Source organism: Halomonas tibetensis (assembly GCF_042643535.1).
Taxonomy (GTDB): domain Bacteria; phylum Pseudomonadota; class Gammaproteobacteria; order Pseudomonadales; family Halomonadaceae; genus Halomonas; species Halomonas tibetensis.
This window is the reverse complement of sequence record NZ_JBHRSQ010000018.1, coordinates 56,973-111,299: the sequence shown is the minus strand read 5'-3', so window position 1 is coordinate 111,299 and position 54,327 is coordinate 56,973. Positions and strand designations below refer to the sequence as shown.

General features: G+C 62.2%; 55 protein-coding genes (1 of these 55 cut by a window edge). 20 read left to right on the top strand and 35 right to left on the bottom strand.

Annotated elements, in window-relative coordinates:
• Window positions 1-277: 277 nt before the first annotated feature.
• The 9 genes from ACFODV_RS13900 to ACFODV_RS13860 all read right to left on the bottom strand — a co-directional run bounded on the left by ACFODV_RS13900 (window position 278) and on the right by ACFODV_RS13860 (window position 7,876).
• Complete coding sequence (locus ACFODV_RS13900; RefSeq protein ID WP_379760441.1) at window positions 278-1,093, bottom strand: hypothetical protein; 816 nt, start codon at window positions 1,091-1,093, stop codon at window positions 278-280.
• A 77-nt stretch (window positions 1,094-1,170) separates the two neighbouring features.
• Window positions 1,171-1,572 carry a GFA family protein gene (locus ACFODV_RS13895; protein ID WP_379760439.1) on the bottom strand — a complete coding sequence of 134 codons (402 nt, stop codon included), beginning with the start codon at window positions 1,570-1,572 and terminating at the stop codon, window positions 1,171-1,173.
• Between the two features lie 123 nt (window positions 1,573-1,695).
• A complete protein-coding gene (locus ACFODV_RS13890; protein WP_379760437.1) occupies window positions 1,696-2,160 on the bottom strand; it encodes a hypothetical protein in 465 nt (154 codons plus the stop codon).
• On the bottom strand, window positions 2,157-2,438 hold the full coding sequence (locus ACFODV_RS13885; RefSeq protein WP_379760435.1) for a hypothetical protein: 282 nt from the start codon (window positions 2,436-2,438) through the stop codon (window positions 2,157-2,159). The genes ACFODV_RS13890 and ACFODV_RS13885 overlap by 4 nt, the downstream gene beginning before the upstream one ends.
• 29 nt (window positions 2,439-2,467) lie before the next feature.
• Complete coding sequence (locus ACFODV_RS13880; RefSeq protein WP_379760433.1) at window positions 2,468-3,031, bottom strand: hypothetical protein; 564 nt, start codon at window positions 3,029-3,031, stop codon at window positions 2,468-2,470.
• A 1,244-nt stretch (window positions 3,032-4,275) separates the two neighbouring features.
• Window positions 4,276-5,274 (bottom strand): hypothetical protein, encoded by a 999-nt coding sequence (locus ACFODV_RS13875; RefSeq protein ID WP_379760431.1) that lies wholly within the window; start codon window positions 5,272-5,274, stop codon window positions 4,276-4,278.
• Between the two features lie 91 nt (window positions 5,275-5,365).
• The gene (locus tag ACFODV_RS13870; protein WP_379760429.1) at window positions 5,366-6,268 is read right to left on the bottom strand and encodes a restriction endonuclease; all 903 of its coding nucleotides are present in this window, start codon (window positions 6,266-6,268) and stop codon (window positions 5,366-5,368) included.
• A gap of 82 nt (window positions 6,269-6,350) precedes the next feature.
• Entirely contained in the window at window positions 6,351-7,244 is an 894-nt protein-coding gene (locus ACFODV_RS13865; protein WP_379760427.1) for an HNH endonuclease, read from the bottom strand.
• A gap of 143 nt (window positions 7,245-7,387) precedes the next feature.
• Window positions 7,388-7,876 carry a hypothetical protein gene (locus ACFODV_RS13860; RefSeq protein ID WP_379760425.1) on the bottom strand — a complete coding sequence of 163 codons (489 nt, stop codon included), beginning with the start codon at window positions 7,874-7,876 and terminating at the stop codon, window positions 7,388-7,390.
• Window positions 7,877-8,202: 326 nt separating this feature from the next.
• Between ACFODV_RS13860 and ACFODV_RS13855 the strand changes: the two genes are divergently transcribed.
• Entirely contained in the window at window positions 8,203-8,529 is a 327-nt protein-coding gene (locus ACFODV_RS13855; RefSeq protein ID WP_379760445.1) for a phage integrase N-terminal SAM-like domain-containing protein, read from the top strand.
• Window positions 8,530-8,721: 192 nt separating this feature from the next.
• Here the strand turns inward: ACFODV_RS13855 and ACFODV_RS13850 are convergent, their stop codons facing one another.
• The 5 genes from ACFODV_RS13850 to ACFODV_RS13830 all read right to left on the bottom strand — a co-directional run bounded on the left by ACFODV_RS13850 (window position 8,722) and on the right by ACFODV_RS13830 (window position 14,268).
• Complete coding sequence (locus ACFODV_RS13850; RefSeq protein ID WP_379760423.1) at window positions 8,722-9,447, bottom strand: aspartate/glutamate racemase family protein; 726 nt, start codon at window positions 9,445-9,447, stop codon at window positions 8,722-8,724.
• 245 nt (window positions 9,448-9,692) lie between these two features.
• A complete protein-coding gene (locus ACFODV_RS13845) occupies window positions 9,693-9,983 on the bottom strand; it encodes a YkgJ family cysteine cluster protein (RefSeq protein WP_379760421.1) in 291 nt (96 codons plus the stop codon).
• Window positions 9,984-10,346: 363 nt separating this feature from the next.
• Window positions 10,347-10,949, bottom strand: a complete 603-nt coding sequence (locus ACFODV_RS13840; RefSeq protein WP_379760419.1) for a LysE family translocator — start codon at window positions 10,947-10,949, stop codon at window positions 10,347-10,349.
• A 101-nt stretch (window positions 10,950-11,050) separates the two neighbouring features.
• The gene (locus ACFODV_RS13835; protein WP_379760417.1) at window positions 11,051-11,920 is read right to left on the bottom strand and encodes a DMT family transporter; all 870 of its coding nucleotides are present in this window, start codon (window positions 11,918-11,920) and stop codon (window positions 11,051-11,053) included.
• A gap of 110 nt (window positions 11,921-12,030) precedes the next feature.
• On the bottom strand, window positions 12,031-14,268 hold the full coding sequence (locus ACFODV_RS13830; protein ID WP_379760415.1) for an OsmC domain/YcaO domain-containing protein: 2,238 nt from the start codon (window positions 14,266-14,268) through the stop codon (window positions 12,031-12,033).
• Window positions 14,269-14,455: 187 nt separating this feature from the next.
• Between ACFODV_RS13830 and ACFODV_RS13825 the strand changes: the two genes are divergently transcribed.
• Complete coding sequence (locus tag ACFODV_RS13825) at window positions 14,456-14,878, top strand: DCC1-like thiol-disulfide oxidoreductase family protein (protein WP_379760413.1); 423 nt, start codon at window positions 14,456-14,458, stop codon at window positions 14,876-14,878.
• A 160-nt stretch (window positions 14,879-15,038) separates the two neighbouring features.
• Here the strand turns inward: ACFODV_RS13825 and ACFODV_RS13820 are convergent, their stop codons facing one another.
• Complete coding sequence (locus ACFODV_RS13820; RefSeq protein WP_379760411.1) at window positions 15,039-16,076, bottom strand: GGDEF domain-containing protein; 1,038 nt, start codon at window positions 16,074-16,076, stop codon at window positions 15,039-15,041.
• A gap of 191 nt (window positions 16,077-16,267) precedes the next feature.
• Between ACFODV_RS13820 and ACFODV_RS13815 the strand changes: the two genes are divergently transcribed.
• Window positions 16,268-16,927, top strand: coding sequence for a CIA30 family protein (locus ACFODV_RS13815; protein ID WP_379760409.1), 660 nt, complete (start codon window positions 16,268-16,270; stop codon window positions 16,925-16,927).
• Between the two features lie 219 nt (window positions 16,928-17,146).
• Window positions 17,147-18,736: a BCCT family transporter gene (locus ACFODV_RS13810; protein WP_379760407.1), complete on the top strand. Its 1,590-nt coding sequence runs from the start codon at window positions 17,147-17,149 to the stop codon at window positions 18,734-18,736.
• A gap of 7 nt (window positions 18,737-18,743) precedes the next feature.
• On the opposite strand, the gene ACFODV_RS13805 is transcribed toward ACFODV_RS13810, so the two are convergent.
• The gene (locus tag ACFODV_RS13805; RefSeq protein ID WP_379760405.1) at window positions 18,744-19,262 is read right to left on the bottom strand and encodes a GNAT family N-acetyltransferase; all 519 of its coding nucleotides are present in this window, start codon (window positions 19,260-19,262) and stop codon (window positions 18,744-18,746) included.
• Between the two features lie 35 nt (window positions 19,263-19,297).
• On the bottom strand, window positions 19,298-19,579 hold the full coding sequence (locus ACFODV_RS13800) for a CDGSH iron-sulfur domain-containing protein (RefSeq protein WP_379760403.1): 282 nt from the start codon (window positions 19,577-19,579) through the stop codon (window positions 19,298-19,300).
• A 123-nt stretch (window positions 19,580-19,702) separates the two neighbouring features.
• Between ACFODV_RS13800 and ACFODV_RS13795 the strand changes: the two genes are divergently transcribed.
• Complete coding sequence (locus ACFODV_RS13795; RefSeq protein ID WP_379760401.1) at window positions 19,703-20,608, top strand: cation diffusion facilitator family transporter; 906 nt, start codon at window positions 19,703-19,705, stop codon at window positions 20,606-20,608.
• A gap of 26 nt (window positions 20,609-20,634) precedes the next feature.
• On the opposite strand, the gene ACFODV_RS13790 is transcribed toward ACFODV_RS13795, so the two are convergent.
• From ACFODV_RS13790 to ACFODV_RS13765, 6 genes are all read right to left on the bottom strand, one after another.
• Window positions 20,635-21,558, bottom strand: a complete 924-nt coding sequence (locus tag ACFODV_RS13790; RefSeq protein WP_379760399.1) for a metal ABC transporter permease — start codon at window positions 21,556-21,558, stop codon at window positions 20,635-20,637.
• On the bottom strand, window positions 21,555-22,766 hold the full coding sequence (locus ACFODV_RS13785) for a metal ABC transporter permease (protein WP_379760397.1): 1,212 nt from the start codon (window positions 22,764-22,766) through the stop codon (window positions 21,555-21,557). Before ACFODV_RS13785 ends, ACFODV_RS13790 begins: the two co-directional genes overlap by 4 nt.
• The gene (locus ACFODV_RS13780) at window positions 22,766-23,563 is read right to left on the bottom strand and encodes a metal ABC transporter ATP-binding protein (protein WP_379760395.1); all 798 of its coding nucleotides are present in this window, start codon (window positions 23,561-23,563) and stop codon (window positions 22,766-22,768) included. The genes ACFODV_RS13785 and ACFODV_RS13780 overlap by 1 nt, the downstream gene beginning before the upstream one ends.
• A complete protein-coding gene (locus tag ACFODV_RS13775; protein ID WP_379760393.1) occupies window positions 23,563-24,555 on the bottom strand; it encodes a metal ABC transporter solute-binding protein, Zn/Mn family in 993 nt (330 codons plus the stop codon). The genes ACFODV_RS13780 and ACFODV_RS13775 overlap by 1 nt, the downstream gene beginning before the upstream one ends.
• Window positions 24,556-24,787: 232 nt before the next feature.
• A complete protein-coding gene (locus ACFODV_RS13770) occupies window positions 24,788-25,942 on the bottom strand; it encodes an acyltransferase family protein (protein WP_379760391.1) in 1,155 nt (384 codons plus the stop codon).
• Between the two features lie 31 nt (window positions 25,943-25,973).
• Window positions 25,974-26,318, bottom strand: coding sequence for a hypothetical protein (locus ACFODV_RS13765; RefSeq protein ID WP_379760389.1), 345 nt, complete (start codon window positions 26,316-26,318; stop codon window positions 25,974-25,976).
• Between the two features lie 178 nt (window positions 26,319-26,496).
• On the opposite strand from ACFODV_RS13765, the gene ACFODV_RS13760 reads away from it, so the two are divergent.
• From ACFODV_RS13760 to ACFODV_RS13750, 3 genes are all read left to right on the top strand, one after another.
• Window positions 26,497-27,651, top strand: a complete 1,155-nt coding sequence (locus tag ACFODV_RS13760) for a ChaN family lipoprotein (protein ID WP_379760387.1) — start codon at window positions 26,497-26,499, stop codon at window positions 27,649-27,651.
• Between the two features lie 5 nt (window positions 27,652-27,656).
• Window positions 27,657-29,678, top strand: coding sequence for a M1 family metallopeptidase (locus tag ACFODV_RS13755; RefSeq protein ID WP_379760385.1), 2,022 nt, complete (start codon window positions 27,657-27,659; stop codon window positions 29,676-29,678).
• 145 nt (window positions 29,679-29,823) lie between these two features.
• Entirely contained in the window at window positions 29,824-30,234 is a 411-nt protein-coding gene (locus tag ACFODV_RS13750) for a glutaredoxin family protein (RefSeq protein WP_379760383.1), read from the top strand.
• Here the strand turns inward: ACFODV_RS13750 and ACFODV_RS13745 are convergent.
• Genes ACFODV_RS13745 through ACFODV_RS13715 form a run of 7 tightly spaced genes read right to left on the bottom strand, consistent with a single transcriptional unit; the run spans window position 30,179 to window position 39,389 of the window.
• Window positions 30,179-31,750, bottom strand: a complete 1,572-nt coding sequence (locus ACFODV_RS13745) for a PH domain-containing protein (RefSeq protein ID WP_379760381.1) — start codon at window positions 31,748-31,750, stop codon at window positions 30,179-30,181. The two genes, ACFODV_RS13750 and ACFODV_RS13745, sit on opposite strands and share 56 nt — an antisense overlap.
• Window positions 31,747-32,289, bottom strand: coding sequence for a PH domain-containing protein (locus tag ACFODV_RS13740; protein ID WP_379760379.1), 543 nt, complete (start codon window positions 32,287-32,289; stop codon window positions 31,747-31,749). Before ACFODV_RS13740 ends, ACFODV_RS13745 begins: the two co-directional genes overlap by 4 nt.
• On the bottom strand, window positions 32,264-33,340 hold the full coding sequence (locus ACFODV_RS13735) for an ABC transporter ATP-binding protein (protein WP_379760377.1): 1,077 nt from the start codon (window positions 33,338-33,340) through the stop codon (window positions 32,264-32,266). Before ACFODV_RS13735 ends, ACFODV_RS13740 begins: the two co-directional genes overlap by 26 nt.
• Window positions 33,333-34,334 (bottom strand): ABC transporter ATP-binding protein, encoded by a 1,002-nt coding sequence (locus ACFODV_RS13730; RefSeq protein WP_379760375.1) that lies wholly within the window; start codon window positions 34,332-34,334, stop codon window positions 33,333-33,335. The genes ACFODV_RS13735 and ACFODV_RS13730 overlap by 8 nt, the downstream gene beginning before the upstream one ends.
• Window positions 34,334-35,695, bottom strand: a complete 1,362-nt coding sequence (locus ACFODV_RS13725; RefSeq protein ID WP_379760373.1) for an ABC transporter permease — start codon at window positions 35,693-35,695, stop codon at window positions 34,334-34,336. Before ACFODV_RS13725 ends, ACFODV_RS13730 begins: the two co-directional genes overlap by 1 nt.
• Complete coding sequence (locus tag ACFODV_RS13720) at window positions 35,692-36,816, bottom strand: ABC transporter permease (protein ID WP_379760371.1); 1,125 nt, start codon at window positions 36,814-36,816, stop codon at window positions 35,692-35,694. Before ACFODV_RS13720 ends, ACFODV_RS13725 begins: the two co-directional genes overlap by 4 nt.
• Window positions 36,813-39,389 (bottom strand): ABC transporter substrate-binding protein, encoded by a 2,577-nt coding sequence (locus ACFODV_RS13715; RefSeq protein ID WP_379760369.1) that lies wholly within the window; start codon window positions 39,387-39,389, stop codon window positions 36,813-36,815. The genes ACFODV_RS13720 and ACFODV_RS13715 overlap by 4 nt, the downstream gene beginning before the upstream one ends.
• A 160-nt stretch (window positions 39,390-39,549) precedes the next feature.
• Between ACFODV_RS13715 and ACFODV_RS13710 the strand changes: the two genes are divergently transcribed.
• Together ACFODV_RS13710 and ACFODV_RS13705 are read left to right on the top strand one after the other, a co-directional pair.
• Complete coding sequence (locus ACFODV_RS13710; RefSeq protein WP_379760367.1) at window positions 39,550-41,298, top strand: chloride channel protein; 1,749 nt, start codon at window positions 39,550-39,552, stop codon at window positions 41,296-41,298.
• On the top strand, window positions 41,291-42,409 hold the full coding sequence (locus tag ACFODV_RS13705; RefSeq protein ID WP_379760365.1) for an extracellular solute-binding protein: 1,119 nt from the start codon (window positions 41,291-41,293) through the stop codon (window positions 42,407-42,409). Before ACFODV_RS13710 ends, ACFODV_RS13705 begins: the two co-directional genes overlap by 8 nt.
• Window positions 42,410-42,456: 47 nt before the next feature.
• Here the strand turns inward: ACFODV_RS13705 and ACFODV_RS13700 are convergent, their stop codons facing one another.
• On the bottom strand, window positions 42,457-43,662 hold the full coding sequence (locus tag ACFODV_RS13700; protein ID WP_379760363.1) for a methyltransferase: 1,206 nt from the start codon (window positions 43,660-43,662) through the stop codon (window positions 42,457-42,459).
• A 156-nt stretch (window positions 43,663-43,818) separates the two neighbouring features.
• Between ACFODV_RS13700 and ACFODV_RS13695 the strand changes: the two genes are divergently transcribed.
• The 5 genes from ACFODV_RS13695 (at window position 43,819) to ACFODV_RS13675 (ending at window position 46,568) form a co-directional block, all read left to right on the top strand.
• Window positions 43,819-44,142 carry a hypothetical protein gene (locus tag ACFODV_RS13695; RefSeq protein WP_379760362.1) on the top strand — a complete coding sequence of 108 codons (324 nt, stop codon included), beginning with the start codon at window positions 43,819-43,821 and terminating at the stop codon, window positions 44,140-44,142.
• 100 nt (window positions 44,143-44,242) lie between these two features.
• On the top strand, window positions 44,243-44,521 hold the full coding sequence (locus tag ACFODV_RS13690) for a peptidylprolyl isomerase (RefSeq protein ID WP_379760360.1): 279 nt from the start codon (window positions 44,243-44,245) through the stop codon (window positions 44,519-44,521).
• A gap of 148 nt (window positions 44,522-44,669) precedes the next feature.
• On the top strand, window positions 44,670-44,876 hold the full coding sequence (locus tag ACFODV_RS13685) for a DUF6494 family protein (protein WP_379760358.1): 207 nt from the start codon (window positions 44,670-44,672) through the stop codon (window positions 44,874-44,876).
• The gene (locus tag ACFODV_RS13680) at window positions 44,869-45,810 is read left to right on the top strand and encodes an ABC transporter ATP-binding protein (RefSeq protein ID WP_379760356.1); all 942 of its coding nucleotides are present in this window, start codon (window positions 44,869-44,871) and stop codon (window positions 45,808-45,810) included. Before ACFODV_RS13685 ends, ACFODV_RS13680 begins: the two co-directional genes overlap by 8 nt.
• Window positions 45,807-46,568, top strand: coding sequence for an ABC transporter permease (locus ACFODV_RS13675; RefSeq protein WP_379760354.1), 762 nt, complete (start codon window positions 45,807-45,809; stop codon window positions 46,566-46,568). Before ACFODV_RS13680 ends, ACFODV_RS13675 begins: the two co-directional genes overlap by 4 nt.
• 51 nt (window positions 46,569-46,619) lie before the next feature.
• Here the strand turns inward: ACFODV_RS13675 and ACFODV_RS13670 are convergent, their stop codons facing one another.
• The 3 genes from ACFODV_RS13670 to ACFODV_RS13660 all read right to left on the bottom strand — a co-directional run bounded on the left by ACFODV_RS13670 (window position 46,620) and on the right by ACFODV_RS13660 (window position 49,064).
• Window positions 46,620-47,129 (bottom strand): hypothetical protein, encoded by a 510-nt coding sequence (locus ACFODV_RS13670; RefSeq protein ID WP_379760352.1) that lies wholly within the window; start codon window positions 47,127-47,129, stop codon window positions 46,620-46,622.
• Window positions 47,130-47,225: 96 nt separating this feature from the next.
• Window positions 47,226-47,855 (bottom strand): hypothetical protein, encoded by a 630-nt coding sequence (locus ACFODV_RS13665; RefSeq protein WP_379760350.1) that lies wholly within the window; start codon window positions 47,853-47,855, stop codon window positions 47,226-47,228.
• A gap of 225 nt (window positions 47,856-48,080) precedes the next feature.
• The gene (locus ACFODV_RS13660) at window positions 48,081-49,064 is read right to left on the bottom strand and encodes a hypothetical protein (protein ID WP_379760348.1); all 984 of its coding nucleotides are present in this window, start codon (window positions 49,062-49,064) and stop codon (window positions 48,081-48,083) included.
• A gap of 201 nt (window positions 49,065-49,265) precedes the next feature.
• Here ACFODV_RS13660 and ACFODV_RS13655 point away from each other — a divergent pair, with 201 nt between their 5' ends.
• The 4 genes from ACFODV_RS13655 to ACFODV_RS13640 all read left to right on the top strand — a co-directional run bounded on the left by ACFODV_RS13655 (window position 49,266) and on the right by ACFODV_RS13640 (window position 53,382).
• Window positions 49,266-49,763 carry a molybdopterin-dependent oxidoreductase gene (locus ACFODV_RS13655; protein WP_379760346.1) on the top strand — a complete coding sequence of 166 codons (498 nt, stop codon included), beginning with the start codon at window positions 49,266-49,268 and terminating at the stop codon, window positions 49,761-49,763.
• Window positions 49,760-51,199 carry a sensor histidine kinase gene (locus ACFODV_RS13650; RefSeq protein ID WP_379760344.1) on the top strand — a complete coding sequence of 480 codons (1,440 nt, stop codon included), beginning with the start codon at window positions 49,760-49,762 and terminating at the stop codon, window positions 51,197-51,199. The genes ACFODV_RS13655 and ACFODV_RS13650 overlap by 4 nt, the downstream gene beginning before the upstream one ends.
• Window positions 51,196-52,284, top strand: a complete 1,089-nt coding sequence (locus ACFODV_RS13645) for a response regulator (RefSeq protein ID WP_379760342.1) — start codon at window positions 51,196-51,198, stop codon at window positions 52,282-52,284. Before ACFODV_RS13650 ends, ACFODV_RS13645 begins: the two co-directional genes overlap by 4 nt.
• Window positions 52,285-52,368: 84 nt before the next feature.
• Window positions 52,369-53,382 (top strand): nucleoid-associated protein, encoded by a 1,014-nt coding sequence (locus ACFODV_RS13640; protein WP_379760340.1) that lies wholly within the window; start codon window positions 52,369-52,371, stop codon window positions 53,380-53,382.
• Window positions 53,383-53,440: 58 nt separating this feature from the next.
• On the opposite strand, the gene trxC is transcribed toward ACFODV_RS13640, so the two are convergent.
• Window positions 53,441-53,878: a thioredoxin TrxC gene (gene trxC / locus ACFODV_RS13635; RefSeq protein ID WP_379760338.1), complete on the bottom strand. Its 438-nt coding sequence runs from the start codon at window positions 53,876-53,878 to the stop codon at window positions 53,441-53,443.
• Window positions 53,879-54,051: 173 nt separating this feature from the next.
• On the opposite strand from trxC, the gene ACFODV_RS13630 reads away from it, so the two are divergent.
• Window positions 54,052-54,327, top strand: partial view of an ABC transporter transmembrane domain-containing protein gene (locus tag ACFODV_RS13630; RefSeq protein WP_379760336.1) — the 5' end (the start) only. 1,524 nt of this gene lie beyond the right edge of the window; 276 of the gene's 1,800 nt are visible here — the first part of the coding sequence; the start codon lies at window positions 54,052-54,054; its stop codon lies off the right edge, out of view.

Here is a 54,327-nt window from a genome sequence, read left to right as displayed (position 1 = left end):
AGGGCGCTTCCAGGCCCAGGCCGAGGGTCATAATCTGGGTGCCGTCCATGCCATGCCTCCTGTCCAGGTGGAGGTCATATCCTGGCCCAGCTCAGGGGGCGAATTCCACACCCAACGACGAAGAGCCAAAAATCACGAAAGCCTTGAAAGCGTTTTCAGTAAGGATCAACTGCTCCTATAGAGCCCGAAGCCGGCCATCCGCTGCGTGCTGAGCGAGCGTCGGCTGCATGACTGGGTTATGTATTTTTACGCTCTGAACAAACCCGCTCAGTCACCGTTATCCTTCCGATTGTGCAGGCAATCTGATTTCTGGCGCTGAATGCGTGCGCTCATCCGGTGGGGTCCAAAGCCTCTGTTGCCGAGGATTCCATCCCAGGGCATTCATCTTACGCTGATCGTCGCTTGTCCCGAATCCAGGCATGTGAACAATCCTATCGAAAAACTCCTCTGTGTGAAGAAGCGTCATCTTCACCTCGTTCCAATAGGTAGAAGATTGGTCTCGTCGATAACGCATCGCTACCTCCAGGCTGGAAAACCGTCCTTCAGAAACCAGATAGGCATCAATCTCTTCCTCGTCATAACCCGATAGAGAGACGATTTGCGGTACGTCCAGGCGATAAGAAACCACGCTTTTTATCCTTCTATCGTGGTTGAGGCGTGCCGTTCGGCGGCACGATTCTGCATTCAGATTTGCCCCCGAGGAAAACAGCGTGCTGGCCGATCGAACCTTATCGCAGAGTCGCTCGTCTCCGGAGCTCTCAGCAACTGCGGCAAAGCAGCGGCTTCTCAGCAGTGATACCTGATTCCCGACAGGGCCGAATCCTCCTCTACTCAAGCTTTGCGGATGAATCAGATAGCATGGCTTGGTGGAATGAAGCTCATTAGCCAAAGCGCGGTATTCGTATTCCAATGCATCAGGCTTTCTGGTGTCACCGAAGAGAAACTTTTCATCAGCATCACTGAATAGACCGCAGCCACTCAGTGATGCAGACATCATGAAAAAGGTCGCCACGGAAAATAATCTTGTTGTGAATTTCAACATAGATTTCATCAACAGGTTAACGGGATAACGCACAAACTTTACCAGATACATAACGACCTGGCTTTGCGGCGTGCCGGAGCGCCAGCGAAGGTGCGTCCGCCAACAACCACTGGTTATGTGATCTTAGCCTACTCTGGCAGGCCCTCGAACTCTGGCACGTCACCAATCGCCGCGTCCCAAACCGCTCTGCTCGATGTGAAGATGTGCGCAGTTGGCGACATAGAGACTTCAGTATCCAAGCACCCTGCAGGAACAACGAGCAGGTCTGTAAGTTGGATGCTTGGTAATGCTGAACCACACGATCTACAGAAGCTTTTATTGTGGCGAGTACCTGGAAGCGTAAAGGAAGTCACAGCATCTACACCCGCCAGCCAGGTCAGTTTAGCTGACTGCGAAAATAAATTTGCTGCATGAGCAGATCCCGTATCTTTTTGGCAATACTCACAATGACACAGGTAAAAGCTATCGAAGTCCCCATGGACCTCGAATCTCACTGTGCTACACAGGCAAGAACCAACGTGCTTAGTCATAGGATTCCCTTCTATGGCCTGCAGGTGACGCACACATAACGAATAGCTAAGCTTCGGCCCGACAGGGCCGTCCGGTGGACGGCCGCCAGGCCGGGAACAAACTTGAGCGCCTGGTGAGGCGCGTCATGGAGAGGGCAACGACTGATCTTGCGACTTGCCTTGATTTTCGGATGGTTTCCGGGTAACAAGACGAATGACACCAGAAACCACTCCGAAAAGGAAGACAAGAATACCAAGCCAGCCCACTATGGTCGCGTTGTGGGCGATGCGTACAAACTCCACCAATTCTGGTCTGCCAGAAAACGCCGCGGCGAAGATGAAGCCCCCCAACGCCAGCAGGCAACCGCCGATAATGGGAAATAGAGGCCAGAATCGCCGAATGCCGGCTACCCATCCAACAAGGAAGACGGCAACTCCACACCAAAAGAGTCCCAAAGCGATGCGGGAATGAAACGCAACGCTTGCCATCAGCTCTGGCGTCGGATCCAGGTATCCCCATGCTCCGCCATAGAATAGCTTATACAAGAATCCCGCAATTACGATCAGCAGACCGCCAACAATCAGAAGTAGGGGCCAGAATCGCTTCATAGTGTTTGTCCGGTGCAGCCGCTTGTTAGGTAACCATTTAGTGTTTTAGTAACTTTCATCTCGCCAACCTTGAACGACCAAAAAAAACCTGCTGGTATCATTAGAATGTGTATGCCAACAATAAAGTAAAAAGATTCAGGGCTATCCGCGAGGCTATATGAATGACCACGACTATGAACGACGTCAAAAGAAATTGCCTTGTAAACAACTATGCTTGCAAAAACCGTCAGCATTAACCCTGCAATGATTTTTGCTATTTTTACATGGATTGGTTTCATAACTATTCTAAAACCGCCTGGCGCGACAATCAGCGAATTGTACGCTGCAATGCCTTGTTATAACTTCTTTTCGTCTTACCAAATATTACACCAAGAATAGAGGTCTCAATTTTATTTTGTAAATCTGGGTAAACCGGTGACTTCAATAGCTCCCAATACTCCCCTACCATCTTTCTTCGAAAATTTTCTTGGTTAATATGGGGATAAAATAGGCTCGCAATACCAAAGGCCAGATTATCGATGATGATCTCCTGCTCAGACGTATTTCTCGACTTTATTACTTCTAAAAATAAAGGTGTTTCCAAAACAAATAGCTTCGCAAGCGCCTCTTGCCTTACTTGTGATTTTTGAAGCTTTGATTCATTTAACCTGATAATATAATCGGCATAAACATTCATTAGTTTTGACGACTCTAACAAGCTTATAATGCTGGATATTTTTAGATTCATAAATTCTAATGAGTCCATATCTGCATCAAGAATATCGATGATAAACTCATGGACACGAGCTTTATCTAATTGATTTTTTCCAGCAAGATCAGCCTGAATGAACGCGATGCAACCTGCAGATTTTTGTGGCTCAAGCTTGGGCATCAGGATACCGCTTGGGTTACAACTTTCCCAGACCAATTTAGACCCCATAAGACATATAAAGACTATCACTAGAAAGCCAATTATTTTCATTTGAAGCAACCTACCAATTATTTATAACGCCGCAAATCAGCCGCGCCGACTTTTGGCGTCGGCTGCATTTGGCTTGTTAGCGATCATTTCCATGTTAGCCTTCATCGCCCCGCATCAATTTTGTGATCTATAATAGAGGCCGATGGGAGTACCATCCTCAAGGTACGGTTGAGCAAACATGATCCACGGTACCGGTTCGCTCTCACCCATACTCGATCCATGGATAACGCCAACCACGATAATATCGCCCGGCTTAACGCTCACGCGAGGATTGAGCGTTATTTGAAGGATATGCGAATCTTCCTTTGAAATCTCCATGGGGAGAGCGTTTGGCGAGCTGTATCCCCCATATTTTTCTTGCCTCTCTACCAGCTCCTTGATTATGAAGCTGACGGTATGCAACCCGACTCGGTCAGGCGCGATTTCTACGACAACGGCACGGACATAGTATTGCGGATCGCTAACTACGGACGCGACACCTTTTGCGGACCCGAAGGTGAAAAAGGCGCAAGCCAGCCCAAGCATGATTAGATTTCGTCTCGTTAAAATCACAGCAAGCGCTCCCTGACGCTAACGCCAAGCTAAGCGGCGCGCTTAAGCGCGTCCGGTGGAGGCCCAGATGGCCGGAACGTACTTGAGCGATTGGTTACACGGTTCTGTGCAACACGCACGAGGTTAAACATCCGCTCCCTTTGCACAAGCCATAGTATTTCAGTGATGTAGATTGGAGAGGAGATGAGAGCCTGCACGCTGAATGGGAGCTGACCGATTCCTTTGAGTGGTCCTAATACGATTAGCAATAGATAGACGGCAAAAACGGCGAGAAAGACGAGGAGCAGCGCATAGGTCCGAACAATACTCAAAGTTACGCGGTGATGCCCCCGAGCAATTTCTATCAGATTCCTCCTTGATCTCCATCTTTTCACCCTCAGACGCTCACGAAACCTGCCCGGAATGAGTGAAATGTGAGCAATCAGGTATTCGCCGAGTATAGAAAGCCGCTTCGAGAGCATGGCAACCACAAGGGTAATGACGAGACTTACCAATACCGCAGGCTCAAATAAAACGTCCATATTCACCTATTTTGATACGTGTAACGCCATCATAAATTGCCGCTTGAAGCGCAGCGGAAGGCGGTCAATTTGGTGGCTTTGTTATGAGCCAAAGGCCAGAAATGATGACAGGTATGTGGAAAATATATTTATAGCTATGACTAGGACGGTAGACCAAACCGCACCCTTTATGCTCTTTGAATTAGATTTATCGAAGTTCTCAAATGCCCTTTTATCTCCCATGTTTAGTCTAAGTCCCGACGTTGCCTGGTGCACGTCAATCGATCTTTCAGTGAAAGATCCAATTTTGAGCGCAATCATTCCTAAGAGATATATTAAACTAAAGCTAAATATTCCCCCTAAAAAAACGGATTGGAGCGTCGGCGATTCGCCGATTAGGCTTTCCGCGTTATTAACAATAGCGAAAGATACGATAGCAACTGTAAGAATCCTAAATATAGACGAAAAATGTTCTGATTTATCTTGCAGCAGCTGGATGATCTTATTTTCTTTGCCTTTAACTACGGACGCATACCATTGATCTATTGCTGTTTGGAAGTTTCTGGCAACCGTATAATCGACATATTCAATATCGTATTGCCCCGTTCGCCTAGCGACTATTCTTAAGAATCTCCGGCTTATTCCGTGTTCAGATTCAGCTTTTAGCTTTAGGGCAACCCGTGAGTGGAGATTGACTATTATCTTGTAAGATTGAGGTTTTTTTGTTTCTGGTAGAACGATTAAAAAATTGTATTCCAACTGAATATTTTCACATGGGCTCATTGAGCTTGAATCATACAGCTCAAATCTTTCAAAGGAGCTATATTGATTCTTGCAATCATCGACGTGATATAAAGTAACTGAGCAATTCTTGCTAACGATATTGTACTGTTCGAGCATCTGGTTAATTTTGATGTTCAGTTGTTTTAATGCACCGATATCAATATCGTGATCATCGCTCAGTGATTTCCCAATCTTTTCAGTTTTCCCAGTAATTTCATTATAGATACTTTGGATTACTTTCATGCTGACGGGCTGATCCGCGACGCTAACTACCTCCCCTTTTTCATCATTATTCTGATCAACAATTATTCCAGACATCTAAAGTACTCCTTTATTTAGTAGCTCATAACGTTTGCATTAACCGGCGCCGGCTTTGCCGGCGTCCGAGTTGAATGCATTGTTATACGAATTATTCCTCAAAGTAGTCTGAGTCCAGTCTTTTGACGTAATATGTTGCAACCTTGGATACGCCAATGCCGGCATCAATCATAAGACCGGCGAGTGTCTCTCCATCAATAAGGACGATCCTGGAATCTATAAAGGAAGCGTACTGATTCGCTTCCGCACTAAACCCCGAGGTCGTCAAGAAAATCCCCTTCTTTGCTCTTTGGCCCTGAAGGGCACCGGCAAATTTCTGAATCTCCGGACGACCTACAGTGCCTTCCCAGCGCTTTGCTTGGAGGTAGATCACATCAAGCCCGAGCCGATCTTCCTTTATAACTCCGTCGATTCCACCGTCACCAGACTTTCCAATGGTTTGACCAGCATCTTTTCTGGAACCGCCGTAACCCATGGCGACCAGAAGTTCTACCACGACACGTTCAAAAAATGCTGGCGATCCTGATTTGACCTTTTGAATCAATTCGAGCTCTAACTCATCCCTGACTTTCTGGTAACCAAATTCGATATGTTCTAACGGGGTTAATTCATCGGTAGAGATTTCCGGTTCTTCTGGCTGTTCGTTTTTCGATCCGGATTGGAATTCTTTGTACTCGTCGAATTGTTTCAGATAGGCGAGATTGATTGGCTGATCAGTTTGTGAAAGGGCATCCAGCCCTCGCTGAGTTATTCGATACTTGGCACGGGCCGGCGACTCAATAAGGCCCGCGCCTTTCAAATGGGTTTTCGCCCACCCGATCCGATTGTCGAAGAGCTTTGCGTATCCACTCGGCAACATCTCGGAAAGCTCCTCCTCCGACAGCTGAAAGTGTTCAGCCAAGAATTCGTTAGTTTCGCGATTCTTACGGACCTTTCCGTCCGTCAAGTGCTCAAGCATGGGACGCATGATGCTCTGAAAGTCTGGAATCGCCATCTAGTTTTCCTTATTCGTATAACGCCTTGCTCACCGGAAAATTAGGAGCGCAGCGAGTAATTTTTCCGTGTGCAGCAAATTGTTAACATGGCTCACCAGTTTGCGGATCAGCCTCAACGATTTTGTCAAAACTGTATACTATGGGAAATTCCTTACTTACCTTTTGAGTGCCTGAAAGATCTGAGGAACTAAATTTCAAGTCGCCATAAGACCAACCAATAAACTCAAAAGGCGATGGGAAAAATGGAATCTTGCATGAAATAGTTCGACCATCATCAATATGGGATGGCACAATCAATTGAAATACCGCGTTACCAAATGCAATCACAAAAATTGAATAAGGAACATCTGAAACGTCCGCTTTTCTTCGGAAAAGAGAAACAGCCACGCCGTTTGTTGGCCTTGGACCTGGAACAAATGCGTGCATTAGAATGGCGGGCTTAATGACGGAAAGGGTCAAATCCGGGCTCAAGAGCCAGTCAATGGTATGCCTAAACGCATCTATCTCAGTTCTTTCTTTGATAATTGATAAAGCTATTTTTAAAGTGGCTTTATATACAGCCAAGGGTATATGGGGCTCTTGGTGAAGCTTTACAGTTATTTCTTTTCTTTCGTGATCAACAACAAAGAACTCTTCATCAATTTGGGACTTTATAGTTGGAAAGTCGTTAAATTCAATTCTATTCTTTTTGTTGTTAGTCCTGTAGTTTGGAATTCCTTTTTTTCCAGATATCTGTCCAGCAACTCGAAAAGGCTTTGTGAATTTATCAAGATGATCCTCTAGTTTTTCTGAAAAGAATTTATTGCACGAATCGCACTCATCTAAAAGAATCAACTGATGATTTCCTAGGCATTCTGGTATAGCGTGCGATTCGTTACTAAAGCTTGTCTCGCTCTTATCTTTGCGACAGAAACGGCACAACCGCTCCTCTCCGTCAGCGATAAGCACCTTTCCCCCCCCTCGAATAACACCCATATGCTATCAGGTCAAAGTTCGTGTTGAAGAATGCAAGACGCTCATCGATGGTCATAGTTTATCCTGTTAACGCCGCTCAGCACGCGCGGTTTTGTAATGGAGGCGAAGCCGCAATGTAAAAACCGTCGCCGTGACTGGCATGGTTATGCATTGTCAAACGCAGCAATATGCGTTTTCATGAGACCTATAAGCTCGACGATTGCTTGGTTCACCTCAGGATAAAGATCCTTCGCCTGCTGGCTGTATTTTGAGTCCTCACTCGTAATCATAGCCATATCCCCTCCCATCTTTTTGGGTGCACCCTTTCGGTAAAGGGTTGACCAGCTATAAATGAGTCCGGATGTTTTTTCCAGTTGGCTGTTCACTGGCTCATTGGCTAGAAGCCGCAGCATTCCGTTATTATCCGACAGCTCTCGCTTAATCTGGTCGTAGCTATCGCCAGACTCTGTCAGTCGGAGCAACATTTCCAATTGGGCTATTGTTTTGGCATAAAGAGACTCCAATTTCTCCTGTTTTTGCTTTCGCGCTTCCCGCTTACTGACACCTAGTTCCCGAAGTCCAGACAGCAACCAGGTCACAATGGCAACACCGATGCCGAATGCTCCGCTAATAATCGCCTGACTCAATTCCATTATCTACTTCCCTGCATAACAGGTATTAGACAGCGCGCTCGTTTATTGACTTGAACGAGCATGCGCGTTCAACAATCTTATCAGCGTAACCTTTCTTCAGCTAACCCTTTGATTTCATGACACCCAAAGGAAACCTTGGCCACCTACGCATAATTCGCACGCTTGCGCGTTTTGCCAGCGCCAATAATACTGTATGTACATCCATGTACTGAGAGGATGGGAGTATGGATACGCACAGCAAACCGCCGAAGCTGATGGACCGGGTCAGAGCCACCCTGCGGGTGAAACGCTACAGCCCTCGCACCGAGAAGACCTACTGATACTGAATTCGCTATTTCATTCGCTTCCACGGAGTCCGTCATCCCGCCAGCATGGGCGGAGCGGAGGTACGCGCCTTCCTGGAACATTTGGCAGTGGAACGCCGGGTAGCGGCGGCCACGCAGAATCAGGCGCTGAATGCCCTTGTGTTCCTCTATCGGCACGTACTTGACCAGCCCTTGGGAGATATCGGAGAGTTCTCGCGTGCCAAGCGCCCTCGCCGGCTTCCGGTGGTGCTTTCTCACGAGGATGTCATGCGCGTGTTGAGCCAACTGTCCGGCCCCATGCACCCGACGGCCACCTTGATGTATGGCTCGGGGCTGCGGCTCATTTAAGTATGTCGGCTACGTGTCCGGAATATCGACCTGGAACGACAAGGAGCCCTTTAAGTGAGGGGGCGTCGAGGTCATTGGGTACGCTACCGCCCCTACCTGGGCATGTTGCGATGACCTCCGCCATCCATGCGATAGTCCTTGGGTGTCGCGCTGTGCCTTCCTGACTCTCTGCGAGCTGTGCATTAGCAAAGCCTAGGTGAGCCTGTGTGGGGTTGCAAAGTCGAATTTGGTCGCAAGTGCGGCCTCCACCGCCTGTTCGGCGTGGATGGCGGTGGTGTCGAAGAGTGGCACGTCCGTATCGTCAGCCTGGATCAGGAGCCCGATCTCCGTGCAGCCGAGGATGACGCCCTGGGCACCCTGCCCGGCCAGTGAGTCGACAATCTCCAGATAGGCGGCTTTGGAATCCGCGCGGATCTCACCACAGCAAAGCTCGTCGTAGATGACGGCGTGCACCCGCTCGCGCTGGGCGGCATCGGGAATCAGCACCTTGATGCCCTGCGCCTCCAGGCGCTCTCGGTAGAAGGCTTGCTCCATGGTGAAGCGGGTGCCCAGCAGCCCCACCCGAATCACGCCCTGCCGATGAAGCGCGTTGGCGGTGGCATCGGCGATATGCAGCAGGGGGATAGCCACGGCCTGCTCAAGCTGTGGGGCGACCTTGTGCATGGTGTTGGTGCAGAGCACCAGGAAGTCGGCACCGGCCGCTTCCAGGGACATGGCCGCCGTGGCGAGAATCTGCGCCGTTGCCGCCCAGTCGCCGCGGTGCTGCAGTGCCTCGATCTCGGCAAAGTCCACGCTGTAGAGCACCAGCCGGGCGGAGTGCAGCCCACCCAACCGCGCCTTTACCTGCTGATTGATCAACCGGTAGTAGGTCTGGGTCGACTCCCAACTCATGCCGCCGATCAGCCCTATCGTCTTCATCTGTCTCTCCTCTCACCCCTGGATAAAGATTACGCAGGCTGCCAGCAGCACCCAGCATTCATCCGAGTTCGGGTTCCGACAAACGCGTTCGACCTTGATCTTCGCAATGCCCAGGTTTTGCTGCCAGAGTTCATTGAATAACCACAATCACAGACGCTGGTTTACATTGAGGGCGCCATCCGCTGATAGCCCCACTTGATCCGATTGCTATGGCTAATAATATACTTATTTATATACCAAACTTTTTATTTTAACTCAGACCTTTCATCCAGGCATTCATAAGAGCCCATTTCGAACTCTCGACAAATCCAGGGTCGATTTTCGTAAATCGTGCACATAAACGTTTCTCGATCTACAGCTGAACACCAACCATCCTCTAACCGCAGCATAGTTTCCCCACCCCATTCATCGAATGCGATGTGCTGCTCTGGCACACCGGTATCCGAAATAATCATGACTTCTAAGCGGCAGCAACAAGCCCGGCAATTTGAACAAGAAACTTCAGGGTGAGTTACATCTTTAATAGGAATAGTCATGAATGTCTTCATTCAGCGAAATTTTCAGCATACTACTTCAATTTGACCTAAGTTGTCTAAATTCACGACCCACTACATTTGATAGCCAGAACGCCAAGGACCAGCGACGACCCTGAAGTGGCGACAAAGGAGCCACGCAAAGGGCGTGCGGTGAGCATAGGCCGAGAACTGCTGCGCCCTGTTAATTGGATATCTCAATGCACCACTTGGGCTTGATGCTCCCGAAATCACAGCGAACGTTTGATTGAAGCCTTTTGGAAATTCGGCACCTTGAGCCTATGCCAGCCCATGGAGGGCTGCAAAGTCGAATTTGGTCGCAAGTGCCGCTTCCACCGCCCGATCGGCGTGGAAGCTTATGGCCGATCAGCCCAGGATAAAGACCACGCAGGCGGCGGTGAGCGCCCCCATCACGCCGTTGAAGATCCGCCAGGCGCGGGGCGTGTCGATCCAGCGGCCGATGGCCGTGCCGAAGCCCGCCCAGAGAGCGATGCAGGGCAGCGCCACCAGTTCGGCAAAACCGGCCAGCAGCAGCGCGTTGACCAGGGTGTCACCTCCGCTGGGCAGAAAGCCCGCCATCAGCGCCAGCCCCATCACCCAGGCCTTGGGGTTGGCGAACTGAAAGGCCGCCGCCTGCCAGAAGCTGAGCGGGCGCCCCTCGCCGCGCCGTCGCAGATCCGGCGGCGGCGCCGTGGCGATGCGCCAGGCCAGATAGAGAAGGTAGCCGCTGCCCACGATCCGCAGGGTGGTCTGCACCATCGGGTAGCGTTCGAAGAGCAGGCCCAACCCCAGGGCGATGCCGGAAAACAGCAGGAAGCAACCGCCCAGGATGCCGAACATGTGCGGCAGTGTCCGTAGAAAGCCGTAGTTAGCCCCGGAGGCGGTCAGCATCACATTGTTGGGGCCTGGCGTGATGGTCATGGAGATCATGTAGAGGGCAGCGGGACCGAGGAACGCCAAGGCTTCCATATCGTTGAATCCATTCGTGGATGGTCGAGTGAGGATGATCGGGTCGAGTGGCAGTGAAAGTGAAACAGTGTGCTTGTCGCCGCACAAGAGCACAGCCTTGATCAAGCGCTGGAAGAAACGCTGAGCGTCGTCACCGTGACCAGAATCAGCCCCATGCCGACCAGTTGGATCGCGGTCAGGCTTTCACTCAGCACCACGACCCCGAACAGCGACGCCGTGACCGGCTCGACCATGGCCACAATGGCGGCTACGGCCGGCAAGGTATCGTTCAGCCCCACAACATAGAGAATGAACGACACGCCTGCGCCCACGACCCCCAGCACGGCGAACAGTGGCCAGCTCGAGGTGCTGAGCACCGACAACGTTTGGTCGGCGTCACCCAGCCAGACCAGTATGGCGGAGAAGGTAGCGAACGCGACGACGAGAATGGCCTGGGGACTGCCATAGGGTGCCGCGTACTTGAATCCGAAAATAAAAGTTGCATAGGACAGCCCGGCAAGCAGCCCGGCGGCGACGCCGAGGGGAGTCACGCTGTCCGCCCCCACCTCGTAGATTCGCGTCAGTAGCACGATACCCAACATGACCATGACAATCGCGGCCCACTTCAGCAGCGTGGGCCGTTCGAGGCCGATGGCGAACGACACGAGAAAAACAAACACCGGCGCGCAGTACATCAGCGTCGCCGCCACCGCGACACTGCCCTGGTCGATGCTCACAAAATAGAAGGTGAAGTTGCCGGCCACGCCGAGCCCGGCGATCACCGACCAGAACCATAATCGATGACTGGCCAACCCGCTGCCGTGGGGGCTTAGCACGAGCCAGGCCAGCACGAAGAGAAGCCCTATCGCGCCCCGGTAGAACGACACCACGAGCGGGTCCCAGCCGTCGGCTATCAGCATGCCGCCGATGCCCCCGGCCAGCCCCCAGAATAGCGCCGCCAACACCACGAACGTCGTGCTGAATCTTGCCATATGACCTCCTTTTGGCATGGGACGAAAAACCCCGAGGCGACGGGCAATCGGCTCGGGGCTTGATGGGAGTGCCGCTCGCGGCAATGGCCTCGGGCCGTTGCGTCGCGGGGTCAGGCCCCCGGCGCGCGCATGCCCGCCCTGGCGGCGCGGGCGGCGTGCAGTTTCCGGTAGCTGTCGATCAAGCGCTGGTGCCGATCGAGCCCTTCCAGCCCCATACTGGTGGGGGTCAGGCCGTGGAAACGCACCGTGCCCTGCACCGAGCCCACCACCGCCTCAAGGGTCGCCTCGCCGAACATGCGGCCGAGGTGATAGCGGAAGTCGTCGAGTTCCAGCTCGTCGTCCAGCACGATCTCGAGCACCGCCTGCACCGCGCGGTAGAAGAGGTTGCGCTCGACGGTGTTGTCGTTGAACTGCAGGAACATCTCGACCCGCTCCAGGGCCTCCTCGTGCTGCCCAAGCGCCAGGTGGATCAGGAGCTTCAGCTCGAGGATGGTGAGCTGGCCCCAGGCAGTGTTCTCGTCGAATTCGATGCCGATCAGCGTGATGATATCCATCTGATCGTCGAGTTGGCTCTCCTCCAGGCGCCCTGCCAGGTCGGCAAGCGCGTCATCGCTCAGACGATGCAGGTTGAGGATATCCTCGCGGTAGTCAAGGGCCATGTTGGTGTTATCCCAGACCAGATCCTCCACCGGATAGACCTCGGAATAGCCCGGCACCAGAATGCGACATACCGGGGCGCCCAGGTCCTCATGGACGGCCTGATAGGTCTCAAGCCCCATCTCCTCGAGGATGCCGAACAGGGTCGCGGCCTCTTCCTCCGTACTTCGAGAACCGCTACCGGAGAAATCCCACTCGCAGAAGTCGACGTCCGCCCTGCTGCTGAAGAAGCGCCAGGAAACCAGACCCGAGGAGTCGATGAAGTGCTCGACGAAGTTATTGGGCTCGGCCACGGCCTGGGAGTTGAAGGTCGGCGGCAGGAAGTCGTTCAGCCCTTCGAAGCTGCGCCCCTGGAGCAGTTCGGTGAGGCTGCGTTCCAGCGCCACATGGAAGCTGGGATGCGCGCCGAAGGAGGCGAACACCCCTCCTGTCCTGGGGTTCATCAGGGTGACGCAGGCCACCGGAAACTGGCCGCCCAGAGAGGCATCCTTGACCAGCAGCGGGAAGCCCTGGTCCTCCAGCGCGCGTATTCCCTCGAGCAGCTCGGGATAGCGCGCCAGCACCTCTTGGGGCACGTCCGGCAGCGCGATCTCCTCCTGAATGATCTGCTTCTTCACCGCCCGCTCGAAGATCTCCGACAGACACTGCACCTGGGCCTCGGCCAGGGTGTTGCCGGCGCTCATGCCGTTGCTCAAGTAGAGGTTCTCGATCAGGTTCGACGGGAAGTAGACCGTCTCGCCGTCCGAGCGGCGCGCGAACGGCAGCGAGACGATGCCGCGATCCACCCGGCCGGAGTTGGTATCAACCAGGTGCGAGCCGCACAGCTCGCCATCCGGGTCGTAGATCCCCCGGCAGTGGTCGTCCAGAATTTCCTCAGGCAGCTCATCGTTCGGCCCCGGCATGAACCACTTCTCGTTCGGGTAGTGGACAAACTCGCTGCCCGCGATCGCTTCGCCGAAGAACTGGTCGTTGTAGAAGAAGTTGCAGCTCAGGCGCTCGATGAACTCGCTCAGCGCCGAGCAGAGTGCGCTCTCCTTGGTGGCACCCTTGCCGTTGGTGAAACACATCGGCGAGGCGGCATCACGAATGTGCAGCGACCACACGTGGGGCACGATGTTGCGCCAGGAGGCAATCTCGATCTTCATGCCCAGTTCCGCCAGAATCGCCGACATGTTGGCGATGGTCTGCTCCAGCGGCAGATCCTTGCCCTCGATCCAGGTGCCGTTCTCGCCATTCAACTCGCCTGTTGCCCCACCCTTCGGCACGCCCATCAGCAGCGCCTGGGCGTCTCCGTCGATGTTTTCCACCGCCTCGACCTGAAACTCGGGGCCGGCCTGCACCACCTTCTTCACGGTGCAGCGATCGATGGAGCGCAGGATGCCCTGGCGGTCCTTGTCGGAGATGTCTTCGGGCAGTTCGACCTGGATCTTGAAGATCTGCTGGTAGCGGTTCTCCGGGTCGACGATATTGTTCTGCGACAGCCGGATGTTCTCGGTGGGGATGTCTCTCGCGTTGCAGTACACCTTGACGAAGTACGCCGCGCACATGGCCGACGACGCCAGGAAGTAGTCGAACGGCCCAGGCGCCGAGCCATCACCCTTGTAGCGGATGGGCTGGTCGGAGATGACCGTGAAGTCGTCGAACTTGGCCTCCAACCGGAGGTTGTCGAGATAGTTGACCTTGATTTCCATGGACGGAGCACCGGGTGTAGATTCAGGGGGCGAAAGCGAAACCCGCCATTATCCAGCTTTTTCCGGGCTGCGTCTTGGGCAAGTGGGCAAAAACTCGCCGGTCTCGCAAGCGGGACCGGCGACGTGAATGGACGGCATGAAGACCACCATGCGAGGCTGAAGAACAGCAGCGCGGAGGAAGCACGATTTGTCACGACCGAACGATTACCCGGCGCCAGACGAGGCCCGCCCCAATCTGCGGCTGGTCTACGATGGGGACTGCCCGATATGTCGGCGCTATGTGCGCTGGCAGCGCATTCGTCGCGACGTCGGCGAGCTCGAGCTGATCGACGGGCGCCAGGACAGCGAGGCACGCCGCGAGCTCAGCGACCGGGGTATCGACCTGGACCAGGGGTTCGCCCTGCAGGTCGGCGACCGCTGGTATCACGGCAGCGAGGCCCTGCATCGCCTCAGCCTGCTCGGCACGCGAAGCGGCGTGTTCAACCGGCTGATGTATCGCCTGTTCGCCAGCCCCCGGCGCGCCGCCCGCCTCTACCCTTGGCTCAAGGCCTGTCGCAATGGCCTGCTGCGCCTGTGCCGCATCCCGCCCATCGACAACCTGCGCCGGTGAGCGATATCGGCGTCGCGCACCACCGCAGGCGATGACGCCTTGCCCACGATTCCGAGCGTGTCACCGAAGGATTCGGCACCTCCTTTCTTCCTGAATCCAGAGTTTAAGCAACAAGAGTAGTCGCGTCTTTCGACCGCTCGCCACGTTGCAAACACCTTGCTCAGCTCACGGCCTTGACCGACACACGATTGCCGCCAGAGGCCTTGCTGAAGTACATGGCACTGTCGGCTTGGTCGAGCAGTTCCTCGAACGCGTTGCCGTGTTCCGGATAAGCTGCTAACCCCACACTGATGGACAGCTTGTCGTCTTTTACAGCATTGATCAGACGTTGCATCATCTTCTTGCTTCCCACTGCATCTGTCTCGGGAAGCAGCATCACGAACTCATCGCCGCCATAGCGGGCCAGGACGTCGCTGCTGCGCTTGCACTCCATCAGCCGTTGCGCCAGGTCACGGATAGCCTGGTCACCGGCGCTGTGACCCTCGGTATCGTTGATACGCTTCAAACCGTCCATGTCCATGGCGATCACCGAGTAGGGGCGCTGCGAACGCTTGGACATCTGATGAATCGGCTTGATCAGTTCGTCGAAGGCGCGACGGTTGTACAGCCCGGTCAACGGATCCCGGCTGGCCATCTGCAACAGAGTCCGGTTGGAGACATGGATGGCATGGACCAGTGACGCGGTAAGGTAGCCGACGATCAGCAGGGCGAAGATGCTGGTGCCGACCGGTGCCAAGTTGGCGATGGTCAGGAGGTCGGTCCCCAGGAGATGGAGCAGCAGCAGCTGGCAGGCCGCGATCGCGGCCACCTCCAGCATCGTGACCACGACCCCCAGGGTCAGGGCGCTGGTGACGACTGCCAGCAGGTAGAGACTCGCCAACGGGCCGGTCACGCCATCCGTATTGTAGAGAAACCAGGTGATGAAGCCGATCATGGCCCAGGTGTGAATGGCCAGCAGCCAGCGCTGCCTTTCGCCGAAGAAGCGCAGCCGGCTGGCCAGCAGGCTGAAGCCGAAATAGGCGAAGGTGGCCGCCAGCACGCCCAGGCCCCCCTCGTCGGGTAGACCCATGATCACCAGGTAGAGGATGACGACGGTGACCAGCAGCCACTCGATCTGGTAGAGGCCGGCGGAGAATCCCTGGATCTGAACCCCCTGGGAATCCCACTCCAGCGGTGGCAACGGGTTTTGATCGGACATTGCACTCTCTCGTCGGTCGAGTGTTCGGGAAGGTTAGCCGAGTCGATGGATGATCAGGATGTCTGGCCACTGGCATCATTTTTATCATGAAACACAATAGTTACATATATATAGTGGCCAGCGATTGAACACGACTTGGGCATTATCGGCGGCGCTGGGCCGACGGTAGGCATGTCCATAAGGAACCGTTTATGAAGCGATGGCACCTGACCAACCGGATACTGGCCGTTGCCGGCGTGGCGGGCATCTCGATGATGGGCATGGCAGTCGCCGATGGCCACCACCGCGATTCTCACGTTAACGTGATAACGCAGGCCGTTACCGAGGGAACGGCAGACAACGCGCTACAAGGTGAGCCCATGACCTACCTGATCGATTTCCAGGATCCCGACGAATCGCGCCGCTGGCGCGCCATCAACGATAACGTGATGGGCGGCATCTCCCAGGGCGGCATGCGAGTGGAGGCCGGCGTTGGCGTCTTCAGCGGCGAGACGTCGCTTGCCAACAACGGCGGTTTTGCCTCGGTGCGCCGCGACCCCGAAGCCTTCGACCTGAGCGACGCGCCGGGCCTGGGGCTCCAGGTGCGCGGCGATGGCCGCACCTACCAGCTGCGCCTCTATACCGACCAGCTGCCGCAGGGTGCCGCCTACCGAGCAAGCTTCCAGCCCGCCGTCGGCGAATGGCAGCGCATTGCGCTTTCCTGGCGCGACTTCGAGCCGATGTTTCGCGGCCGACTGCTGGAGGGCATCCCCCCTATCGACCCCGCGGGGGTTGATCAGGTAGGGCTGATGATCGTCGACCGTCAGGCTGGCCCCTTCCGACTGGAAGTCGCGCGGCTCGAGACGCTTTGATGCAGGTATTGTTTGTCTTCGACGAACCAACACTTCTTCACTTCAGTCACTTGGCACGATGCCCCTATGGCATTGGCCACACCAATGGACGCGGACTGCTGCCAGGAGGGACGGCGCGAGCCGGACTTTAGACTTAGGTAGAACATTGCTATCATTTCATCGCTCTAGCCGGCGCCATGGCCCATCGGCGCAATCACTCTCCGCAACTAGAGCATCCTGATGTCTTCTCAGAACACCCCTTCCTCTAGCGGGAGCTCGGCGCTGTCGCGCTTGGGCGACCCCATCGTGCTGCTGCTGACAGTCGGCTTCATCGTGGCCTTCGTTGGCCTATCGCTGTTCGATATCGACCTGGTGGCCGACAGTATCGGCGCCGGTTTCGCCTGGACGGCCGCCACACTCGGCACCTACTTCCAGCTTCTACTGCTGCTGACCTTCGTGATCGCCATGGGCGTGGCCATCTCGCCGGCTGCGAGCGCACGGGTCGGCAATCTGGATAGCCCACAGATCGGCACCTTCAAGTGGCTGTCGATGATCATGTGCACCCTGCTAGCCGGGGGCGGCGTTTTCTTCGCCGCAGGCGAGCCGGTCTATCACTTCGTGGTCACCCCGCCGGCCTTCGACACCGAGGCGGGCACCGCCGAGGCCGTGGCCGGAGCCTTGGCGCAGTCGTTCATGCACTGGGGCTTCCTGGCCTGGGCGGTGTTGGGCTCTCTGTCTGCCATCGTGCTGGCCCATGCCCACTACGTGAAAGGTCAGCCGCTGCAGCCGCGCACCTTGCTCTACCCGATATTCGGCGAGCGCCTCATGAAGGGTCCCTTGGGCAGCGTGGTGGATGCCTGCTGCGTCATCGCAGTAGTGGCAGGCACCGTCGGCCCGATCGGCTTTCTTGCGACCCAGGTGAGCTTCGGCCTGCATGAGCTGTTCGGTGTCAGCCAGGGCTACGCCACCCAGCTCGGCATCCTGGTGTTGCTGGCGGCGGTCTACGTCACCTCGGCGATGACCGGCATCCACAAGGGCATCCAGGTCCTGTCGCGCTTCAACGTCTTCCTGGCGCTGGCCATCGCCGCGGTGATCCTGGTGGCCGGTCCGACCCTATTCCTAGTCAACGCCTTCAGCCAGGGCTTTGGTGAGTACCTGTCGTCGTTCTTCGCCATGGCCACCATGACCGCAGAGACGGCCCCCGCCTGGTGGATGCAGTGGTGGACGGTGTTCTTCTTTGCCTGGTTCATCGGCTACGCGCCGTTGATGGCGATCTTCGTGGCGCGCATCTCCCGCGGGCGCACGATTCGCGAAATGATTCTCGCCGTGGCGGTGATGGCGCCGGTAGCCACCGCGATCTGGTTCACCCTGCTGGGGGGCTCCGGTATCCACTACCAGTTGACTGGCGCGATCGACCTCACCGAGGCGCTCAACAACTTCCAGTTCGACGTAGCGACTCTCACCGTGGCTCAGGCGCTGCCGGGCGGCACCCTGATGGCCCTTGCGATCCTGCTGCTGACGAGCATCTTCGTGGCTACCACCGGCGACTCCATGAGCTACGCCATCGCCGTGGTGTGTACGGGCCACGATGCGCCGAGCCCGTTGGTGCGCGCCTTCTGGGGCATCGCCATGGCGCTGATGGCCGGCATACTGCTCTATATGGGCGCGGGGCAGATCGGCGTGCTGCAGCAGTTCATCGTGATCACGGCGATTCCCGTGTCGCTGATCCTGCTACCCACCCTGTGGACCGGGCCGCGAGCCGCCTACGCCCTGGCGCGCGAACAGGGCATCATCGCCACGAACGCAACGGCCAGCGCCAAGGCTGAATGATCCAGGCCTAAGCAGGTTCTGCACAGTCGGCGGTGGGCGGCAGCTTCCTGACCATAAGCGTCACTGCCTCGCCGCGGTAGACGCACTCTTCCAACGCGTGCCAGCCCAGGCGCCGGTAGAGCGTCTGCCGGTCAGACGTAAAGAGGTGGAATTGCTCGATGCCGTGGGCTTTGGCCTCTTCTTCCACGCGCTGCACGAGCCGCGAGGCGATGCCTCGCCCGCGCCAGGCGGGTACTACGTAGACCGACGCCAGCCAGGGCGTGAGGTCCGGACGGTCGTGCATATCATCGGCAATCAGGCTGGCCATGCCCACCGGAGTATCTTCGCACAGGGCGATGAACACTGAGGGCACACCGCCGGGACCACATTGCTCACGAAAGCAGAAGAGGGCCTCGTCCAGACGTCGTTCAGGGTTGAGGTGACTCCACTGCTGGAACTCCCAGCGGGCCAGTCTCAGCACGTGGGGGGAGCTGGGAGGCAAGCGTTCCAGGCGCACCTTGCCCTCTTCCTCGAGTCGGGGTGGCACGACGCTTGCCGCCGGCGGCTTCGTCGCGGAGGGGCTCACCCCTGCGGCCCCGGAGCCGCCTTGCCCACCTGTTCCTTCGCGAACTGCTTGTGGGTGCCGTCGCACCAGGGCGTGTTACCGGTCTGCTTGCACTGGCAGAGGTAGGCCTCGCCGCCCTCTTCGGCCACGAAGACCTTGGGGCTAAATCCCGTGCCCTTATGGGAGCCGTCGCAGAAGGGCTGAGTCTGCGAATGGCCACAGGCGCAGAAGGCATATTTCTTGCCTTCCTCCAGTGACACCTGCTTCGGTTGGTTGTCGGCGATGATCGGTTGATTCATGACGGGCTCCTGGCAAAAAGAGGGATGATAGACCCAGTCTGTATGAGCATCGGCGATGTTGGCAATCGCGATCGACTCAACGGCTGGGCTATCATGGAAGGCTTTTCGAATCAGAGAACCCTCATGCAGGCCACCCTCGAACAACGCGCCCTCAAAGTCTCCATCCTCGTCACTCTGGTGGTCTCCAGCCTGGGGGTCACCTTTGGCCTGCTCGCCGGGTCACAGTCGATACTTTTCGACGGCGTCTTTTCCACCATCGATGCGGCCATGTCCGGCCTCTCGCTGGTGGTGGCGCGGCTCGCCATTCGCGAGGCCAGCCAGCGTTTCCAGCACGGCTACTGGCACCTGGAGCCACTGGTGGCGGCGCTTAACGGCGCCATTCTGATGCTGCTGTGCTTCTACGCTTTCCTGAACGCCGCCCAAGGGCTGATGGAGGGCGGCCGCGAACTCAACTTCGATATCGCCATCGCCTATGCGGTGGTCGTGGCGATCACCTGCTACACCATGGTGATCTACCAGAAGCGCCTCAATCGCCGCGCCGACTCCGAGTTCGTGCGCATCGACATCCAGGGATGGCTGATGGCGGCGCTGATAACCACCGCCCTGCTGTTGGGCTTCGCCATCGCCCTGCTGCTGCAGGACACCGCCTGGGCGCATCTGACCCGTTACATCGACTCCCTGCTGCTGATGGTGCTGACCGTCTGCTTCATGCCGGTGCCGCTGGGCATCGTGCGCCGCGCGATGCGCGAGATCTTCCTCATGGCGCCGAGCGAGGTCGACCGCGAGGTGCACGCCGCCATGGCGCCGGTGATGGCCCGCGAGGGGCTGCTCACCTACTACAGCCACGTGGCCAAATCCGGCCGCGGCCACTTCATCGAGATCCATATCGTCACCACCCCTGAATTCGGACAGGGCCAGGGGATCGCAGTGCTCGACGAGATCCGCGAACAGATTAGCGCCGGACTCTCCATACCGCCGGAGAAGCGCTGGTTTACCGTGGCCTTCACCGCCAATGAACGGTGGGCTTAGGCACGGCCCAGCGCAGCAAGAGGACCCTAACCGGCCACGGTGGCCCCGATACGTCCCCGGCGAGGTCCCAGCAAACATGCCAACAGCAGGATCAGACCTGCCACGGTGGCAATCATACCGGCAGCGCTGACCGAGGCCTCAAAACCCAGCCAGCCGGGACCATGACCGGCCAGCAGATAGCCGATCACCGCCGACACCACAGCGAACAGCTGGCTCCAGGCAACCTGGTGGTCGAGCCGATTGGTCATCAGCCGCGCCGCCGCCGCCGGGCAGATGAACATGGCGATGACGATAATCGAGCCGACCGCTTCGAAGGCGGCGATGGCGGCAATCGCCACCAGGGTGACCAGCACCAGGTCAACCAGCGCCGGGCGAGCTGAGACGCTGGCCGCAAACTCTGGGTCGAAGCTGCCCAGTACCAGGTGGCGACGTAGTACCACCAGCATGATGACCACCACCAGACCCACCCAGGCGGCACGGCCCAGCTGGGGTGGCAGATCGGCCAGGGCCACCGGGTCGACCAGCGCGGCAAGACTCGTGCCATCAAACCAGATCAGACTCTCGAGGTTGCCGTAGAGAGCATGCTCCACGTCCAGGTGCACCCCGCTGGCGCCATGCCACTCCAGCAGCAGTACCCCCAGCGCAAACAGGCTGGTGAATACCACTCCCATGGCGGCGCTCGCCTCCACTCGGCCTAGCCGGCGAATCAGCTCGATCATGCCCACCGTGACCAATGCAGAGACGCCGGCACCCAGCATCATCGCCGAGGAAGACAGCACCCCGGTGAGCAAAAAACTGACCACAATGCCGGGCAGCGCCACGTGACTGATCGCGTCGCCGATCAGGCTCTGCCGGCGCAGCACCAGGAAGTTGCCGAGCAGGGCGCAAGTCATGGAGATGATGACTGCCACGGCCATCGGGACCAGGCTGAACATCATGAACTCGCTCATCGCACGACCTCCCGGCGCCCCATCAGTTGGGTCTCCAGCGCCATGATCGCATCCGGCGAAAGCACCTCATGGATGGGAACCAGACCCGCGTGCTCGCGATGAAGCGCATCGTCCGGATAGCGCGACCGATAGACCGACCAGAGCCGCTCCTCATGCTCGGCGTCTTTAGCGGCAATAATACCGGCCTGGGTCGCCACGCCGTCGCGGCGAATGTAGCCCTGGCGGCGCAGTAGGGCCAGAGTCAGGTCGTCAAAAATTGGCTCATCGCGACACAGCGCGAGCAGTCCCTGGCGCAGGTGTATCCGTCGCCGCAGCCGACGGTAGGCCAGCAGCGAGGCCAGCACACCGCGGCGCGGAGAGAACAGAAAGGAGACAAGGAAGAGCACGAAGGCAGAGAGCACGATCAGCGCGCCGGTAGGCAAACCCTCGCGCACGCTGGACAGCGTCACCCCCAGGTAGCCGGCCAGCGCCCCAAGCATCGCGGCCAGTGCCACCATGTGCATGGGTTGATCGGTCCAGAAACGCGCCGCGACTGGGGGGATGATGGTCAGGGCAACGATCAGGATCAGCCCGGTCACCTTGAGTCCGATCACGACCACCGCCATCAGCAGCATCAGCAGCACCAAGTCCAGGCGCCGGGTATTGAGACCCTGGGTGCGGGCAAAATCAGCATCGAAACATAGCAGCAACAGGTCGCGGCGCAGCATCAGCACCGCCGCCAGCAACCCCAGGGCGCAGGCGGCAATCAGCTTGGCCTCGGAGGCGAGCATGCCCGCGGTGGCACCTACCAGGTAACCGGTCAGACCCGACTGCCCGAGCACTGTCATGGACTGAATCACGGTGATCAGCACCACCCCGAAAGCAAAAAACGTAGAGAGCACGGCACCGATGGCGGCGTCCTCTCCCAGCCGGGTGTGATCACTGATCGCCTGAACCGCCCAGAGACCGAGCGCAGCGCTGGCAGCAGCGCCGAGCAGCAGCGCCGGCAGATAGCGGCCATCGCCGGTGGTCAAGCCCACGACAATGAAGGCTAGCGCCAGGCCTGGCAGGGTCGCATGACTGATGGCATCGCTGACCAGAGCGCGTTTGCGCAACAGCACGAAGGTGCCAACCATACCGGCGCCGGCTGCCAGCAGCATCGCTCCCAGGGTCACAACGCCGGTGTTATAGCCCAGGGTGAACGTGAGTGCCTGCCACCAGGTTTCCATCAGCGCCCCCCGGCCGCCAGGGCCGGCTCCACCAGCCGTGCAAGCTGCACCGAGCTGAGTCGCCCACCGTAGGTAGCCTGCAGGTTGGCCTCGGTGAACACCTTTTCGACCGGCCCCGCAGCGATGCGACGCACGTTGAGCAGCAGCAGGTGGTCAAAATAGTCACGTACCGTCGCCAGGTCATGATGCACGCAGAGCAGAGTGCGCCCCTCGTCGCGCAGCGACTTGAGCACTTCGACAATGGCCGTCTCGGTGGCAGCATCGACGCCTGCAAAGGGCTCGTCAAGAATAGTGAGCTCGGCCTCCTGTACCAGCGCCCGAGCCAGAAAGACCCGCTGCTGCTGGCCGCCGGAAAGCTGACCAATCTGACGCTCAGCGAAGGCCTCCATCCCGACTCGGGTCAGAGCCTGCATTGCCCGTCGGCGCTGCTCGCGACCGCCGAACTGCCACCAGCGCAGGTCGCGGAACAGCCCCATGACCACCACGTCGATCACCCTGGCGGGGAAGTCCCAGTCGACGCTGTTGCGTTGAGGCACGTAGGCAACGTGGCGCGTCATCTCGGCATAGGGCCTGCCGAGCACCCGCACGTCACCGGTGAGGCGTCGCGTGATGCCCAGCGCCGCCTTGAGAAAACTCGACTTGCCGGCCCCGTTGGGCCCGATGATGGCGCTCATACTGCCCGGTGGCGTGACAAAATCGACCGAATGCACCACCGGGCGGTGGTCGTAGCTCACGGTCAGGCCGTGAATCGCCAGAGGGCTGGCGATGATGGCCTTGTCGAGCCGGGCATCGGGCATCAGGGAAGCTCCTCGAGGTGGCCGAGCCGGCCCAGGCGCCCGCCCTTGGGCACCTTGCCGCCCAGGGCAATGGCGATCTGACTGACGTTGTGGTCGAACATGCCAATCCAGGTGCCCTCGTAGCTACCTTCGGGCCCCATGGCGTCGGAATAGAGCTCGCCACCGATGCGCACCTCATGATCACGGGCGGCCGCGCCTTCCACCAACGCCCGAACGTTGCGATCCGAAACGGAGGTTTCCACGAACAGCGCGCCGATCTCGCGCTCCACCAACAGGTTCACCATCGACTCGATACGCGCCAGGCCGGCCTCGCTGTCGGTGGAGTAGCCCTGGATGCCGAGCACTTCGAAGCCGTAGGCGTCGCCGAAGTAACCGAAGGCATCGTGGGCGGTGACCAGTACCCTGCTCTCTTCTGGCACGCTTGCCAGTACCTCGCGGGCATAGGTATCGAGCGCCTCGAGCTCCTTCAAATAAGCGTCGGCACGATCGGTGAAGGTGTCGGCGTGGGAGGGAGCCATCTCGGCGAGGGCATCCCGGATGGCCTCCACGGCAAAACGCCAACGGCTCGGATCCATCCACACATGAGGGTCGTACTGGTCGGGATACTCCTCATCGGCGAGACGTGCATCCTCGGGCACCGCCTCGCCCACGGCGATCACCGGTTGGCGCTCACCCAGACGCTCAAAGAAGGACTCGAGCTGCGCCTCCAGATAGAGGCCGTTCCAGAACACCGCATCGGCGCGGGTCATGGCGGTAACGTCGCTGCGGGTCTGGCGATAAAGATGAGGATCGACGCCGGGTCCCATCAGCCCGCGCACATCCACCTGCTCGCCGCCCACCTCGCGCAGCACGTCGGCTACCATGCTGGTGGTGGCCACCAGTTGCAGACGCTCGCTGGCGCTGGCGCTGGCGGAGGATCCCATGACCAGGGAACTCACCAGCAGCAAAGGCAGGCTGGCAAGGGCGGGAATGAGTCGATACAGTCGTGACACGGTAAGCTCCTTGCTGATCGTGTAGGGAGCCAATGCGGGTAACGCAGCACGGCCATATGGTGAGTACTAGGGTACCGCGATTTACACAGGATGCTAATCGAGCGCGGCTAGATGTCCCATAGGCTGGCTGCATGCAGTATCGCACGGGGCGAACACTGCCGAATCACTTATCCCACGTCCTGTCTTCTATCCGACGTCCTGGCTTCACACAGCAGGCCCGGGGCCTCTCGCCTCATCCACGCTGCGCTTCGACCCATCGGGTCAGGGCGATCCAGCCCGCGGTGGCCAGCACCAGCGCCATCCCGATGCCCAGCACCTGGGGATAGTCATAGACCTGCCAGGCCTCCAGCAGGTAGCGGAAGACCCCGAAGATCACCACGATATGGAAGACGAAGGCCTTGAGGGCGTCGCCACCGATCAGGGTCAGCGGCCTTAGCCAGCGCGCCGCCGCCGCGCCGCCTTGCAGACAGAGTGCCAGGATGATCAAGGCCCCGCCCAGGCTGAACATCATGAAAGCGAGCTCCGGAGGATGTTTTCCAACGTTGCGCGACACCGCGATCAGGGCGTCGTGTACCGAGGCCCCCTCCGCCGCCAGGGCCAGGGCGAAGAAGGTAAGCAGCAGCACGCCGCCGGCGCCGGCGATGGCCAGCAGCAGCCTCCGCCGACTCGCCGGTTCCCAGTAGCCGCGCAGCAGCGCTTCGCCGACCAGCAACCCCAGCAGCACCAGCGGTAGCCGGGAGAGCTGGCCCCAGGTGTAGTGGTCGGCGTCTTCCACCAGGATCGCCTTGAGCGGCTCGATGCCCCAGAAGGTGAGGTGCCGCTCCATCCATCCCGCGGCAACGGCGATGGTCACCGGCAGCAGCAGCCGCGACCACAGCAGCAGCCGCGACCACAGCGGCAGACGCCGCCACAGCGGCAATACCCAGGGCAGCCAGAGCAAGGCGATGGCGTAAAAGCCAAGGATCTCGACCCAGATCGGGAAGCGCTGGTATAGCAGGGTGTCGAGGATATCCGCCGGCGCATAGAGCGGCAGCATCTCCACCACCGTGAGCACCTTGTACCAGAACAGCACCTCCAACCCGCGCAGCATCAGCGTGAGCCGACGCCGTGGCCAGCCCGGCTCGCCGACTCGGGGCAGGAAGGCCACGGCCAGCGCGATGCCGAATACCAGGATAAACAGCGAGGAAGAAAACTTGGTGAGCAGGTGAAGAGGCACCATTCCCCAGTCGGGCACCTGGCGAATGCCTATCAGCCCGCTCACCGCATGGCTAAGGATCATCAGCGCGATAGCAATGCCGCGGGCCAGGTCAATGGCGTCGATACGCCCCTCGGCTCGCGGCAGCTGCGCGCGCTCGACGAGTCGGTAGCGGATTGCCCTGCCTTGCATCTCCAGGCCTCCCAAAAGCCGGCTCGCGGGGCTAATCTCGGTTGTCCAGCACGTCGACGCTGTCGAGCGTAAGGCGGCGCCCCTCTTCCCGGGAGAAAGCGAACTGGCCTTCCACCCGCACCCTCTCACCCAGGTACGGGGCAATCGTCTCGTGGGGGAAGAGCTCGACTCGATTGAGGTCTTTGTCCTCGATCCAGTAGTGCCGCGGATCGTCAAAATGGCGCACCACGCCTTCGGTGGCCACGCGACTGCCATCGTGGGACTCGGCATTTCCAGCCAGCACCGCCAGCGTCACCTCGCTGGTGCGCGGGTCGCCACCGCAGCCCGCCAGGGCAAAAGCCAGCATTGCAGCCGCTGTGCTTTGTCTGAATGTCATGTGCCACCCTCCGCCGGCGCCCGTTTGATCCGTTGCCTGTCCGTAAAGTGTATCGACTTCCCTGCTATGTGCATCCGTCTTACGGGGCCACCCGTTGATTCCTTCTTTTTTCTGACGCGATAACGACTGCGCTATGGTGGCGACATAACGACCATCGACTCGCCCGCCAGGAGATCCCATGCCGCGCCGCCGCTTTCGCCCCCTCGTCGCTCCTCTGCTCATCCTGGCTGTGACCGGCTTGCCCGCCATCTCCCAGGCCAACGACTGTCCCGCCCCCGGCCAGTGGCAGCGCGAGGGTAAGGTCGTGGGCAACGCCGCGCTGATGGCCGAACTGGCCGACCGCCGCGTGGTGCTGCTCGGCGAGCTCCATGAGCGCCTGGCCCACCATCGCTGGCAGTTGCACACCCTGGCCGGCCTTCACGCGCACCAGCCAGACATGGCGATCGGCCTGGAGATGCTGCCTCGGGAGGCACAGCCGGCGCTGGACGCCTGGGTGGCCGGCGAGCTCAACGAGGCCGACTTCCTGGCCGAAAGCGACTGGCTGGGCGCCTGGGGCTACGATCCCGACGCCTACCTGCCGATCCTGCACTTCGCGCGCATGCAGCGAATTCCGCTTATGGCCATCAACGTCACTCCAGCGCTGCGACAGCGGCTCGCCGCCGAGGGCTGGGGGGCAGTCCCCGCGGTGGAGCGCCACGGCATCACCCCGCCGGCGCCGGCCTCGATGAGCTATCGCGAGACGCTGGCTGCGATCTATGCCAATCACCCCAGCGAGGGCGAGTACGAGGCGGGTTTAGAGCGCTTCATCGACGCCCAGCTGGTATGGGACCGCGCCATGGCACAGGGCCTGGCGGAGGCCACTGAAGAAGCAGCGCTGGTGGTGGGACTGATGGGCCAGGGACACGTCAGCTACGGGCACGGTGTGACCCATCAGCTCGCCGACCTGGGCATCGATACGGCTGCCGGCCTGATGGCCTGGGACCGCGATCCCGACTGCATCCCGCCGGCGGGTCTGGCCGATGCGCTCTTTACCCTGGGCGACGAGGCCGGCTTCGAGCCGCCCGAGCCCCAGCGCCTGGGCATCCTGATTGCCGCTCACGAAGACGGAGTGCGGGTAAACGGGGTGAGTGAGCAGAGCCTGGCCGAGGCACTGGGCCTCGTCGAAGGCGACCTGATTGTCGAGGCCGCTGGTCGGCCCGTGCGCAACCCCGGCGAGCTGACCGACCTGATACGACGCCAAACCCCGGGCACCCTGCTGCCCCTCGCCGTGTTACGCAACGGTGCCACCGAGGAGCTGCTGGCCCGCTTCCCGCTGCGCGACGAGGCCCGCTGAACGCCATGGCGATGCTGCGACTACCTCATGGCTGGGCGTCTCTGCCCTGGGCCCTGCTTGCCGCGCTGCTGGTCGGCCCTGCCTGGGGGGAAGCATCAGGCGCCGAGCGCCATCTGACGTTGCACCTAGACCCCGCCGAGCGAAGCCTTGCCGGCGAACTGGTACAGCCGCTGCCCGAGGGCGGGCGCTTCACCCTGCTTGAGGGGCTGGCAATCAGCGACGCCCGCTGCGGCGGGCAGGCGCTGACGCTCGACCGGGACCCTGAGGGGCGATGGTTGGTGCCGGCCTGTCCGGCGCAGACAATCACCCTGCGCTGGCAGGGCAGGCTCGAATCACCGGAACGCGGGGCACGCCACGCCATCGCCGAGGCCGGTACCTTCCTGCCCACCCGCGGCGGCTGGTACCCCCATCTGGTGGAAGGCGCCGGTCCACTGTGGCTGGCGGTGCACACCCCGGCAGGCCAGCGGGCGGTGGGCAGCGGCTCCCTGATCGCGGAGACGCCCGCAGAAAGCACCGAGCAGACCACCGAGCCGACCACCGAGGCGAAGGATAGATCGGCCAGCCGGTTGACCCGCTTTTACCACCCTCGAACCCGCGAGGTGGAGATCGCCGCCGGCCCCTGGGCGCTGCGAGAGCGCGACGTGGACGGCGTGCGGCTCAGGGTGCTCTTTCCCGGGGGGCTCGACGCCGCCTTCGGCGAGATTTACCTGGAGCGGGCGGCGCAGCATCTGTCCGCCTTCCAGGCCAGGCTGGGGCGTTTCCCCTTCGAGAGTTTCAGCATCGTCGCCTCTCCGTCGCCGGTGGGGCTGGCCTTTCCCGGTTTCACCCTGCTTGGTGAACGCGTGATTCCCCTGCCCTTTATCCCGGACACGTCCCTGCCCCACGAGATCATGCACGCCTGGTGGGGTGCCGGGGTCCAGGTCGACTACCCGAGCGGTAACTGGGCGGAGGCGCTGACCACCTACCTGGCCGACCACGCCGTGGCCGAGACCCGCGACGAGGATGCCGATCTGCGACGCGGCTGGCTGCTCGACCTGGCCTCACTGCCCGCGTCGCGCGAACCGACCCTGCGCGATTTCCGCGGCGGCCCCGACCCGGCCGGCCGCCTGATCGGCTATCAGCATGGCGCTCTGGTCTTCCATATGCTTCGCCAGCGAATGGGCGACGCTTCCTTCGACGCCGCCCTGGGCGACTTCGCCAAGCGCTGGATGCACCGCACCGCTGACTGGCAGGCACTCGAGGCCGCCTTCAGCGACGCGGCCGGCGAAGACCTCTCCCAATTCTTCAGCGCCTGGCGCGACCGCCCCGGACGCCCCTACCTCGTCCTCGACGAGGTCCGGTTCGCGCCTGGCCCAGGCGGTGGCTGGCTGCACGGCGTGCTGATCCAGCGCGGCGAGCACGCCCCCTGGCCCCTGGACGTGCCTCTTGTGGTGGAAACGGAAGACGGACCGGTAACGCGGGTCCAGCGAATGGACAGCCGGCGTCAGCCCTTCGCCCTGCCGCTGTCGGGAAAACCGCTGGCACTGGAGGTGGATCCCGACGCCCATCTGCTGCGCCACCCTGGTGGGCTGCCCAGCCTCTTTCGCCGACTGCTCCTCGACCCGAAGACGCATCTCGTGACCCTGACGCCGAGCCGCACAAAGGCGCTGGAAGAGCTGGCGGGAAGGGCCCTGGGTCGCCCGCTGGGGGCACTTCCCGCCGGTGCCAGATGGCAGGACGACACTCCCCATCTGGTGATCGGCAGCACCGAAGAGGTCATCGAATGGCGGCAGAACCAGGGCCTCGCCGCCCCGCCATCGCCCCGGGAAGCGCTGGAGCGGGAAGGCCGGGCGCGATTCTGGATGCACCCCGCAGCGCCCACTGGCCTCCTCAGCGGCGACGACTCCGAAGCGCTGGCGATGCTCGCCTCGCGGCTGCGCCACCACGGCCAGCGCAGCCATCTGGTGCTGGGCGGGGATGGCGAGACCCGTGACGCAGGCATCTGGCCAGTGGCGTCGAATCCGCTGCGCATCGAGTTCACCGACTAAGCAGCGGGATGCTGGCCGACGCTGGGTGAGGGGCGCCGGGAACAAGCCGATGGGAAGCTCCTGCACCGGGGATGGCCAGTCTTCGCCCGGGCAGGCATCATGGGCGCCGTTCCCTTCACCATTCTGTTCGAGGTCAACCAACACGATGCGAATTCTTATCCGCTACTTTTTCCGTGGTCTGCGACTGGTGCTGGCGCCGGTGGTACTGATCGCCGAGAAGCTCTCCACGCCCCAGTCCGTCGAGCGCAGCGCCGAGGAACAGGCCGAGGTCGACGACGCCTGCAAGAACCTCGCCCTCTACCAGTTCCGTACCTGTCCCTTTTGCGTCAAGGTGCGCAAGGAGATCGCCCGGCTGGGCCTGTCCATTGAGGTCCGCGACGCCCAGCTCCATCCGGAGCACCGCCAGGCGCTGGCCGAGGGCGGCGGCCGAGTCAAGGTGCCCTGCCTGCGTATCGCCCACGACGACGGCGGCGTGGAGTGGCTTTACGAATCCGACGCCATCAACGCCTGGCTGCACAAGCGCTTCGGCGCCCAGGCTCAGGAGAATGCTCAGTAACACTCTCCACGCTGGCCAGCAGGCGGTCGGCCAGCGCCCTCGCCAGGGGCTCATCGAGAAACGGCAGCGTCAGTCGGCCATTGGCCACCTGGAGTTGCAGGGTGGCGACTCCTCGGCGGCGCTGGAGCCAGCTCTGGCAGAGGCGCAATGAAATCACATGCGACAGGGGAAAGACGCTGGTGCGCTGACCCCACAGTCCCTGTCGCACATGGAGGGTCTCCCCCTGCTGTGCCCAGCCCAACGCTTGCCAGCGCAGCTGAGCCGCTCCTGCCACCAACCCCGCCAGGCCAGCCGCCACCAGTCCCCAGGCCCAGGGAGACAGCAGCATCGGCCCCGCCAGCCAGACCAGCAGCGCCACCCCCGTGCTCAGCCCGAGCAGGGAGCGCAGCCAGAGCACTCGCCGGTAGATGCGACTCACCCGATTCAATGGCGGCAGCGTGCCAGATCCTGGCCACAGGCTCTCGATCAGCGCCTCGCCCTCGGCCAGGGTCACCCCCGGCACCAGGAACCGCCGCGACTCGGCGGCGGCACCGCCCAGTGCCCCGAACTGGTGACAGACCAGATACCCCCGCCCCAGCACGCGGCCCAGGCCGGTTTGACCCCACTCGACGACCTGCAGGCGCGATAGCGACAGAACCTGCTCGTGGCGATGAAAGAGGCCGCTGACCTGAACCTGCCGCTCGCCCTCGTCGCGCAGCACATAGCCGTGGAAGCGCCACCAGGCCGCCAGCACGGACAACGCTGTCAACACCAGCACCACGACACCCATGCCAAGGCCCACGGCCACCAGCGGCGAGTCGGGTAGCCAGGCGAGCAGGTCAAGCTGCGGCAGCCGATGATGCAGCCAGCCTTCGAGGGGCTGCAGCAGCGGCGAGAGCATGGCGGCGATCACATAGATCGAACGGCTGGTCAGGCCATGCAGCACCAACCCCCGGGGCGTAAGGGCATAGCGCACTCGCGACCCGGGCTGAGACGGCGCGTCGGGCTCCCCGGCGGGCTCCTCGGACGGCACGTCCGTGTCGTCCGCACCCTGAAGGGTTTCCCCGAGGGCATCCGCCAGCTCGCGGCGGATGCCCGGCAGCGCGATGCGCGAGGCTTCGCCGGCCAGCGTCTCGACCTGCCACTGCACCACGTCGAAGGGGCGCAAATAAAGCGGCTGGTGCACGGCAATATGCTGAACATGGCGAGCCGACACCTTGAACTCGCGATGTTCGAAGAGCCCCTTCTGGATAACCAGCACGTCCCCGTCGAGTCGAAAGCGGAAGCGTCGATAATAGAGCAGGCTCAGCAGTCCCCCCAGCAGCAACAGCAGCGCGGCAACCCCACCAACTTCACGCCATCCGACGCCCTCGACCAGCGCAAGCCCGGCCCCCGCCCCGAGCAGCAGCGGCAGATGCTGGCGCACCAGGGAGAGGCTGGCCGTGACCAGCATCAGGCCCACCGCCCAGGGAGAGAGCCGCTGCCAGTCGGCCAGCGCGAGCCGGCCGGGCGCTGACGACGCGTCCTTCTGGCTCACAGTGTCTCCTCTCCCCGGGGCGGCGCCGTTGGCACACCCCCTAGACGTGCCAGCAGATGCTGCTTGACCGCCTCGGCACGCTGCGCCGGCAGCCCTTCCAGCACGAGGTCAGCGCCGCGCCCACCGGCGGTGAAGCAGGCCAGCCGCACCAGCCCGAAGGCGCGTTCCACGGGGTTGCTGAGGGTCTCCACGTGCTGCAGGCGCACCAGGGGAAGCACCTGGGTGCGGCGAACCAGCAGGCCACGGCGATAGATCAAATCATGCTCGCGCAGCCCGTAGGCCCGGCGGCGCGCCTCGACCCACCCCAGCGCCACGGCGATGAGGCCCAGCCCGCCCGTCGCGGCGGCAAGCCAGGGCTGCCAGTGGGCCAGGGCCTCGTCGCGAACCGGGAGGTGCAACACCACCGCTGTCACCACCAGCCAGCGCGCCCACTGCAGGATGGCCTGACAGGGCGCCAGGCGCGGCGATACCGATATCATTGGCACCGAGGCGAGGGTCGGCAACGCCTCCGGATCAATGACCTGATTGCGGAACTCCATGGTCGGATTCTCCCCTGCCTGCCGTTCGCCGGCCGTCTAGTGTCATGGGGTGCCCCGAGTCATCCGACAGTGGTTCATGCAACCAGCAGGCGACGCTGTGGCCGGGGCGCGGAGTGAAGTCCGGAGGCAATTCCCGGTCGCAGAGTCCTTCCATGGCCCGGGAACAGCGCGGGTGGAAGCGGCAGCCGGCGGGCGGGTCGATCAGGCTCGGCGGCTCGCCGCCTGGCACCTCGCGCAGGCGGGTGGCATTGGCAGCATCCGGGTCGGAAAGCGCGGCCAGCAGCGCCCGGGTGTAGGGATGCTGGGGCGCATCGAGGAGGTCCTCCACCGGGGCGCTCTCCACCACCTTTCCGGCATATAGCACGAAGATGCGCTCGGCGTAATGACGCACCGTGGCCAGATCGTGGGTAACGAAGGCCAGTGTCAGCCCCCGCCGGTGCTGGATGTTGCGCAGCAGCTCGAGGATCTCCACCCGCACCGAGGCATCGAGCATCGACACCGGCTCGTCGGCGATCACCAGCGCCGGTTCGAGAATCAACGCCCGGGCGATCACCACTCGCTGCTGCTGGCCGCCGCTGAGCATGTGGGGAAACTTGCCCAGAACCTCTTCCACCGGGGTCAGCCGCACCTCCTCCAGGGCCGCGCGAATGCGCCGCTCGCGCTCGGCGCGATCCTTGACACCGTGCACCTTGAGCGGCTCGGCCAGGATCCGGCGCACGTCCAGGAAGGGCGGCAGCGCACCGAAGGGGTCCTGCTGCACGTAGCCCACCCGAGCCCGGTAGGCCTTGAGCGCAGCGCCCTTCAGGCCGGCAAGCGACACGCCTTCGAAACGCACCTCGCCCAGGGTCGGGCGATGCAGGCCCAGCAGGGTGCGCACCAGAGAGCTCTTGCCGCAGCCGCTCTCGCCGACAAACGCCACCGCCTCGCCGCGGGCCAGGGTAAAACTCACGTCATCCACGGCGCGCACCGCTCCCACCCTCAGGAAGCCCCACTGGCGCAGTTCGAACCAGGTGTGCAGGCCATTGGCCTCCACCAGCGGCGTATCAGCCATGTCCACCTCCCCCGTTCGGCTCATACCGCCAGCAGCGCACCCGATGGCGGCTTTCGCCTGCCCCCTCGCCTATCCCGAGGGCGAAGGCCGGCGGCGACTCGCCGCAGCGGGCGAAGCGCTCGGGACAGCGCGCGGCGAAACGACAGCCCGTGGGCGGATCGAGCAGGCTCGGCGGCTGGCCGAGAATGGCCCGGGGCCGCTCACGCTCATGGAGCCGCGGCACGCTCTTCATCAGCAGGCGTGAATAGGGATGGGCCGGCTCGCCGAAGAAGCGCGCCGCGCTGCAGGCCTCCACCAGCTCGCCGGCATACATCAGCGCCACCCGGTCGGCCAGCTCGCTGGAGGTGGCCACGTCGTGGGTGATCAGGATAAAGCTGGTGCCGAGGTCGCGTTTCAGCTCTTTCAGGACGTTCATGATCGCCGCCTGGGTCAGCACGTCCAGCGCCGAGGTGGGCTCGTCCAGGATCACCAGCTCCGGCTCCGCCACCAGCGCCATGGCCAGTACCGCCCGCTGGCGCATGCCGCCGGAGAGCTCGAAGGGGTAGCGGGCCATGAAGTCCAGCGGCAGCCCCACTCGCTGGAACACCTCGGCCGCGCGCTCGAGCGCTCGGCGCCTGGGCCAGCGCTTCAGTTCGCGCAGCGGCTCGGCGACCTGCTCGCCCACCTTGACCACCGGGTTCAAGGCGTTCATGGAGGCCTGCATCACCAGCGCCATGCGCGACCACTGCACCTCGCGGCGAAAGCGTTCGTCGGAGAGCTCGCTGATTGGGGTATCGCCCAGGCTGACTCGACCGCCGTGGTGGGCCAGGTTGCGCGGCAGCAGCCGCATCAGCGCCCGAGCCAGCGAGCTCTTGCCGCAGCCCGACTCGCCGAGGATCACCAGCGCCTCCCCGCGCTTCACGTCGAAGCTCACCCCATCCACGGCGCGCACCGCGCCGCCGCGGGTGCGGTAATGGAGCGCCAGATCCTCGACTTTGAGCAGGGTGTCCGCCATCACAGACTCCTCAGTCGCGGATTGAAGACCCGGTCCAGGGCAAAGCCGAGCATGGCGAAGCCCAGGCCGGTGAGCATCAGCAGGATCGCCGGGGCTACTACCCAGTAGACGTAGCCGTTATAGAGCGCGCTCTGGGACTGGGCGTCGTTGAGCACCTTGCCCCAGGTGGGCAGCTCGGGGTCCCCGAGCCCCAGCACCGCCAGCGACGCCTCCAGAAAGACAAAGGTGGGGATCAGGGTCACGAAGGTGGGAATCAGCACCGGCAGGATGCGCGGCAGCATGTAGCGCCAGACGATGCGCAGGTCCGAAGCCCCGTAGGCGAGCGCCGCCTCGATGTAGGGCGCCTCGCGGATCGGCATCAGCATGGCGCGGTAGGTCTTGATGCCGGCGCTGAAGATACCCAGCAGCACCACCACGCCGAGCATCAGCCAGATGCTGGTGGAGTAGAGGGTGCCCACCATCACCAGTATCGGCAGCACCGGCAGGATCATATTGACCTCGGTGAGGCGCTGGATCACCGCGTCCACCCAGCCGCGGTACCAGACCCCGACGGCGGCGATCACCAGGGTGGTGAGGGTGGTGCCCACGGCGGCGATCAGCCCGAAGGCCAGCGCCACCGGCGTGCCCCAGAGCAGCGCCAGGCTGAGATCGCGGCGCTGATGGTCGGTGCCGGCGACACCATGGACCCGCCCGTAGAGCACCAGTTCGGCCTCGAGGCCGGCCTGCTCGTCGAACAGTACGGCGTCGAGAAGCAGCCGATAGGTTCCCTCCAGCACCTCGGGCGCGGCCGGCGTGGCGGCCTGCTCGCCTTGGCCGTTGTGGTCGGCCAGCAGGCCGATATGGGGCGCCAGCCCGCCCAGTCGCCGCTCCAGGCCGCGGTCTTGGGAAAGCGAGATCCGCTCCTGAGGGCCGATGCGGTAGCCGCCCAGGGCGATCTCGCGTCCGCCCGGTGCCTGCCACAGCAGCCTGACAAAGGGCGTGCGGGCATGCCCCTCAGCGGTCAGGAAGAGGTTGATCTCGCTGGGGAAGCCACCGTAGGCGTAGTCAAATTCCAGCGGGATCCGCAGCCGCCGTCCGCCCGGGAAAGGGGCCTCCTCGATCTCGGCATCGCGGCTGGCCACCACCAGGGTGCGGGCAGCATTGCCACCGCTCAGGCGATCGACCCAGGCCGGGGACGCGTTGACCGGGTAACGCTGCCACATCTCGCCACCCCGCCAGCGCTCAAGGGCCTCGCCGTAGGGAATCGCCACCAGGGTGGTGATGGCCACGCCGCTGAGCAGCAGGATGATCATCATCCCCACCAGGGCCGAGGGGTAGCGGGCCAGCTCACGCCAGGCCCTGGGCTCCGTCACGGCACTCATCGGCGACCTCCCTGGATCCGCACCCGCGGGTCGAGCAGCGCATAGAGGATATCCAGCGCAAACACGGTCGCCGCCAGCAGGTAGGCGAAGATCACCACCCCACCGATGATCACCGGGGTATCACGGTGGCCGATGGCCTGGAAAAGCAGCGAGCCGAGACCCGGCCAGTTGAACACCTGCTCGAGGATGATCGCCCCGCTCCACAGGCCGATCAGCATCAGCAGAAAGCTGGTGATGATCGGCGACAGCGCCGGGCGCAGGATGTAGCGCCGCTCGATGCGGTGGGACGGCAGCCCCTTGGCGCGCGCCATCTCCACATAGTCCTCGCTGGAGTGAATCAGGAAGAAGGTCCGCCAGGAGTAGATGGAGACGAAGATCGAGGAGAAGAACATGGCCGCCACCGGCAGCAGCATGTGACGGATGAGGCTGGCGGCATACGCCAGACGGTTCTCCGGAGGCGGCGCGGTGACCATGCCCCCGGCAGGAAGCAGCGGGAAGAGGAAGGCCAGCAGCAGGATCAAGAAGATGCCATAGAACCAGCCCGGCGCGGCGGAACTCGGCGCCAGGGCAATCATCGTGCGGTCCAGGGCGCTGCCGTAATGCCGCGACAGGCGCAGGGCGGCGAACACCGCGGTGAAGAACACCAGCAGGTTGGCGGTGCCAAACAGCAGCAGGGTCGCCGGGAGACGCTCGGTGATGATGTCGCGCACCTCCCGGGAGCCGCGATCGCTGTGCATCTGCTCGGCGCGGCCCAGGTCGAGGCTCATGGCACGCTGCAGGTAGTCGAGGCTGCGCAGCACGAAGGGCTGGTCGAGGCGCAGCCGTTCCACCTCCAGGGCCACCTGGCTCGCCACCAGGGCGTTGCGCTCCTCGCCGGGCATGTCGAAGAAGGCCGGGTCGGCACGCACCGTCTCGACCACCTCGCTTCTGATCTGCACCAGGCGCAGCTCGTCCACCTGCCCCCCCATGTTGGCCACCACGATGGTCAGGTAGACCCCGACCAGCACCGTGGCCAGCAGCGCCACCAGGCGCCTGATGGCGAAGAACAGCAGGTGGCGCAGGTCGCGCAGTCGAGCACGACGCAGCGACGGGCGCGATTCTGTCAAGATCTCCGGGGTCATCGGGGGTCCTCCTCGTTGCCCGGCACGGTGGCAAACACATGGGAGGCGAAGGCCGGCAAGGCGACCCATTTGCTGGTCACCGCCAGCTCCAGGCTGTTGGCGCCACTGCCCAGGGCCGCCAGGGTCTCGGCGTCCAGCAGCACCCGCCACTCGCCGTCGCCCAGCGACGAGGCATCGCCGCGCTGTGCCAGCGCCCCCTGCCCGTCGAACAGCAGATAGTTCACCTCATGGATCGCCTCCTCCGGATAGGGCTCGCCCTCGACGGTAACGCTGAGGCGAAACGCTGCGGCCTCGCGCCCCTCGGCGCCTCCCGCGGCCAGGGCGCCCGCGCCGGGATCATCGCCTGCCGCGACCACCAGGGGGCCATCCAGTACCAGCTCCGGGATGGGCGCCGTGCTCAGACCAAGCCAGCGGTCCGCCGGGTCGCGGAAGCCCTCGAAGCGGCGCAGCACCACGCTGCCCTCCACGGGATGCACCGAGTGCAGCCGGTAGGGGCCGCTGCCCACCCAGAAGTGGCCGAAGGCTTCGTGCCAGGCGGCCAGGGCCTCGAAGCGCCGCTCGCGCTCCCCCGGCGTCAGCCACTCGCCCAGGGCCAGCTGGTAGGGCAGCTCGCTTGTCGCCCTGGCCTGCTCCAGCAGCCGCGCCAGCGCCGGCAGGCTGGGGCCGGCCACCAGGCTCAGCCAGTCCACCCGCTGGCGGTCGGCCTTGTTGGAGGAGAACGCCAGCTCGCCACGGCGCTCGCCGAGAATGCCCAGCATCAGCACGTGCCACGGCAGCGGGCTCGGCGCCCGGGCGGCGACGATACTCTCGGCGTCGGGGAAGATCTGGTCGCTGTAGATCTCGATCACCAGGGGGTCAATGGAGACGATCCGCCAGCCGCGGAAGTGGCTTCGAAAGGCCTCGAAGGTGGCCAGGTGGGCGGGGTCGAAGAGCGGGCTCGCTTCGCTTGCGCGCTCGAAGTCGAGAATCCAGGGGAGCACGATGTCGGCGGGCGAGAGCGTCGAGCCATCGTGCCACTGACGCTCGAAAAGATCCGCATCGTAGTGAACCCGCACCCGGGTTCGCGCCTCGAGCCCTTCGGGATGAGCCTCACCCACGGTAATGAAGCGCCCCTGCTGGGCGTCCCAGTCGACCCAGGCTGCATCGGGCACCGCGATGCGCGCCTCGCGGGTCACCTTCAGCCACTCCAGGGTGTGCTCCACCGGGACGCCCTGCTCCACCGCCACCTCGGCGCGGGTGATGCGCTGCGGATGATAGAGCCCGGTGTAGGGGTCGGGCAGCACCACCGGATCCTGGGTGGCGCGGGTGATCATGCGGTCGAAGGCCCAGTTGCTGCCGGCCACCGGGTTCCAGGGCTCGCCCAACAGGCCAGGCAACCCCACCACCATGCGCCCGCCGAGACGGTCGGTGTAGCGCAGGGTGTAGGGCCATAGCGCCGAGCCGGAGACCCCGCCGGCGAGGTCCGCGGCCACTTCGACGTTGGCGGCCCGCGCCGAGGCGTTGAGCTGATCCACCAGCCACACCCTTGAGGCGTCTTCCAGGGCAAGTTCGAGGGCCTGAGCCATCATTTCCTGGCGCTCCTCCCAGTCCCGGTAGTCGCGCCGCGACAGCCGCTCGGCGAGCGCATCGAACTCGGGCGTCGGTCGGTAGGCCTGCCACAGCGGCTCGGCACGCCCGCGGGGCGTGTAGTAGAAGCTGAAGTTATCGGCCTGGTCGCGCTGGATCACGATCGAAATCCAGGCGCCGGTGTAGAGATGCCAGTGGCCCGCGGCAGGGTCCGTGGCGATCCACAATCGCGAGGCCTCCTCGGCGGTGCGGTAACGTCGCTCCACCTCGAAGCCTTCATCATGAAGCAGGTTGGCCAGGTAATCTCCCACCCGGCGGCGCTCGTCCTCGGTGCGGATCAGCAAACGCAGGCGCACCGGTTCACCGCGCCAGGTCCAGCGCCCCTCCTCACGACTCGCGCCGAGTTCGTGCATGCCGTCGTCGATCGCCGCGCGGGCACGAACTGGGTCGTGGGCGTAGCGCAGCTCCAGCTCTCGAGCCACCACGGCGAGGCGCGCATAGTCGGGAAAGGCGGTGGAGAGTGGCAGGGTGCGAGGCACGGCCAGGCCTCCGTAGAGCTCCTCGGCCACATGGCGACGGTCGATCAACCAGTTGAGCGCCTCACGGATCTTCGGCAAGGCAAAGGGGTTGAGGTTGCCGTCAGCGAGTTCCGGCCCGGCCGGATTGAGGGTCAGCTCGCTCGAGGTGCCGTAGGCCAAATCAACGTCGGCGTAGACGGAGTCGCGCAGCCGGTTGACCACCGTGGGGCTGGAGATGCCCTGGCTGAAGAGCTGGTGGCTGCCGGACTCGATCAGGCCGGTGACGCGACCCAGGTCGGTCTCACGCAGGAAGACGATCTCGTCAAGCAGAGCCCCGCCGCGTTGGGCCAGGGCCTCACGTTCGACGTTCAACAGCGGCGATTCGCGGGTCGCGCGTTCACGCATTGGCCCATCCTTCAATGGCCACAGCGCCACGGTCACGGCGGCGACCAGCACCAACGCGCTGATGCCCAGTCCTACGCCTCTCATGGTGTCATCTCGGCTTCCGACAAGGCTCAAGGCCTCCTACTGTGACCGAGCCCTGCCGCTGAAGGACAGGCGCGGCGGGTGCAGGATTTCAACGCTGCCCCACCGAGTCGAGGGTCGGCAATAGTGGACCCGACCGCCATGGAGGCCTACACCTTGATACATGACTACCGATCCGACACTCCCCGGTCGCGGCCCCCTGCCGGTGCTTCGTTTTCTCGGGCTGGTGCTGCTGGGCGCGGCGATCGGCGGGGTAGCCGCGATGGTGGCGGCCGGCTTTGTCCGTGGCGTGCTGTGGCTCAACGAGATCCTGCTGATCTCTCCACGCAGCAGGATGATGCTTCCCCATCACGAACTGCTGGTGCTGACCACGATCGCCGTGCCAACCCTGGGCGGTCTGATCGTCGGCCATCTGCACCGCCGGATTCCCGAACGCCGCCCCCACACCCCCGCCGATGCCATCGCCGCCGTGCAGACCCGGCGCGGCCGGCTGCCGGCCCGAGCCGGAGGGATCACCGCGCTGAGCGCCCTGATCTCGCTGGGCGCCGGGGCTTCGGTAGGCCAGTATGGCCCGCTGGTTCACCTGGGGGCCACCCTGGGTTCGCTGGGCGCGCGGCTGATGCGGCTGGGCCGCTCGGAGGACAATATCACCATCGCCTGCGGCGTTGCCGCGGCCATTGCTACCGCCTTCAATGCCCCGCTGGCGGGCATTATCTTCGCCCATGAGGTAATACTGCGCCATTACGCGCTGCGTGCCTTCGCGCCCATCGCGGCCGCCGCCCTCGTCGGCCATGTGATCGCCACTCAGGTACTGGCTCAGGGTGCGCTCTTCCACGTCGCCGACACCGCGGTGCCAAGGGCCTGGGAGTTCGGTCTCTTCGTCGCCATCGGCGGGCTCGGCGCTCTGGTCGCCGGCGCCTATATTCACGCCATCCTGGGTGTCGGCCGCCTGGCCGATCGCCTGCCCCTGCGCCCGGAGCTGCGCCCCGCCCTGGCAGGCGCCATGCTCGGCATCCTGGCACTCTGGGTGCCTGATATCCTGGGCATGGGCCAGGAGACCCTGCGCTTCGCCACCATCGCCGGCGCCTTCGACGGCGGCGAACTGCTGCTGGTGCTGATCCTCAAGTTGGCAGCCACCGCCCTCTGCCTGGGCATGGGCTTCAGCGGTGGCGTGTTGAGCCCTGCCCTGGTGATCGGCACCCTCTTCGGGGCGCTCTGCGGTACCCTGGTGGCCAGCATCAGCGGCGCCCCCCAGGATACCTTCATCTTCTATGCGGTCTGCGGCATGGTGGCAGTTACTGCCCCGGTGATCGGCGCACCCCTGACCAGCCTGCTGATCGTCTTCGAGCTGACCGGCAACTACACCCTGACCACCGCTGCCCTGGCCAGCGTGACCCTGGCCAGCCCCATCGCCGCCCAGCTGTTCGGCCGTTCGCTATTCGATATTCAGCTGCATGGCCGTGGCCTGGATCTCTCTTCGGGGCGCGGTCGGGCCCTGCTGATGGATACGCCGGTGATCGACTACATGACCCAGGACTGCGTTACCCTCGCCCCCGATGCCCCTCTGGACGAGGCCATCACCACTCTGGCCCGGGAGCGCCACAGCGAGGCCTATCTGGTGGACAGACGGGGGCGCTATCACGGCTGCGTGACGCTGGCCGAATTGGAAGCGGCCCGAGAGGAGGCAGATTCGCGGCGGCGGACCAGCGCCTGCGTCGATACGCATCGCCCCGCTCTGTGCCCCGGCTCCACCCTCTGGGAAGCCATGGCAATGCTCGAGGAAGTGACCGGCGAGGCCCTGGCGGTAGTGGACGAGGGTGTCTTCCGGGGCGTGGTTTACGAGGTGCATATCGCTCACGCCTACCTCAACCAGAGCGACGCCCTGCGTCGGGAGGAGCACGGCCATGGCTAGGGGCCTGATTGCCGCCCTGCTGCTGGGACTGACCGCTTGGGGAACGGTTGCCCTCGCCGACCCGCTGCGAGTGCTCAGCTGGGGAGGCGCCTATGAACGCGCCCAGCGCGACGCCTTGTTTATCCCCTTCACCGAGCAGACTGGCCTGGGGGTAGAAGTCCATCAATACGACGGCGGCCTCGAGGAGCTGCGTCGTGCCGAGACCGCCGGCGAAACGCCCTGGGATGTCATCGACATGACCCGCAGCCAGGCCATGGCCGCCTGTCAGGAGGGACTGTTGCAGCCGTTACCACGCGACCTGCCCACCCCGGCGCCCGACGGTACCCCAGCAGATCGGGATTTCCTGCCTGGAGCCATCGGCGACTGCGCGCTCACCCACTCGCTCTTTGCCACCGTGGTGGCCTATCGACCCGATGCCTTCCCGGGGCGACGCCCCACCCGCATCGACGACCTCTTCGATCAGCAGCGCTTCCCGGGGCCCAGGGCCCTGCAGCGCACCCCGGCGGTCAACCTGGAGTGGGCCCTGCTCTCCTACGGCGTCCCACGCGAAGAGCTCTACCGGCTGCTCAGCACCCCAAGGGGCCTGCGGCTGGCCCTGGAACGGCTCGGTGAGCTCGAGGAGACGCGTTGGTGGGAGGCCGGCGACGAGTCACCGCGCCTGCTTGTCGAGGGCGAGGTGGTGATGGCCTCGGGCTACAACGGCCGCTTTTTCGATGCCGCGGTCAATCAAGGCGCTCCCATCGAGATCCTCTGGGACGCTCAGGTTCAGGAGCACGAGACCTGGGTGATACCCCGCGGCGCACCCCATCCCGAGGTAGCCCGCGACTTCATCCGTTTCGCTACGGCCACCGAGCGCCTCGCCGCCCTGGCCAGGCGCATTCCCTATGGTCCGGCGCGCCGATCGGCCACCCTCCAGGTCACTACCCACCCGGACAGCGACCGAGACATGCGCCTGCACATTCCAACCCATCCGCTGAATGCCGCCGGTGCCATCGTCAAGGATGAGGACTGGTACGCTCGCACTCGGTCACTGCTGGACGACGAATTCGAGACCTGGCTGGCCCGCCAGGGCTGCCTCATCTCCGTCAACGAATCTTGCCCGCCGCCCTGACGCGTTCCATGGCGACTGGGCGAACACAGCTGGCATGACCCTCGACGTCAAGGGTTCGTCGAGCGGCGCCGAGCCTTCAGCACCAGGTTGCGGGGAGTTAGCGCTCGGTTGCAGAAGGTGCCGAGTGCCACTGAGTAGCCGGCCTCTTCCAGGAAGGCCGTGCGATCCAGCGCCAGCCACACCTCCAGGGGACGGCGAAACAGGTGGCGGGCCAACTCCAGACGGGACACCTGGGCTTGGCGCTCCCAGCCGGCCGCCTCGAGGCCGCGCCAGTCGACATCCGCCGGCAGCGCAATGCCCTTCCGCTGCGCCGCCCAGTGGCAGAATCCCTCGAAGGTTTCCGGCATCTGTCCGTAGGCGAGACTCGGCACCGGCAGGTAGGCGTCGACGCCGCGCACCTGGCGCTGCAGACGATCGAAGCCGAGTCGCCAGGCGCCTGCCCGCTGCCGGTGACGCTGCACGCCCCGGGGGGCCGTGACCGTTTCCTGCACGGCAAGGGCCAGATCGTCGCGGGCAAGCGCGAGGCCGTGGGCGGTCATCAGCTCGGCGCCAAGACGTGACAGTGGCTGGTAAGTGTCGTCCGCTGTGCGCTGGTAGCAGCAGGGTGCCAGGGTCACGGCGCTGCCTGCCTCCACGGCAAGCGAAAGCAGCCGGCGGTGCAGGTCACCGCAGGCGTGCAGCGCCGCCACCCCGGTTCCCTCATCCAGCCAGCGACCGGCGTCCTCGGCCATCACGTCCTGCTCGTGCAGCGTTACCCGCGCGCCCTGTCGCTTGGCCAGCGCCTGACCCGCCACGCAAAGCGACGGTTGCCACTCCAGGGCGGTCACCTCCAGGGCATGGTGGCATGACAGCGCCCGGGACAGGTGTCCCTTGCCGGCACACCACTCCACTAGCGTCTCGTCCCTCGCGACCTCGACCTGAGGCAGAAAGGCCTGGACCTGGCGCCATTTACGCTCGCCGACATCCGCTCCCCAGGCCTCCGGAAGGGCCTCACCCTGTTCCGCCAGTGCCGGCAGGGCCACCAGCCGAGCCAGTTCCTCCACGGGCAGCCAGGCGCCCAGGGGGGAATCGGTGAAGGGATCTTCCTGCAGGCGCGACATCGCCGAGTCGGGAAGCGCCAGCAGCGCCTCGGCAAGGCCCGGCCAGCGGCGGTGCCAGGGCAGCCGCGGGTGCTGGAAGGGCAGGCAGTGCCACAGCGGCTGCCATTCGGCCAGCCGTTCGGCAAGATGGGTGAAACGCTCGGCGTGGGTCATCGATCAGGTGGCAATGAAGTTCTCGATAGCTCGGGGTGAGTCCGCTCGCCGTCATTGTGACACGGCGGGCGGCGCCAGCGCGCCAAGCGACGCCGTTCGAGCCGGTGTGATATAACCCGGCACCACAACGCCAATGTTGCCCACAGGGAGAATGCCATGGGTCGTTTCGTCTTCACTCTTGCTGTACTGGCCGGCCTGCTCTACGGCGGGGTCTACTTTTACTATGGCCATGCCGCACAGCAGGCCATCGAGGAAGCGCTGGAGGCCCGCGGACTGACGGCCGTCGAGGTGGAAAGCATCGACTATGGGCTCCTCGCTCCGGTGAGTCAGGAGGCTGACATCGCTGTCAACATTCGCTATCGCGGCGCCGAGGCCACGCTGGATATCCGCGTGATCGGCCATCCGGTCTTCTCCGATGAGGTCCGCCTGGAACTGGACGGGCTGCAGGCCCTGAGGCTCAGCATCGGGCTGGGTGGATGAACCTTGTTCCGGCCTGCCCCTCGAGCATGAGCATGCTATCCTCGCCCTTCACTGCCGGCAGCCCCGCTGGCACCAGAGAGCCAACGTTCAGGAGACTTACATGGCCAAGGCAACCGCGCGTCATATTCTGGTAGACAGCAAGGAGAAGTGTGAGGCCCTCAAGGCCGAGATCGAGGGCGGCCGCGACTTCGCCGAGGTGGCCCGCGAGGACTCCAGCTGTCCCTCCAGCCGCCAGGGCGGCGACCTGGGCAGCTTCGGCCCGGGCCAGATGGTTCGTGAGTTCGATGAGGTGGTCTTCTCCGGCGACTTGAACAAGGTCCACGGTCCGGTCAAGACCCAGTTCGGCTACCACCTGCTCGAGATCACCAGCCGCAGCTGATTGACTGCCCCGCTGGTTAAAGCCGCACAGGATACCTCCTGGGCGGCTTTTTTCTTGTACATATACGGTAAATCCCACACCCCCTGTATCATTCGGCGAGTCGCGTTAGGATGGAAAGTACCCTCTATCATCTCGGGAGACGGACACAATGAACGACGAAGCCTTTCAGACGAGCATCCGCAAACTGTTGAAGACCGTAGGTGTTACCACCCAGCAGGAGATCGAGAAGGCGGTGAAGCTGGGCTTGAGCGAGGGATATCTCAAAGGTGACGAACGGCTGCCGGCCCGGATCACCGTAGAGGTGGACGGTCTCAGCCTGGCCCTCGACTTCGACGGAGACATCAACCTTGAGTAATGCCCCGGTCATTGCCATCGAGTGTCTCTCGAAGTCCTATGCCGGCGGCTTCGAAGCGCTCAAGGAGATCAGCCTCGAGATCCACCACGGTGAGATCTTCGCCTTGCTGGGCCCCAACGGCGCGGGCAAGACCACGCTGATCAGCGTGATCTGTGGCCTGGTCAACGCCACGTCGGGGCGGGTGCTCGTGGACGGCCACGACAACGTGCGGGAATTTCGCGCCGCCCGCGAGCGGATCGGCCTGGTCCCTCAGGAGCTCACCAACGAGGCCTTCACCACCGTGTGGGACACGGTCAGCTTCAGCCGCGGGCTGTTCGGCAAGGCCAAGGATCCCGCCCATATCGAGAAGGTGCTGCGTTCGCTGTCGCTGTGGGAGAAACGCAACAACCGCCTGATCACCCTCTCCGGCGGCATGAAGCGTCGCGTGCTGATCGCCAAGGCGCTGGCCCACGAGCCGGAGATCCTGTTCCTCGATGAGCCCACTGCAGGGGTCGACGTGGAGCTGCGCCGCGACATGTGGGAGGTAGTGAGGCAGTTGCGCAACAGCGGGGTGACCATCATTCTCACCACCCACTATATCGAGGAGGCCGAGGAGATGGCCGATCGCATCGGGGTAATCCGCCGCGGCGAGCTGGTCCTGGTGGAGGAGAAGCAGGCCCTGATGCGCAAGCTCGGCAGCAAGGAATTGACGCTGCATCTGCGCGAACCCTTGGCAACGCTGCCTGACGCTCTCTCCCGCCATGGACTGGTTCTGACCGAGGAAGGCCATTCGCTGGTCTACTCCTACGACGCCAACGTACCGGGCGAGGACCAGGCCGGCATCGCCGAGCTCCTCGCCGACCTGGAGGATGCCGGCATCGGCTTCAAGGACCTGCACACCCGGCAGAGTTCCCTCGAGGAGATATTCGTCAGTCTGGTCAAGGAAACGACATGAACCTGCAGTCCGTGAAGACTCTCTACCTCGCCGAGATGGCCCGCAGCCTGCGTACCGTGCTGCAAAGCATCGTTTCACCGGTGATCTCCACCTCGCTCTACTTTGTGGTATTCGGCGCGGCCATCGGCACGCGAATCAGCGAGGTGAACGGCGTAAGCTACGGCGCCTTCATCGTACCCGGGCTAATCATGCTGATGCTGCTGACCCAGAGCGTTTCCAACGCCTCCTTCGGCATCTTCTTCCCACGCTTCTCGGGCTCGATCTACGAGATACTCTCGGCGCCCATCTCCTACTGGGAGATCGTGATCGGCTACGTGGGAGCAGCCGCCACCAAGTCGATCATTCTGGGGCTGATCGTGCTGGCCACCGCCCGGCTGTTCGTGCCCTACTCCATCGAACATCCGCTGATGATGGTCCTGTTCCTGCTGCTCACTGCAGTGACCTTCAGCCTACTCGGCTTCATCATCGGCATCTGGGCCGACGGCTTCGAAAAGCTGCAGCTGGTGCCGCTGCTGGTGATCACCCCGCTGACCTTCCTCGGCGGCACCTTCTACTCCATCGACATGCTGCCGCCCTTCTGGCAGGCAGTGACTCTGATCAACCCGGTGGTCTACCTTGTGAGCGGCTTCCGCTGGAGCTTCTACGGCATCAGCGACGTCAGCCCGGTGGTGAGCCTGGGAATGATCCTGCTGTTCCTGACCGTGTCGATTGCGGTGGTGGAGCGAATCTTTCGCACGGGGTATCGCCTAAGGCCGTGACGCGCACGGGCCACCGTCGTCGGCGGCCCGTGCAATGCCCAGGGCGGACGGCTACTCCTCCCGAACCAGTTCCACATCGAAGGTGACGTCGATCTCCATGACATTGTCATGGTCATGTCCCGCCATCATCGACTCCACATAGGCCAGCGAAGTGGCCACGCGCCCCTTGACCCGTCCGCTGTCGCCGTCGGTCTCCAGCTCCTCGATCTCGATGGGCACCTCCTCCTCGGTGCCATAGTGGGGTGTCAGGCCGCTCTCGTGAAAATAGGTCACGGAGGCTTCACTGGGTGTCCCCTGCATCACCATGAAGTCGATGGAGAGCGTCCCTTGGGTCTCGAAACGCGCTTCGCGGTGGCCCTGCACTGTTACGATGACCATGCCCGGCATGAACTCGGAAAAATTGGCGGTCGACATGCCTCCTTCGCTGAGGACATGCCACTCGTGCGGCTCGCCGTCCAGGGTACCGCTGATCTCGTTGGCCATGACCTGGCCAGCGCATAGTCCCAGACCGGCCGCTATCAGTGCACCGATCATCAGATTACGGGGCTTCTTTAGTTTCATCATGCATTCCTTCTTCGTGCTATCGTCCTTGGCGCATCCCGGGCTCACGAGCCTGGGGCGTCAAACACCCCCGACCATCGCAACCGGGGAACCCGATCAGCGAGCGGCCTGCTCGCGTACGGCATCCAGATCCCATGCCTTGAGAAGTTCCACGGCGGGCGCCTGGGAGTCTAGCCCCTGCCCGTTGATCTGCATCAGGATGCGGCCATCCATCAGGAAGGAAACTTCGGCGTTGCCACGCTCGGCTTCCCACTTGAGCATTGCGGAGTCACGGCCGATACGGATGCGCTCCATATTGGGCTGGGCGGCGATTATCGCCGGATTGCTGAACATCGCCGACATCGCCTGAACCATGGGGTTGTCGATCATCAGCTTCGCCGTCAGCCTGCCATTTCCCGACTCCTGGCGATATTCGCGCTCCAGCATGCTGCCGCCGCCCCCGCCGAACATCGCCGCCCCACCGCTGACGCCGGACTCCACCGTGCCGGCACTCCAGCCCTCGGGCGCCTCGGGAAACGTCTCGGCGATACGCCCCGACATCCGTTCGCGAATATCGTTGATGGCGAACTCCAGCTCGGTAATGGCCGCACCGTATTCTGCTTCGTGGTATAGCTCCAGACCCAGTTCGATCTGCTCGACAACTTCGTCGGCCAACGCCGAAGCGGTGACCGGCAATGTCAGTACGGCACCCAGCAGGGCGACACCCAGGGTATGTTTGCTTTGCATTGTCATCTTCCTCGTTATCATGGATTCCCGATCAGCCATCTATCAGGCGATAGACTCACTCATCTTGCAGTTCGAACCAACTCAGATCGCCCACCAGCTCCAGCTCATCCTCACCGCTTGCGGTCATACTGAACTCTGCATCGTAGCGCTCACCGTTAGCCACCAGCGTCAACTTTCACGATGTGACTCTTCCCTATACAGCACCTTGCCCAGCGAGATGCATGGTCACTGCGTCACTTCTGTGCCGTGCGTATTGCTGCCAGTCGCTGCCGAATCCGTGGCCCGATGCTTGAGCTTGCGGAACTTCTTGGACATGCCGTCGAGCTTGGCCTCCCATTCGGGGTCAGGCCGCTGACCCTCTATGGTCTTGAAATAGGCTTGCATCAGACAGGTAATCGCGAAGGGTTCAAGCAGTGCCACCTTGACGCTCCAGGCGAAGAGCAGCGCCACAATCACTCCGGTGGCGGACCAGCCACCGGGAATCAGATAGGCCACCGCGGCTGCCGGTGCCAGCATGATCAGGAACACCAGGAACGAGAGGCCATAGACGATCAGCGCCAGCCAGGCGGCGTTCTTGAGCATCGGCTTGGCATTCTGGCCGTAGAGCACCAGGGCATCACGGGACGAGGCCCAGGCGTTGTCGGAGCGGGTGCGAATGCAGTACGCCAGGATCACCTCATCGATGAACCCCACCGCGATCTTCAGAAAGGCTTCGAGAAGGCGAATGAACTGCCGCGCACCGGGAATCGGCAAAAGCCCGAAGATACCGCGCATCAGCCCGGTGATGGTGCGCAGCACCCCCTTGATCAACTGGTCGACACCGAACAGCAGGCTGGCCTGGCCGAAACGCGCCTTGACGACCGTCTTGGCATGGGCGATCTGACCCCGCCCCTCGGGCAAGGTCTGCCCCTCGAGCAGTTCCACCAGCACGGCGATATGGCCCGCCTTGACGATATACAGCAGGTACTCGCGCATCACATACATCACGGCACCGACGATGCCGAAACCCACGACCCCGCCCCAGAAGGTGGACGCCGCGCGAAAGCCCTCGTCACCGAGGCCACCGATACCCCAGCCCACCCCGGCGCCGGCCCCTGTCATCAGTACATAGGCCAGCGCCACGCCAAAATAGACGGCCAGGCGAAAGAGGATGAAAGGCATTGTCTTCAGCATCAGGCCCAAGGCCTGGCCGATCTTGAAATCCCACATAGTTCCCCCTGCTGAGCGGTAGCGGTTATCACCTGCTGGTACTTCCATTCTGCTCATCAGGGTAGCCAGCTTGCGGCGTCGAGACCCCGTTCGTTTGAAGGGGTCAAGGTCAACGGCATATCAGTAGGATCAGCGAGTCAGGTATCAGCTATTGTGACTGTGTCGCCTTACATTAGCCGTACCAAAATCTGGAGAAACTTCATGCCAGGACGCTGCCTTAAGTGGGTCACCATGTTGTTGCCGGCATTAGCCATGGCTGAGCCCCTGGCCACTCCCGAAACATCACCGCTGCTATCAGTAAGCGGTGAGATCAGCGTCACAAATACGGGGAACGAGGCCCATTTCGACCGAGGGATGCTCGAGTCTTTGCCACGGCAGAGCCTGAGCACATCCACCGTCGTGACCGACGGAGTCAACCATTTCGAGGGGTTCCTGATGCGCGACTTGCTCGAGTATCTGGGCACCAATGGTGACACCGTGGTGGCACTCGCCCTTAACGACTACCGGATCGAGATACCCAGAGACGACTTTTATGCCTACGACGTCCTGGTAGCCGATACCATGGACGGCAAACGCTTGACGCCACGCGACAAGGGACCGCTGTGGATCGTATATCCCCGGGATGACCACGCCGAATTGCAGGATATTCGCTACGACTATCGCTGGGTCTGGCAGCTCCACCACCTCGAGATTCAATGATGCAGCCTCGGCGGCCCGCTTTTGTGTTGCCTGGCCTGGCGATTCTTGCTTTCGCCACCTTCTTGGGCTTTGCACTAGTGAGGCTGGCTCAGGTCGAGCAGGACATGCGTCTCAACGTGGACGAGAACATGCTGTGGGTGATCACTCAGGCTCAGGTCGCCAGCCACCGCCTGGATGGCGATGTTCACCGACTTCGTCAGGGAAATTCCGAGGCCGACCCCCAATTGCGTTTCGACATCCTTACTAGCCGCCTGGTACTGCTTGACGAGGGTCCCCAGCGTCGTTATCTGGAGCGACTGGGATTCGCTGATTCACTGGACGATCTGTTCATCCGCCTGCATGCCATCGAGGCGAGCATGGAGACGCTCACACCACAAAACCCCACCGAAAGCGAAGCGATTCAGGCAGAGCTTGCCCCGATGGCGCGACAGCTCAACCGTATCGCCAATGCCGTCATGGTGGAAGAGTGGGAAGCAGTCGGGGCACGACTCGACGCCCACCGCGATGGCATGGTGCAGGCGATAGCCTCGGTGCTGGGCATCCTGGTCAGCGGCTTGTTGCTGGTGGCCCTGCTGATCATCAACTTGCGCCAGCGGCGTGCCGCTCAGCATGAACTGGCCAGCCATCGGGACCAGTTGGAGGAGGAGATCGCCAGACACATCAGCCGCTACAAGGAAACCGCCGATGCCCTGGCCCGAGCCTTGAGTCGCGAACGCGGCGTCAGCGAGTTCTATCGCAGCTTCGCTGCCATGGTCTCGCATCAGTTTCGTACGCCGTTGGCGGTGATCGACTCAGGTCTGCAGCGACTGCTTCGCCGTGGCGACCGGATGACACTGGAGGATCGACAACAGCGTTACACCCGTCTGCGTAATGCCGTGGCGCACATGACCCGCCTTGTAGAAAGCGCCCTGACGGCTGCACGGCTGGATGTCGGCCAGTTGGAGGCTACGACCGCCCACTGCGACCTGGCCTCAATCGCCCAGCAGGTGTGCCAGTTCCAGGAGGAAGACGCCGGCACCCAGCGCATCACCTTTGAGCCCGAAGGTTCTCCCCCGCTGAACGTCGTCTGCGACCGCGCTCTGCTCGAACAGATTCTGGCCAACCTGGTGTCCAACGCCTTGAAGTATTCGCCGCCGGATACGCCTATCACGGTTCGACTCGACCACGACGACGAAAATGCCAGTTGCCACGTCCAGGACCGGGGCATCGGCATACCCGAAGAGGATCTGCCTCGGCTGTTCGAACGCTTCTTTCGCTCCCGGAACGTCGAGCTGACACCGGGCATCGGCCTGGGCCTTAACATCGCCCGACACCTGGCGCGCTTGCAACGCGGTGATATCAAGGTGGTCTCACGGGAGGGAGAGGGCACGATATTCACCTTGACGCTTCCACTCGCCTCAGAACTGCCACTCGTCACAGGAGGAGCCAAGCCATGACCGAACAGGCCCCAGCCCCTACTGAGATGCCGGTGCTGATTCTCTGTGCCGAAGATCATGCCGAACTGCGCAGGGATATCTGTGAAGAACTCACGGAGGCCGGATACGGAGTCATCGAGGCAGCCGATGGCATCGAGACATTGCACCAGATCAACGCCGTGGTCCCTGACCTGATTCTTTGCGACATCAACATGCCAGGCTGCAACGGCTACGAAGTGCTGACCGAGATCCGCCGATCGCGACCGGACCTGGCCGACATCCCCTTCGTCTTCCTGACCGCCCTGAGCGACCCTCGAGAGGTAGTAGACGGCAAGCGTCTGGGCGCCGATGACTACCTGGTCAAGCCCATCGACTTCGACCTGCTGCTGGCGACCATCGATGCACGCCTCCGCCAGGTCCGTCGTATGCGCGCCAAGGCCAACGAAGAGATCAGCGAACTTCGTCAGGCCATGACCCACCTGCGCCAGGAAGCGAGCAGCCAGGCCTTCGTCGCTGCCACACGTGCTCTCGACCTAGTGGCACCCGGCATGGTCCTTCTGGGAAGAGAGGGACAAGTTCTCTTTGCTAACCGGGCAGCCCATCGGTTGTCACGAAGTACGGATCAGTTGGAATTGAAACAAGGCCTTTCCGGTACCGTCAGCGGAAAAGAACTGCGCAAGACCATCCGGTCGGCGCTCAAGGACAGCCGAGAGGGAGAGGAGAAGGTGACCTGCCTAAGGATCGATCGCCCTGGCGATCGCCGGGATCTGCTGGTGCTGGCCTGTTCACTGGGCCACGCCGACGGCTCGCTTCATGAGCCGTCGGTGGTGATCCTGATTTCGGATCCGGAACAACGTGCCCAGGTGCCTCGACAGATACTGGCCAGCTTGTTCGGACTGACGCCCAGCGAAGCCCGCATCGCACTGGCCCTAGCCGAAGGGCTGCGCAGCGAGGAGATTGCCGAACGGATGTCGATTTCCACCACCACGGTCGCCTTTCATCTACGCAACCTCTTCCAGAAAACCAACACCCACCGCCAAGCTGAGCTGATCGCGCTGATCCTGGCCGGTTCCATGACAGTGGCACTGGAGGAGAACAAGGCCTGACGCCACTCACCGAGAGAGCCACTACCATCTGCGGGGCCCGGGCGGGTATCATCGCCGCCCTCGTCCACCACCCCGGGAGGCCCCATGCCGATCCTCAACGCCATCGCTCACCGCATCCAGAAGGATGGCGACGCCCAGGCCAAGCTGGTGCCTGCCCAGGCGCCGATTCCCCAGACCGATACCCTGGATGCCCTGCTGGAGGGTCTCAACAAGGCCTACCACGGCAAGAGCAAGGCGTGGGGGCACTTTCATGATGTCGAGAGAGCCGACGAGGGCAGCGACCCGGCCTCGCCGCTCCCCTGGGAGCTGACCGATTATCTCGCCGAGGGCCGCAACTTCACGGCCCTGACCCGCGGCATCGCCGAACGCCTGACCGCCCTGCTCGACGCCCACCTGTCAGTGTCCGGCGACCTGATCGTGCTGGAGACCCGCTTCGGGGACGGACACTTCCTCACCCTTGCCCTACTGCATCATCGCGAAGGTTTCGCCGTGGACGAGCGCCTGGCGGTGGTGCCGGCGCGTCAGCTCAACTTGGCTCAGATGAGCCTCTCAGCACGCATCGACCTGACCCAGTGGCGTGCTGGCGACTCTCGCCAGTACCTCTCCTGGACCAAGGACAGAGGCGGCAAGGCGCTTGCCGAAGGCTTCGCCGCCCTGCTAGGCGCCGTGGAAGGAGTGGATGCCACAGGCGAGACCCGCACGCTGCTGAGAGCATTCAGCGATTACGTCGAGCGGGAAGACCTGCCAGAAGAGGCGAGCCGCGAGAAGACCGACGCGCTGATCGGCTACGCCAGCGACCAGGCCAGCCGAGGGGAGCCGATCACCCTGGAGGAACTTTCCGAGGTGCTCGATGAGCAGCAGCCTAGGGCCTTCTATGAGCATATCCGCAACGCCGATTACGGCCTGTCGCCAGAGATCCCGCCGGACCGTAAGACCCTCAGTCAGTTTCGCCGCTTCGCTGGACGTTCCGGTGGTGTCTCGATCAGCTTCGATTCACACCTGCTGGGTTCCAGCGTCGAATACGACGAAGAGGCCGATCGACTGATCATCAAGCAGGTACCCAAACAGCTGAAAGAGCAGCTCAGACGCAAGACCTAGACCGACGCGCCTACGCAAGTAGGCTTGAATGGAGCAAGTAGGCTTGAATAGAGAGTGCTCAGACAAGGTGTGGCTTGAGCCACTGACGCAGCTGGGATTCTTGCAGCACCCCTGGCTGGCGGGCCACCTCCCGGCCGTTTCTGAACACGATCAGGGTGGGAATGCTTCGGATGCCGAAGCGCCCGGCCAGTGATTGCTCTGCTTCGGTATCGAGCTTGGCAAAGCGAAGCCGGGGTTCGAGCTCGCGGGCTACCTCGGCGAAGATCGGCGCCATGATCTTGCAGGGGCCACACCAAGCGGCCCAGAAGTCCACCACCACCGGCAGTTCGCTGCGCTCCACCAGGGCGCGAAAGTTGTCAGAACTCAGCGCTACCGGCTCACCGGTAAATAAGGCTTGCTTGCACTTGCCACACTTGGGGCCGTCGTTCAGGCGTGTCTGGCTGACTCGGTTGATAGCACCACAGTGCGGGCAGCCAAGGGTCAAAGAGTCGGACATGGGGGTCTCCGGGTCACGGTTCGCTGACGTCGAATATGGCGCCTGTCCCCTTCCCCATCAAGCGACATCGCGTCGCGCCTGCGAACTCGACGCCATCTATGCCATGCAGCGGCCTTGGCGGACTGCTATCGTCGGCACATCCTTTGTTTCTTTCCTGGTTGTCGAGATCCCCGATGCGTTCACGTCCCGACCCGCGGGTGCTGCTGCGCCTGCTTGGCCTGCTGGCTCCCTATCGATGGCGCCTGGCCCTGGCGGCCCTGGTCTTGCTGTTGGCCTCAGGCAGTGTGTTGCTGCTCGGTCAGGGGCTGCGCCTGGTGATTGACCGCGGCTTCATTGCCGCGGACAGCGCCGCTCTGGGCCGCACCCTGGGCCTGATGCTCGCCGTGGTGGCGGTGCTGGCCATGGCCTCGGCGCTGCGCTACTACCTGGTGACCTGGATCGGCGAGCGA

Bases quoted from the DNA above. Each gene is read 5' to 3' on its own strand.
- ACFODV_RS13840 (WP_379760419.1), bottom strand. From the start codon at position 10,949: ATGGAAGCCTTGGCGTTCCTCGGTCCCGCTGCCCTCTACATGATCTCC.
- ACFODV_RS13765 (WP_379760389.1), bottom strand. From the start codon at position 26,318: ATGACATTCAGACAAAGCACAGCGGCTGCAATGCTGGCTTTTGCCCTG.
- ACFODV_RS13640 (WP_379760340.1), top strand. From the start codon at position 52,369: ATGCCGATCCTCAACGCCATCGCTCACCGCATCCAGAAGGATGGCGAC.
- ACFODV_RS13800 (WP_379760403.1), bottom strand. From the start codon at position 19,579: ATGAATCAACCGATCATCGCCGACAACCAACCGAAGCAGGTGTCACTG.
- ACFODV_RS13660 (WP_379760348.1), bottom strand. From the start codon at position 49,064: ATGTGGGATTTCAAGATCGGCCAGGCCTTGGGCCTGATGCTGAAGACA.
- ACFODV_RS13835 (WP_379760417.1), bottom strand. From the start codon at position 11,920: ATGGCAAGATTCAGCACGACGTTCGTGGTGTTGGCGGCGCTATTCTGG.
- ACFODV_RS13735 (WP_379760377.1), bottom strand. From the start codon at position 33,340: ATGGCTGATACGCCGCTGGTGGAGGCCAATGGCCTGCACACCTGGTTC.
- ACFODV_RS13645 (WP_379760342.1), top strand. From the start codon at position 51,196: ATGACCGAACAGGCCCCAGCCCCTACTGAGATGCCGGTGCTGATTCTC.
- ACFODV_RS13665 (WP_379760350.1), bottom strand. From the start codon at position 47,855: ATGCAAAGCAAACATACCCTGGGTGTCGCCCTGCTGGGTGCCGTACTG.
- ACFODV_RS13685 (WP_379760358.1), top strand. From the start codon at position 44,670: ATGAACGACGAAGCCTTTCAGACGAGCATCCGCAAACTGTTGAAGACC.
- ACFODV_RS13795 (WP_379760401.1), top strand. From the start codon at position 19,703: ATGCAGGCCACCCTCGAACAACGCGCCCTCAAAGTCTCCATCCTCGTC.
- ACFODV_RS13780 (WP_379760395.1), bottom strand. From the start codon at position 23,563: ATGCCCGATGCCCGGCTCGACAAGGCCATCATCGCCAGCCCTCTGGCG.
- ACFODV_RS13710 (WP_379760367.1), top strand. From the start codon at position 39,550: ATGACTACCGATCCGACACTCCCCGGTCGCGGCCCCCTGCCGGTGCTT.
- ACFODV_RS13725 (WP_379760373.1), bottom strand. From the start codon at position 35,695: ATGAGTGCCGTGACGGAGCCCAGGGCCTGGCGTGAGCTGGCCCGCTAC.
- ACFODV_RS13715 (WP_379760369.1), bottom strand. From the start codon at position 39,389: ATGAGAGGCGTAGGACTGGGCATCAGCGCGTTGGTGCTGGTCGCCGCC.
- ACFODV_RS13845 (WP_379760421.1), bottom strand. From the start codon at position 9,983: ATGACTATTCCTATTAAAGATGTAACTCACCCTGAAGTTTCTTGTTCA.
- ACFODV_RS13895 (WP_379760439.1), bottom strand. From the start codon at position 1,572: ATGACTAAGCACGTTGGTTCTTGCCTGTGTAGCACAGTGAGATTCGAG.
- ACFODV_RS13705 (WP_379760365.1), top strand. From the start codon at position 41,291: ATGGCTAGGGGCCTGATTGCCGCCCTGCTGCTGGGACTGACCGCTTGG.
- ACFODV_RS13720 (WP_379760371.1), bottom strand. From the start codon at position 36,816: ATGACCCCGGAGATCTTGACAGAATCGCGCCCGTCGCTGCGTCGTGCT.
- ACFODV_RS13675 (WP_379760354.1), top strand. From the start codon at position 45,807: ATGAACCTGCAGTCCGTGAAGACTCTCTACCTCGCCGAGATGGCCCGC.
- ACFODV_RS13755 (WP_379760385.1), top strand. From the start codon at position 27,657: ATGGCGATGCTGCGACTACCTCATGGCTGGGCGTCTCTGCCCTGGGCC.
- ACFODV_RS13875 (WP_379760431.1), bottom strand. From the start codon at position 5,274: ATGTCTGGAATAATTGTTGATCAGAATAATGATGAAAAAGGGGAGGTA.
- trxC (WP_379760338.1), bottom strand. From the start codon at position 53,878: ATGTCCGACTCTTTGACCCTTGGCTGCCCGCACTGTGGTGCTATCAAC.
- ACFODV_RS13655 (WP_379760346.1), top strand. From the start codon at position 49,266: ATGCCAGGACGCTGCCTTAAGTGGGTCACCATGTTGTTGCCGGCATTA.
- ACFODV_RS13650 (WP_379760344.1), top strand. From the start codon at position 49,760: ATGATGCAGCCTCGGCGGCCCGCTTTTGTGTTGCCTGGCCTGGCGATT.
- ACFODV_RS13690 (WP_379760360.1), top strand. From the start codon at position 44,243: ATGGCCAAGGCAACCGCGCGTCATATTCTGGTAGACAGCAAGGAGAAG.
- ACFODV_RS13865 (WP_379760427.1), bottom strand. From the start codon at position 7,244: ATGGGTGTTATTCGAGGGGGGGGAAAGGTGCTTATCGCTGACGGAGAG.
- ACFODV_RS13880 (WP_379760433.1), bottom strand. From the start codon at position 3,031: ATGCCCAAGCTTGAGCCACAAAAATCTGCAGGTTGCATCGCGTTCATT.
- ACFODV_RS13700 (WP_379760363.1), bottom strand. From the start codon at position 43,662: ATGACCCACGCCGAGCGTTTCACCCATCTTGCCGAACGGCTGGCCGAA.
- ACFODV_RS13830 (WP_379760415.1), bottom strand. From the start codon at position 14,268: ATGGAAATCAAGGTCAACTATCTCGACAACCTCCGGTTGGAGGCCAAG.
- ACFODV_RS13760 (WP_379760387.1), top strand. From the start codon at position 26,497: ATGCCGCGCCGCCGCTTTCGCCCCCTCGTCGCTCCTCTGCTCATCCTG.
- ACFODV_RS13740 (WP_379760379.1), bottom strand. From the start codon at position 32,289: ATGGAGTTCCGCAATCAGGTCATTGATCCGGAGGCGTTGCCGACCCTC.
- ACFODV_RS13820 (WP_379760411.1), bottom strand. From the start codon at position 16,076: ATGTCCGATCAAAACCCGTTGCCACCGCTGGAGTGGGATTCCCAGGGG.
- ACFODV_RS13730 (WP_379760375.1), bottom strand. From the start codon at position 34,334: ATGGCGGACACCCTGCTCAAAGTCGAGGATCTGGCGCTCCATTACCGC.
- ACFODV_RS13815 (WP_379760409.1), top strand. From the start codon at position 16,268: ATGAAGCGATGGCACCTGACCAACCGGATACTGGCCGTTGCCGGCGTG.
- ACFODV_RS13850 (WP_379760423.1), bottom strand. From the start codon at position 9,447: ATGAAGACGATAGGGCTGATCGGCGGCATGAGTTGGGAGTCGACCCAG.
- ACFODV_RS13670 (WP_379760352.1), bottom strand. From the start codon at position 47,129: ATGAAACTAAAGAAGCCCCGTAATCTGATGATCGGTGCACTGATAGCG.
- ACFODV_RS13695 (WP_379760362.1), top strand. From the start codon at position 43,819: ATGGGTCGTTTCGTCTTCACTCTTGCTGTACTGGCCGGCCTGCTCTAC.
- ACFODV_RS13810 (WP_379760407.1), top strand. From the start codon at position 17,147: ATGTCTTCTCAGAACACCCCTTCCTCTAGCGGGAGCTCGGCGCTGTCG.
- ACFODV_RS13750 (WP_379760383.1), top strand. From the start codon at position 29,824: ATGCGAATTCTTATCCGCTACTTTTTCCGTGGTCTGCGACTGGTGCTG.
- ACFODV_RS13790 (WP_379760399.1), bottom strand. From the start codon at position 21,558: ATGAGCGAGTTCATGATGTTCAGCCTGGTCCCGATGGCCGTGGCAGTC.
- ACFODV_RS13885 (WP_379760435.1), bottom strand. From the start codon at position 2,438: ATGAAACCAATCCATGTAAAAATAGCAAAAATCATTGCAGGGTTAATG.
- ACFODV_RS13770 (WP_379760391.1), bottom strand. From the start codon at position 25,942: ATGCAAGGCAGGGCAATCCGCTACCGACTCGTCGAGCGCGCGCAGCTG.
- ACFODV_RS13890 (WP_379760437.1), bottom strand. From the start codon at position 2,160: ATGAAGCGATTCTGGCCCCTACTTCTGATTGTTGGCGGTCTGCTGATC.
- ACFODV_RS13900 (WP_379760441.1), bottom strand. From the start codon at position 1,093: ATGTATCTGGTAAAGTTTGTGCGTTATCCCGTTAACCTGTTGATGAAA.
- ACFODV_RS13870 (WP_379760429.1), bottom strand. From the start codon at position 6,268: ATGGCGATTCCAGACTTTCAGAGCATCATGCGTCCCATGCTTGAGCAC.
- ACFODV_RS13860 (WP_379760425.1), bottom strand. From the start codon at position 7,876: ATGGAATTGAGTCAGGCGATTATTAGCGGAGCATTCGGCATCGGTGTT.
- ACFODV_RS13785 (WP_379760397.1), bottom strand. From the start codon at position 22,766: ATGGAAACCTGGTGGCAGGCACTCACGTTCACCCTGGGCTATAACACC.